53 protein-coding genes are annotated in these 55,667 nt (G+C 69.9%); 28 read left to right on the forward strand and 25 right to left on the reverse strand.

Annotated elements, in window-relative coordinates:
• Window positions 1-6 precede the first annotated feature (6 nt).
• From F3S47_RS10100 to F3S47_RS10130, 7 genes are all read left to right on the forward strand, one after another.
• Window positions 7-1,197 (forward strand): amino acid ABC transporter substrate-binding protein, encoded by a 1,191-nt coding sequence (locus F3S47_RS10100; protein ID WP_150445150.1) that lies wholly within the window; start codon window positions 7-9, stop codon window positions 1,195-1,197.
• 56 nt (window positions 1,198-1,253) lie between these two features.
• Window positions 1,254-2,120 (forward strand): branched-chain amino acid ABC transporter permease, encoded by an 867-nt coding sequence (locus F3S47_RS10105; protein ID WP_150445151.1) that lies wholly within the window; start codon window positions 1,254-1,256, stop codon window positions 2,118-2,120.
• Window positions 2,117-3,049, forward strand: coding sequence for a branched-chain amino acid ABC transporter permease (locus tag F3S47_RS10110; RefSeq protein ID WP_150445152.1), 933 nt, complete (start codon window positions 2,117-2,119; stop codon window positions 3,047-3,049). The genes F3S47_RS10105 and F3S47_RS10110 overlap by 4 nt, the downstream gene beginning before the upstream one ends.
• Window positions 3,046-3,783: an ABC transporter ATP-binding protein gene (locus F3S47_RS10115; RefSeq protein ID WP_150445153.1), complete on the forward strand. Its 738-nt coding sequence runs from the start codon at window positions 3,046-3,048 to the stop codon at window positions 3,781-3,783. The genes F3S47_RS10110 and F3S47_RS10115 overlap by 4 nt, the downstream gene beginning before the upstream one ends.
• A complete protein-coding gene (locus tag F3S47_RS10120; RefSeq protein ID WP_150445154.1) occupies window positions 3,776-5,014 on the forward strand; it encodes an ABC transporter ATP-binding protein in 1,239 nt (412 codons plus the stop codon). Before F3S47_RS10115 ends, F3S47_RS10120 begins: the two co-directional genes overlap by 8 nt.
• Window positions 5,015-5,017: 3 nt before the next feature.
• Entirely contained in the window at window positions 5,018-6,493 is a 1,476-nt protein-coding gene (locus F3S47_RS10125) for an aldehyde dehydrogenase family protein (protein WP_150445155.1), read from the forward strand.
• Window positions 6,494-6,680: 187 nt separating this feature from the next.
• Window positions 6,681-8,234: a flotillin family protein gene (locus F3S47_RS10130; RefSeq protein WP_150445156.1), complete on the forward strand. Its 1,554-nt coding sequence runs from the start codon at window positions 6,681-6,683 to the stop codon at window positions 8,232-8,234.
• 93 nt (window positions 8,235-8,327) lie between these two features.
• Here F3S47_RS10130 and F3S47_RS10135 read toward each other — a convergent pair whose 3' ends face one another.
• Window positions 8,328-9,443, reverse strand: coding sequence for a 5-methyltetrahydropteroyltriglutamate--homocysteine S-methyltransferase (locus tag F3S47_RS10135; RefSeq protein WP_150445157.1), 1,116 nt, complete (start codon window positions 9,441-9,443; stop codon window positions 8,328-8,330).
• 145 nt (window positions 9,444-9,588) lie between these two features.
• Here F3S47_RS10135 and F3S47_RS10140 point away from each other — a divergent pair, with 145 nt between their 5' ends.
• Together F3S47_RS10140 and F3S47_RS10145 are read left to right on the forward strand one after the other, a co-directional pair.
• On the forward strand, window positions 9,589-10,686 hold the full coding sequence (locus F3S47_RS10140; RefSeq protein WP_191090149.1) for an SDR family NAD(P)-dependent oxidoreductase: 1,098 nt from the start codon (window positions 9,589-9,591) through the stop codon (window positions 10,684-10,686).
• Window positions 10,686-11,888 carry an NAD-dependent epimerase/dehydratase family protein gene (locus F3S47_RS10145; RefSeq protein ID WP_150445159.1) on the forward strand — a complete coding sequence of 401 codons (1,203 nt, stop codon included), beginning with the start codon at window positions 10,686-10,688 and terminating at the stop codon, window positions 11,886-11,888. Before F3S47_RS10140 ends, F3S47_RS10145 begins: the two co-directional genes overlap by 1 nt.
• Window positions 11,889-12,164: 276 nt before the next feature.
• On the opposite strand, the gene F3S47_RS10150 is transcribed toward F3S47_RS10145, so the two are convergent.
• From F3S47_RS10150 to F3S47_RS10160, 3 genes are read right to left on the reverse strand one after another with little or no spacing between them, the layout of a single operon-like run.
• Window positions 12,165-12,554 (reverse strand): hypothetical protein, encoded by a 390-nt coding sequence (locus tag F3S47_RS10150; protein WP_150445160.1) that lies wholly within the window; start codon window positions 12,552-12,554, stop codon window positions 12,165-12,167.
• A 52-nt stretch (window positions 12,555-12,606) separates the two neighbouring features.
• Window positions 12,607-13,500 (reverse strand): hypothetical protein, encoded by an 894-nt coding sequence (locus F3S47_RS10155; protein ID WP_150445161.1) that lies wholly within the window; start codon window positions 13,498-13,500, stop codon window positions 12,607-12,609.
• Window positions 13,497-15,233, reverse strand: a complete 1,737-nt coding sequence (locus F3S47_RS10160) for a hypothetical protein (protein ID WP_150445162.1) — start codon at window positions 15,231-15,233, stop codon at window positions 13,497-13,499. Before F3S47_RS10160 ends, F3S47_RS10155 begins: the two co-directional genes overlap by 4 nt.
• Before the next feature lie 303 nt (window positions 15,234-15,536).
• Here F3S47_RS10160 and F3S47_RS10165 point away from each other — a divergent pair, with 303 nt between their 5' ends.
• From F3S47_RS10165 to F3S47_RS10185, 5 genes are read left to right on the forward strand one after another with little or no spacing between them, the layout of a single operon-like run.
• A complete protein-coding gene (locus tag F3S47_RS10165; RefSeq protein WP_150445163.1) occupies window positions 15,537-16,121 on the forward strand; it encodes a TetR/AcrR family transcriptional regulator in 585 nt (194 codons plus the stop codon).
• Complete coding sequence (locus F3S47_RS10170) at window positions 16,118-16,870, forward strand: enoyl-CoA hydratase/isomerase family protein (RefSeq protein ID WP_150445164.1); 753 nt, start codon at window positions 16,118-16,120, stop codon at window positions 16,868-16,870. Before F3S47_RS10165 ends, F3S47_RS10170 begins: the two co-directional genes overlap by 4 nt.
• Window positions 16,863-18,341 carry an AMP-binding protein gene (locus F3S47_RS10175; RefSeq protein WP_150445165.1) on the forward strand — a complete coding sequence of 493 codons (1,479 nt, stop codon included), beginning with the start codon at window positions 16,863-16,865 and terminating at the stop codon, window positions 18,339-18,341. Before F3S47_RS10170 ends, F3S47_RS10175 begins: the two co-directional genes overlap by 8 nt.
• Entirely contained in the window at window positions 18,338-18,691 is a 354-nt protein-coding gene (locus F3S47_RS10180) for a MaoC/PaaZ C-terminal domain-containing protein (protein ID WP_150445166.1), read from the forward strand. The genes F3S47_RS10175 and F3S47_RS10180 overlap by 4 nt, the downstream gene beginning before the upstream one ends.
• Window positions 18,691-19,050 carry a hotdog family protein gene (locus F3S47_RS10185; protein WP_150445167.1) on the forward strand — a complete coding sequence of 120 codons (360 nt, stop codon included), beginning with the start codon at window positions 18,691-18,693 and terminating at the stop codon, window positions 19,048-19,050. Before F3S47_RS10180 ends, F3S47_RS10185 begins: the two co-directional genes overlap by 1 nt.
• 221 nt (window positions 19,051-19,271) lie before the next feature.
• Here F3S47_RS10185 and F3S47_RS10190 read toward each other — a convergent pair whose 3' ends face one another.
• The 6 genes from F3S47_RS10190 to F3S47_RS10215 form a co-directional block, all read right to left on the reverse strand.
• The gene (locus tag F3S47_RS10190) at window positions 19,272-20,027 is read right to left on the reverse strand and encodes an alpha/beta fold hydrolase (RefSeq protein WP_150445168.1); all 756 of its coding nucleotides are present in this window, start codon (window positions 20,025-20,027) and stop codon (window positions 19,272-19,274) included.
• 8 nt (window positions 20,028-20,035) lie between these two features.
• The gene (locus tag F3S47_RS10195; RefSeq protein WP_150445169.1) at window positions 20,036-21,088 is read right to left on the reverse strand and encodes a branched-chain amino acid ABC transporter permease; all 1,053 of its coding nucleotides are present in this window, start codon (window positions 21,086-21,088) and stop codon (window positions 20,036-20,038) included.
• A 7-nt stretch (window positions 21,089-21,095) separates the two neighbouring features.
• Window positions 21,096-22,127, reverse strand: a complete 1,032-nt coding sequence (locus F3S47_RS10200) for a branched-chain amino acid ABC transporter permease (RefSeq protein ID WP_150445170.1) — start codon at window positions 22,125-22,127, stop codon at window positions 21,096-21,098.
• A 145-nt stretch (window positions 22,128-22,272) separates the two neighbouring features.
• Window positions 22,273-22,995, reverse strand: coding sequence for an ABC transporter ATP-binding protein (locus F3S47_RS10205; protein WP_150445171.1), 723 nt, complete (start codon window positions 22,993-22,995; stop codon window positions 22,273-22,275).
• On the reverse strand, window positions 22,988-23,749 hold the full coding sequence (locus F3S47_RS10210) for an ABC transporter ATP-binding protein (RefSeq protein ID WP_150445172.1): 762 nt from the start codon (window positions 23,747-23,749) through the stop codon (window positions 22,988-22,990). The genes F3S47_RS10205 and F3S47_RS10210 overlap by 8 nt, the downstream gene beginning before the upstream one ends.
• A gap of 132 nt (window positions 23,750-23,881) precedes the next feature.
• Window positions 23,882-25,063, reverse strand: a complete 1,182-nt coding sequence (locus F3S47_RS10215) for a substrate-binding domain-containing protein (RefSeq protein ID WP_150445173.1) — start codon at window positions 25,061-25,063, stop codon at window positions 23,882-23,884.
• A gap of 120 nt (window positions 25,064-25,183) precedes the next feature.
• Here F3S47_RS10215 and F3S47_RS10220 point away from each other — a divergent pair, with 120 nt between their 5' ends.
• Window positions 25,184-25,720 carry a pseudouridine synthase gene (locus tag F3S47_RS10220; RefSeq protein ID WP_150445628.1) on the forward strand — a complete coding sequence of 179 codons (537 nt, stop codon included), beginning with the start codon at window positions 25,184-25,186 and terminating at the stop codon, window positions 25,718-25,720.
• A gap of 190 nt (window positions 25,721-25,910) precedes the next feature.
• Here F3S47_RS10220 and F3S47_RS10225 read toward each other — a convergent pair whose 3' ends face one another.
• Window positions 25,911-26,429 (reverse strand): peptidoglycan-binding domain-containing protein, encoded by a 519-nt coding sequence (locus F3S47_RS10225; protein WP_223877786.1) that lies wholly within the window; start codon window positions 26,427-26,429, stop codon window positions 25,911-25,913.
• 121 nt (window positions 26,430-26,550) lie between these two features.
• Here F3S47_RS10225 and kynU point away from each other — a divergent pair, with 121 nt between their 5' ends.
• Window positions 26,551-27,744 carry a kynureninase gene (gene kynU / locus F3S47_RS10230; RefSeq protein ID WP_150445175.1) on the forward strand — a complete coding sequence of 398 codons (1,194 nt, stop codon included), beginning with the start codon at window positions 26,551-26,553 and terminating at the stop codon, window positions 27,742-27,744.
• Between the two features lie 175 nt (window positions 27,745-27,919).
• Window positions 27,920-30,823, forward strand: a complete 2,904-nt coding sequence (locus tag F3S47_RS10235) for a Hint domain-containing protein (protein ID WP_150445176.1) — start codon at window positions 27,920-27,922, stop codon at window positions 30,821-30,823.
• Between the two features lie 81 nt (window positions 30,824-30,904).
• Here F3S47_RS10235 and F3S47_RS10240 read toward each other — a convergent pair whose 3' ends face one another.
• A complete protein-coding gene (locus F3S47_RS10240; protein ID WP_150445177.1) occupies window positions 30,905-31,303 on the reverse strand; it encodes a VOC family protein in 399 nt (132 codons plus the stop codon).
• A complete protein-coding gene (locus tag F3S47_RS10245; RefSeq protein WP_150445178.1) occupies window positions 31,300-31,986 on the reverse strand; it encodes a D-lyxose/D-mannose family sugar isomerase in 687 nt (228 codons plus the stop codon). Before F3S47_RS10245 ends, F3S47_RS10240 begins: the two co-directional genes overlap by 4 nt.
• A 45-nt stretch (window positions 31,987-32,031) precedes the next feature.
• Between F3S47_RS10245 and F3S47_RS10250 the strand changes: the two genes are divergently transcribed.
• Window positions 32,032-32,565, forward strand: coding sequence for a hypothetical protein (locus F3S47_RS10250; RefSeq protein ID WP_150445179.1), 534 nt, complete (start codon window positions 32,032-32,034; stop codon window positions 32,563-32,565).
• A 16-nt stretch (window positions 32,566-32,581) separates the two neighbouring features.
• Here F3S47_RS10250 and F3S47_RS10255 read toward each other — a convergent pair whose 3' ends face one another.
• The 4 genes from F3S47_RS10255 to F3S47_RS10270 form a co-directional block, all read right to left on the reverse strand.
• On the reverse strand, window positions 32,582-33,364 hold the full coding sequence (locus F3S47_RS10255; RefSeq protein WP_150445180.1) for a gamma-glutamyl-gamma-aminobutyrate hydrolase family protein: 783 nt from the start codon (window positions 33,362-33,364) through the stop codon (window positions 32,582-32,584).
• A 133-nt stretch (window positions 33,365-33,497) separates the two neighbouring features.
• Window positions 33,498-33,926: a GlcG/HbpS family heme-binding protein gene (locus F3S47_RS10260; RefSeq protein ID WP_150445181.1), complete on the reverse strand. Its 429-nt coding sequence runs from the start codon at window positions 33,924-33,926 to the stop codon at window positions 33,498-33,500.
• Between the two features lie 12 nt (window positions 33,927-33,938).
• A complete protein-coding gene (locus tag F3S47_RS10265) occupies window positions 33,939-36,164 on the reverse strand; it encodes a malate synthase G (protein ID WP_150445182.1) in 2,226 nt (741 codons plus the stop codon).
• 84 nt (window positions 36,165-36,248) lie between these two features.
• Entirely contained in the window at window positions 36,249-36,446 is a 198-nt protein-coding gene (locus tag F3S47_RS10270) for a hypothetical protein (protein WP_150445183.1), read from the reverse strand.
• A gap of 98 nt (window positions 36,447-36,544) precedes the next feature.
• On the opposite strand from F3S47_RS10270, the gene pepN reads away from it, so the two are divergent.
• The 3 genes from pepN to F3S47_RS10285 all read left to right on the forward strand — a co-directional run bounded on the left by pepN (window position 36,545) and on the right by F3S47_RS10285 (window position 40,788).
• Window positions 36,545-39,112 (forward strand): aminopeptidase N, encoded by a 2,568-nt coding sequence (pepN, locus tag F3S47_RS10275; protein ID WP_150445184.1) that lies wholly within the window; start codon window positions 36,545-36,547, stop codon window positions 39,110-39,112.
• Between the two features lie 59 nt (window positions 39,113-39,171).
• Entirely contained in the window at window positions 39,172-39,732 is a 561-nt protein-coding gene (locus F3S47_RS10280) for a type 1 glutamine amidotransferase domain-containing protein (protein WP_150445185.1), read from the forward strand.
• A 195-nt stretch (window positions 39,733-39,927) separates the two neighbouring features.
• A complete protein-coding gene (locus F3S47_RS10285) occupies window positions 39,928-40,788 on the forward strand; it encodes a lysophospholipid acyltransferase family protein (RefSeq protein ID WP_150445186.1) in 861 nt (286 codons plus the stop codon).
• Between the two features lie 176 nt (window positions 40,789-40,964).
• On the opposite strand, the gene F3S47_RS10290 is transcribed toward F3S47_RS10285, so the two are convergent.
• A complete protein-coding gene (locus F3S47_RS10290; RefSeq protein ID WP_223877787.1) occupies window positions 40,965-41,705 on the reverse strand; it encodes a transglycosylase SLT domain-containing protein in 741 nt (246 codons plus the stop codon).
• Window positions 41,706-41,868: 163 nt separating this feature from the next.
• A complete protein-coding gene (locus F3S47_RS10295; RefSeq protein ID WP_150445188.1) occupies window positions 41,869-42,465 on the reverse strand; it encodes a transglycosylase SLT domain-containing protein in 597 nt (198 codons plus the stop codon).
• A 178-nt stretch (window positions 42,466-42,643) separates the two neighbouring features.
• Between F3S47_RS10295 and gatB the strand changes: the two genes are divergently transcribed.
• The gene (gene gatB / locus F3S47_RS10300; protein ID WP_150445189.1) at window positions 42,644-44,158 is read left to right on the forward strand and encodes an Asp-tRNA(Asn)/Glu-tRNA(Gln) amidotransferase subunit GatB; all 1,515 of its coding nucleotides are present in this window, start codon (window positions 42,644-42,646) and stop codon (window positions 44,156-44,158) included.
• Between the two features lie 110 nt (window positions 44,159-44,268).
• On the opposite strand, the gene F3S47_RS10305 is transcribed toward gatB, so the two are convergent.
• Complete coding sequence (locus F3S47_RS10305; RefSeq protein ID WP_150445190.1) at window positions 44,269-44,523, reverse strand: BolA family protein; 255 nt, start codon at window positions 44,521-44,523, stop codon at window positions 44,269-44,271.
• 75 nt (window positions 44,524-44,598) lie between these two features.
• Between F3S47_RS10305 and F3S47_RS10310 the strand changes: the two genes are divergently transcribed.
• Window positions 44,599-45,231, forward strand: a complete 633-nt coding sequence (locus tag F3S47_RS10310) for a J domain-containing protein (protein ID WP_150445191.1) — start codon at window positions 44,599-44,601, stop codon at window positions 45,229-45,231.
• Window positions 45,232-45,258: 27 nt separating this feature from the next.
• On the opposite strand, the gene F3S47_RS10315 is transcribed toward F3S47_RS10310, so the two are convergent.
• The 4 genes from F3S47_RS10315 to F3S47_RS10330 form a co-directional block, all read right to left on the reverse strand.
• Entirely contained in the window at window positions 45,259-45,972 is a 714-nt protein-coding gene (locus tag F3S47_RS10315; protein ID WP_150445192.1) for a hypothetical protein, read from the reverse strand.
• 108 nt (window positions 45,973-46,080) lie between these two features.
• Entirely contained in the window at window positions 46,081-46,548 is a 468-nt protein-coding gene (gene msrB, locus F3S47_RS10320; protein WP_150445193.1) for a peptide-methionine (R)-S-oxide reductase MsrB, read from the reverse strand.
• A gap of 74 nt (window positions 46,549-46,622) precedes the next feature.
• Window positions 46,623-47,318, reverse strand: coding sequence for an anti-sigma factor (locus F3S47_RS10325; protein WP_150445194.1), 696 nt, complete (start codon window positions 47,316-47,318; stop codon window positions 46,623-46,625).
• Complete coding sequence (locus F3S47_RS10330) at window positions 47,315-47,857, reverse strand: sigma-70 family RNA polymerase sigma factor (protein ID WP_191090150.1); 543 nt, start codon at window positions 47,855-47,857, stop codon at window positions 47,315-47,317. Before F3S47_RS10330 ends, F3S47_RS10325 begins: the two co-directional genes overlap by 4 nt.
• 191 nt (window positions 47,858-48,048) lie before the next feature.
• On the opposite strand from F3S47_RS10330, the gene F3S47_RS10335 reads away from it, so the two are divergent.
• From F3S47_RS10335 to F3S47_RS10345, 3 genes are all read left to right on the forward strand, one after another.
• Window positions 48,049-49,269, forward strand: coding sequence for a GSCFA domain-containing protein (locus F3S47_RS10335; RefSeq protein WP_223877788.1), 1,221 nt, complete (start codon window positions 48,049-48,051; stop codon window positions 49,267-49,269).
• A gap of 96 nt (window positions 49,270-49,365) precedes the next feature.
• On the forward strand, window positions 49,366-50,352 hold the full coding sequence (cobS, locus tag F3S47_RS10340; protein WP_150445195.1) for a cobaltochelatase subunit CobS: 987 nt from the start codon (window positions 49,366-49,368) through the stop codon (window positions 50,350-50,352).
• Between the two features lie 345 nt (window positions 50,353-50,697).
• Window positions 50,698-51,081: a hypothetical protein gene (locus F3S47_RS10345; RefSeq protein ID WP_150445196.1), complete on the forward strand. Its 384-nt coding sequence runs from the start codon at window positions 50,698-50,700 to the stop codon at window positions 51,079-51,081.
• On the opposite strand, the gene F3S47_RS10350 is transcribed toward F3S47_RS10345, so the two are convergent.
• Window positions 51,078-51,680, reverse strand: coding sequence for an NADPH-dependent FMN reductase (locus F3S47_RS10350; protein WP_150445197.1), 603 nt, complete (start codon window positions 51,678-51,680; stop codon window positions 51,078-51,080). The genes F3S47_RS10345 and F3S47_RS10350 overlap by 4 nt on opposite strands.
• Before the next feature lie 182 nt (window positions 51,681-51,862).
• Here F3S47_RS10350 and cobT point away from each other — a divergent pair, with 182 nt between their 5' ends.
• Together cobT and F3S47_RS10360 are read left to right on the forward strand one after the other, a co-directional pair.
• Entirely contained in the window at window positions 51,863-53,746 is a 1,884-nt protein-coding gene (gene cobT, locus F3S47_RS10355; RefSeq protein WP_150445198.1) for a cobaltochelatase subunit CobT, read from the forward strand.
• Between the two features lie 63 nt (window positions 53,747-53,809).
• Window positions 53,810-55,609, forward strand: coding sequence for an aminopeptidase P family protein (locus F3S47_RS10360; RefSeq protein WP_150445199.1), 1,800 nt, complete (start codon window positions 53,810-53,812; stop codon window positions 55,607-55,609).
• The last annotated feature ends 58 nt before the right edge of the window (window positions 55,610-55,667 follow it).

The raw sequence follows: 55,667 nt of genomic DNA on the forward strand, positions 1-55,667 counted from the left end.
GACGACATGACCAGACTACTCACCGGAACCGCGCTCGCCGCGCTCTTCGCCGCGGGCGGCGCGCTCGCGCAGGAGACGCTGACCATCGGCGCCGTGGGCCCGAAGACCGGCCCGCTCGCCGGCGGCGCGGCCGTCACCTACTGGCCCAACGTCCAGCTCTGGGCCAACGACGTGAACGAGGCCGGCGGCCTGCAGGTCGGCGACACGTCCTACATGGTCGAGATCGTGGAGTACGACGACCAGACCAACCCGGCGCAGACCATCGCCGCCGTGCAGCGCCTGGCGACCCAGGACGAGGCGGACTTCATCCTGCCCCCCTACTCCACCGGTCTCAACCTCGCCGCCGCGCCGATCTACGACCGCTACGGCTACCCGCAGGTGACCTCCACCGCCAACACCGGCAACGTCGAGGACCTCTCCGCCCAGTTCCCGAACCTCTACATCACCCTCGGCGCCGCTTCCGGCATGGTCGGCGGGCTGATCGACGTGATGACCGAGCTGCGCGAGGCGGGCGAGATCGGCAACACCGTCGCCATGGTCAACGTGGCCGACGCCTTCGGCATCGAGCTGGCCGAGGAGGCGCGCCCGCTCTTCGAGGAGGCCGGCTTCGAGATCGTCTACGACAGCTCCTACCCGCTGGGCACCCAGGACCTCTCGCCGGTGATGCAGGGCGCGGCGGACGCCAATCCCGACAGCTTCGTCGCCTTCTCCTACCCGCCGGACACCTTCGCGCTGACCGAGCAGGCGATCATCGAGAACCTCGACGTGGGCGTCTTCTACACCGCCGTCGCCACCGCCTTCCCCTCCTACCAGGAGCGCTTCGGCGAATCGGCCAACGGAGTCATGGGCATCGGGGGCGTGAACGCCGACGACCCCGAGTTCCAGGACTACGCCGCGCGGCATGAAGAGGTCACCGGCCAGGCGCCCGACAGCTGGGCCTCGGCGATGGTCTACTCGACCTTCCAGATCTACCAGCAGGCCATCGAGGGCGCCGGCACCATCGACCGCGAGGCGGTGGCCGAGTACATCGCCAACAACTCCTTCGACACGGTGATCGGCCCCATCGAGTGGGACGAGAACAACAACAACCCGGCCTACTGGACCGTCGGTCAGTGGCAGGACGGTGTCTTCCGCGGCATCGCCTCCACCGGGCGCGAGGGCGAGGTCGATCCCATCGTGAAGAGCGGCTGGGAGTAATCCCGGCGAGCGGGCGGGCCGCGGCACGCGGCCCGCCCCTGACGGACAGGGGCGACATGGACATCATCTTCACCGGACTGCTGCTCGGCGGCACCTACGCGCTCATCGCGACGGGGCTGAACCTGCAATACGGCATGGCCCGCATCATGAACCTCGCCAACGGCGAGACCCTCGTCGCGGGCGGTTTCGGCGCCTTCTGGTTCTGGACCTCCAGCCAGGTGAGCCCGCTGCTGACAATCTTCGTCGTGGCGCCCCTGGCCTTCGCCCTGAACTGGCTGATCTACGTCGTCGTCCTGCGGCCCCTGGTGAAACGCGCCAAGTCGCGCGGCCAGCTCGAGGTCGACGCGATCCTGACGACCTTCGGCCTGTCCTTCGTCGGCGTGGGCGTGATGCTCGCGCTCTTCGGGGGCGACTACTTCTCCTACTCCTACCTCGCGCAGCCGGTGCAGTTCATCGGCGAGACCTACGGTCTCAACCGCGTGGTCGCCTTCGCCGCTGCCGTCCTGCTCTGCGGCGCGCTCTGGATCTGGCTCTACCGCAGCCGCGCGGGCATGTCGGTGCGCGCCATCGCCGTCTCGCCCGACAGCGCGCGGCTGGTGGGCATCGATGTGCCCAGCCTCTCGGCCCGGGCCTTCGCCCTCGGCGGCGCGGTGACCGCGGTGGGCGGCGCGCTGGTCTCGAGCTTCCTGACGCTCGACGCCTCCACGGGCGTGATCTTCACGCTCAAGGCGCTGATCATCGTCATCATGGGCGGTGTGGGCGACATCCGCGGCACGATCCTGGCCGCCGTCCTGCTGGGCATCCTCGAGACCTTCGTGGCCACCCTGATCGACCCCGGCCTGACGCTGGCCGCCGCCTACCTGCTCTTCATCCTGATCCTGCTGCTGCGCCCGCAGGGCCTGCTGGGGAGGGCCCGGACATGACCGCCAGGGACCGCCGCGGCGTCACCATCGGCGTCCTCCTCTTCGCGCTGGCGGCCCTGCTGCCGCTGGCCTCGGATTCCTACTTCCTGAGCATCGGCGTCACCATCGCCATGTACACCGCGCTCGCCACGAGCTGGGCGCTCTTCTCGGGACCCACGCACTACATCTCTCTCGCCACGGCGGCGTTCTTCGGGATCGGGACCTACACCACGGGGATCGGCATCGAGTACATGCCCTACTGGCTGACCCTGCCCATCGCCGCAGTGATCGGCGCGGTCCTCGCCGCCCTCGTGGGCGTCGCCACCCTGCGGCTCTCGGGCGTCTACTTCGTGATCTTCACGCTGGGCCTCGCCGAGCTCGTCCGGCAGATCATCACCTGGGGCCAGAACGTGAGCGGGGCCAAGGGGCTCTACGTCCTCACCTCGATCACCGAGGAGCACATCTACTGGCAGCTCACCGGCCTCTCGGCGCTGGTCTTCCTCGCGGGCTTCCTGATCTGGCGCTCGCGGCTGGGCTTCGCCGTCCGCATCCTCGGCGACGACGAGGAGGTCGCGCGGCACTCCGGCATCCACACCGCTCGGGTGAAGGTGCTGCTCTTCATGATCCCCGGCGCGGTGGCCGCCGTGACCGGCGCGATCCTCGCCCCGCGCTACGTCTACATCGAGCCCGCCATCGCCTTCACGCCCATGCTCTCGTTCCAGGTGGTGATCATGGCGCTTCTGGGCGGCACCGGCCGGCTCTGGGGCCCGGTGGTCGGCGTCATCCCCTTCACCTTCCTCTGGGAGGCGATCTCCGGCACCTTCCCGAACCAGACGACGCTGCTTCTGGGCCTGTCGTTCCTCGTCATCGTCTACCTGCTGCCGCGCGGCTTCGTCGGGCTGATCGAGGAGGCCCGCGGCCGGGTCTCGCGCCGGGGGGCCTTCGCATGACGCCGGTGCTCTCCCTCCGCGGCGCGACCAAGCGCTTCGGCGGCCTCGTGGCCGTCAACGAGCTCGACTTCGACGTGGCCGAGCACGAGGTGCTGGGGCTGATCGGCCCCAACGGCTCGGGCAAGTCCACGACGCTCAACCTGATCTCCGGCGCGCTGCCGCCCACCGCCGGGACGATCTCGCTGCGCGGCTCGGTGATCTCCGGCCTGCCCGCGCAGGACATCGCCCGGCGCGGCGTGGCCCGGACCTTCCAGCTGGTGCGGCTCCTGCCCTCGATGACTGTGCTGGAAAACGTCATGGCGGGCGCCGTCTTCGGCCACCGCCGCCGCTGGGGCCACGATGCCGAGGCGCAGGCGATGCGCGTGCTCGACCTCGTGGGCCTCTCCCGCCGGGCGCAGGCGCCGGTGGGGTCGCTCACCTACATCGACACCAAGCGGGTCGAACTGGCCCGGACGCTCGCCGGAGAGCCCAAGGTGCTGCTGCTCGACGAGTGGCTCGCCGGGCTCAACCCGACCGAGCTGGAGGAGGGCATCGCCCTCATCCGCCGCCTGCGGGATGAGGGCCGCACGATCATCCTGGTGGAGCACGTCATGGACGCGATCCGCTCGCTCTGCGACCGCTGCGTGGTCATGTCCTCGGGCTCGAAGATCGCCGAGGGCGAGACCGAGGAGGTGCTGAACGACCCCGGCGTGATCGAGGCCTACCTCGGCGTGGAGGAGCCGGCCCATGCTTGACGTCCGCAACCTGTCCGTCAGCTACGGCCAGCACCGGGCGCTGCACGAGGCCGCGCTGCGCGTCGACCGGGGCGAGATCGTCGTCATCCTCGGCGCCAACGGCGCGGGCAAGACGACGCTGCTCAAGGCGATCTGCGGCGTCTGCGAGGGCCGCGTGACCGGCGAGGCCCTGCTCGAGGGCGAGGACCTCGTGGGCCAGCCGCCGCACCGGATCGTCGAGGCCGGGATCGCGCTGGTCCCCGAGGGCCGCGGCATCTTTCCCGATATGACGGTGGAGGAGAACCTCACCCTCGGCGCCTACGCCGACCGCGCCCGCGACGAGCAGCGCGCGAGCCTCGACAGGGTGATGACGCTCTTCCCCAAGCTCGGCGAGCGGCGGCGGCAAGTCGCCCGCACCATGTCGGGCGGCGAGCAGCAGATGGTCGCGATCGGCCGGGCCATGATGTCGAACCCCTCGATCCTCGCCCTCGACGAACCCTCGCTGGGGCTCTCGCCGCTGCTGTCCAAGGACCTCTTCAAGACGCTCCGCACCGTGCGCGAGGCCGGTCTCGGCCTGCTGCTGGTGGAACAGAACGCCCGCGCGAGCCTCGCCATCGCCGACCGGGGCTACCTGCTGGATACCGGCGAGATCACCCACGAGGCCCCGGCGCAGGAGCTCCTGACCGACCCCGCCGTGCAGCGCGCCTACCTCGGCGGCGCGGCCGCCAAGCCCGCGCCGAAGCCCGCCCCGGCCAGCCCACACCCCGCAGAGCGCCCCGTACCGACCATGCCCGCCAACCGCCCCTCGCCCTCCGACATCGCCGCGCAGGCGGTGAAATCCGTCGCCTCTCGCCCCGCGCGCCCCGCCGCGCCGGAGCCCGCGCCCGCCCCGAAGCCGGCCGCAGCGAACGGCGCGGCACAGCGTCCCCAACCCGCGCCCCCGCGCCCGGCGCCTGCACCAGCCGGCGACCGCAAGAGCGCCAGCGACGTCCTCGGCGTGGAGATCGGCGACATCGTCGGCCGCGCCGCACAGACCTCCAGCCGCCGCGCCGCGCCGGCCAACGGCTCGGGTCGCCTGCCCACGGTGCCCGACCGCCCGCCCATGCCGCAGCGCCCCCGGGCGCCGGAGATCCCCATGCCCGACCTCGGCTCTTCCGCCGACCGGCTGAAATCCGTCCTCGACGAGATCGAGGGCGCCGCACGCCGGGCCGAAAGCTGGCGGCCCGCCCCATCCAACCCACCCCGGAGGTGACAGATGCTCGACCAGGCCAAGACGTCCCCCTCGATCCGCGGCATGTACATCGGCGGGAGCTGGACTCCCGCGGCGCGGACCTTCGACGACCTCAACCCGTCCGACAATTCGGTCTACGCCCGTATCCCCGACGGCTCGCCCGATGACGTGAGGAAGGCCATCGCCGCCGCCAAGCAGGCCTTCCCCGAGTGGTCGGCCCAGCCTTTCCATCACCGGGCCCACGCGCTCCACCGCATCGCCGACGTCTGGGAGCGGCGGAAGGACGACTTCGTCGCCGCCGCCGTGCAGGAGGGCGGCGGCTGGTTCGGCAAGGGCATGTTCGAGGCGGGCTACGTGGGCGAAGTGTTCCGCTCCGCCGCCGCGCTCTGCTACCAGAACATCGGCGAGGTCCTGCCCTCCGAGCACGGCAAGTTCATGATGGCGACCCGCTTCCCGTTGGGCGTCGTCTCAGTGATCTCGCCCTGGAACATGCCGGGGATCCTCACCTCCCGCGGCTTCGCCGCCGCGCTGGCGGCGGGGAACACCGTGGTCCTGAAGCCCTCCGAGGACACGCCCTACGCAGGCGGGCTCTACTTCGCCGAGATCCTCGAGGAGGCCGGCATCCCGCCCGGCGTCTTCAACGTCGTCACCTGCTCGCGCGAGAGCGTGGGCGCGGTGGGCGACGAGATGATCGAGAACCCCGACGTGAAGGCGGTGAGCTTCACCGGCTCCACCGCCGTGGGCCGCCACATCGCCGCCAAGTGCGGCGCGCACCTGAAGAAGGCCTGCGTGGAGCTCGGCGGCAAGGACAGCATGATCGTGCTGGAGGACGCCGACCTCGAGGCCGCCGCCCGCGCCGCGAACTTCGGCAGCTTCATGCACCAGGGGCAGGTCTGCATGTCGACCGAGAAGCTGCTGGTCCACGAGAACGTCTGGGAGGACTTCATGTCCCGCTTCCTCGCCCGCGCCAAGAAGCTCCGGACCGGACATACCGACGACAAGGACAACGTCATCGGCCCGCTGGTGAACACCCGCCAGGCGGTGCGGGTGAAGGCGCTGATCGACGATGCGGTATCGAAGGGCGCGCGGCTGGAACTGGGCGGCAACGCCTGGGACAACTTCGTCGAGCCCACGGTGCTGACCGGCGTCGACAGCTCGATGGACATCTGGCACGACGAGACCTTCGGCCCCGTGGTGATCGCCGCGCCCTTCCGGACGGACGACGAGGCGATCGCGCTCAACAACGACACCGAGTACGGCCTGACCGGCGCGGTCTGGAGCCGCGACGAGGCCCGCGCCCTGGGCATCGCCCAGCGGCTCGAGACCGGCATCGCCCACGTCAACTGCCAGAACATCAACGACGAACCGCATGTCCCCTTCGGCGGGGTCAAGGCCTCGGGCGTGGGCCGTTACGGCGGCCGCTGGTCGCTCGACGCCTTCACCGAGCTGCGCTGGATCACCCTCGACCGCGGCGGGCGTCACTTCCCGCCGGTGTTCTGATGCGGGGCGAGGTCCGGCAGATGCCGTCCGGCAGCGGTCCGGTCGACGCGCACGCCCGGCCCCTGGCCGGGCGACGGCCGCACCGCCCCCACGGGGCGGCCGTTCCGGCCACCCCGCGGTGCGGCCGACGCCCTCATCTCGCCGCTCCTATCCATTCCAACCACCCCCTCGACCGGAGGACAGACACATGAGCGCCCTGGGCTGGATCATTCTCATCCTGGTCGTCGCCGCCGCGGCGATCGCACTCGCCGCGTGGTTCTACGAACGCGCGACCAACGAGGTGGCGCTCGTGCGCACCGGGGTCGGCGGCCGCAAGGTCGTGGCCGACGGAGGCGTCCTCGCCCTGCCCTTCTTCCACGAGATCTCCCGCGTGAACATGCAGACCATCCGGATGCACGTCTCGCGCTCGGGCGACAGCTCGCTCATCACCCGGGACCGGCTGCGGATCGACGTGGGCGCCGAGTTCTACGCCTCCGTCATCCCCGAGCCCGACGCCATCACCCGCGCCTCGCAGACGCTGGGACGCCGGACCTTCCAGCCCGACCAGCTCAAGGACCTGATCGACGGGATGATGATCGACGCCCTGCGCTCGGTCGCCGCCCAGATGACCATGGACGAGCTGCACGAGAACCGCTCGGAGTTCGTCCGCGAGGTCCGCGAGGCCCTGACCGACACGCTCTCGCGCTACGGCTTGCAGCTCGACAGCGTTTCGCTCACGGCCCTCGACCAGACGCCGTTCCACGCGCTCGACGAGAACAACGCCTTCAACGCTGTCGGCATGCGCAAGCTCGCCGAGGTCATCGCCAAGTCGAAGAAGGAACGCGCCGAGATCGAGGGCGAAAGCCAGGTCGCCGTCCGCCGGGCCGAGGTCGAGAGCAACCGCCGCAAGCTCGACATCGAACTCGAGCAGCGCCGCGCCGAGATCGCCCAGACCCAGGAGATCGAGCTGCTGCTCGCCTCGCAGCTCACCGAGGTCGCCCGCCGCAAGGCGGAGGCCGAACAGGAGGCGGCCCAGGCCCGCATCCGCATGGAACAGCAGATCCAGTCGGCCAACATCGAGCGCGAGCTCGCGATCAAGGAGGCCGAGATCGCCCAGCTCCGCGCGCTGGAGATCGCCGAGCAGGAGAAGACCATCCAGACCTCCGCCAAGAGCCAGGAGGAAACGAAGGCGAAGGCCGAGGCGACCTCCGCCCGCGCCGCCCTGGTGCAGGCCGAGGAAGAGCTCCAGACGCTCCGTCAGATGGCCGAGGCCGACCGCCGCAAGCGCCTCGCGCTGCTCGCCGCCGAACAGGACGCCGAGGCCGAGGCCACCCGCGCCGGGCGCAAGGCCAAGTCCGACCAGGAGGTCGCCAAGATCCAGAGCACGATCAAGCGCGAGGCCGCGGAGACCCGCAAGCTCGAGCGCCTCGCCGAGGCCGAGGCCGAGGGCGCGCGCATCGCCGCCGAGAACACCCGCTCCGAGGCGCTGGTCTCCATGGAGCTGGAAAAGGCCCGCCTCGCCGCCCTGCCCGCCATCGTGGGCGAGATGGTCAAGCCCGCCGAGAAGATCAGCGGCATCTCGATCAACCACATCTCCGGCCTCGACCGCGGCGGCTCGTCCGGCGAGCGCCCGAGCTCCCCGGTCGATCAGACGGTCAACGCGATCCTAGACATGGCCGTGAGCCTGCCGGCCATGAAACGGCTAGGCGACAGCGTCGGCGTGAACCTCGAGGACGTGGTCTCCAACGGCAAGAAGGACTAGGCGCCCCTGCCGCGATAATTACGTCATTTCAAAAAGATAAGGGGGCGTCCAAATTTGGACGCCCCCTTTTTCGTATCCCGGAGGGAGCCGTCCTCAGACCGTGCCCCAGATCTCCTCGGCGGTCTTCACCACCAGCTCCAGCTTGCGCTTCTGATCGTCCTCGGTGACCTCGTTGCCCTCCTCGGTCGAGGAGAACCCGCACTGCGGCGCGATCCCGAGCTGGTCGAGATCGACGTACTGCGAGGCCTCGTCGAAGAGCCGCTTGAGCTGGTCCATCGACTCCAGCTCCGGCGTCTTCGTGGTGATGAAGCCCGGCATGACCCGCTGCTTGCCCTTCGGCAGCAGACGCAGCGGCTCCAGCCCGCCGGCGCGGTCGGTGTCGTACTCCATGAAGAAGACGTCGATGCCGGTGGAGAAGATCGCCTCCGCCGCCGGATCGTAGCCGCCCGAAGCCACGAAGGTGGAGCGGAAGTTGCCCCGGCACATGTGCATGCCGATGGTCATGTCCTCCGGCCGGTCCGCGATCGCCTCGCGCATCATCCGGGCGTATTCGCCGATCAGCCAGTCCGGATCGGTGCCCTTCTCCTTCCACTCCTCGCGGATCTTCGGGTCGCAGAGGTAGGCGTAGAAGATGTCGTCCATCTGCAGGTACCGGCAGCCCGCGTCGTAGAAGGCATGGACGGCCTTGCGGTAGGTCTTGATCAGGTCGTCGAAGTAGGTGCCGATGTCCTCGCGGTAGGCCTCGACATGCGTGTTCGCGGGGTCGAGCCGGTAGTGGCAGCAGCTCGGGCCCGGGATCGAGATCTTCGGCGTGACCTTGGTGGTCTCGGCCAGGAACTTGTAGTGGCCGAGCATCGGGTGATCCTCGGGAAAGTCGATCGGCTCGCTGACCACCAGGGCCTTGGGCTTCGTGGTCACGCCGGTGAACTGGAGACCGGAGCCCTCCTGCTCCACGATGTCCATGCCCTTGAGCATGCCCATGAAGTCGTAATGCCACCAGGACCGGCGCTGCTCGCCATCGGTGACGACCGGAAGGCCCACGCCCTCCTGCATGGCGACGAGATCACGGATCGCGGCGTCCTCGGCGGCGGCGAGTTCCTCGGCCCCGATCGACTTTTCCTCGTAGAACTTGCGGCGGGCTTCCTTCACGCCCTGCGGGCGCAGCAGGCTGCCGACGTGATCGGCGCGGAACGGGGGGGATTGAGTCATGGAAGTCCTCCTGTTTGCGCCCTCTCTTCCGCCGAAACGCGCGCGGGTTCAAGGCGGCGGCCCACCCTGACGCGCCATCCACCACTTAGGAAATTCTTCACCCGATGCGCCTACCCATTGGCAAAGCAAGCGAAGGGATATGCGCATGAACATGGTCTCACCGCCCCCGACGGGCCTCGCCGGCAGCAGCGTCGTGGTGACCGGCGGCGTGGGTTCGGTCGGCCGGCACATCGTCCGCCACCTCCTCGCCGGTGGCGCCCGCCGGGTCCGGATCCTCGACAACGACGAGGGCGCCCTCTTCGAGATGGAGCAGGAGCTGCGCGACGATCCGCGGGCGGAGGTCTATCTTTGCGACGTCACCGATGCGCGCGAAATGCGGCGCACCTTCGCGGGGATGGACTACGGCTTTCACCTCGCCGCGCTGAAACACGTCCCCTCCTGCGAGCGGAGCCCCTTCGCCGCCCTGCGCACCAATATCGACGGGGCGGAGATGGTCGGCCGCACGGCGATGGAGGCGGGCCTGAAGAAGGTCGTCTTCACCTCGTCCGACAAGGCGGTGAACCCGACCAACGTCATGGGCACGTCGAAGCTGCTGGGCGAGCGGCTCTTCACCGCAATGGACGCCCTGCCCGGCCCCGGCGCCCGAACCGTCTTCGCCAGCACCCGCTTCGGCAACGTGCTGGGCTCCAGCGGGTCTGTGCTGCCGCTCTTCTGCGACCAGATCGCCCGCGGCGGTCCGGTGACCCTGACCGACGCCCGGATGACGCGCTTCGTCATGACCATGGACGAGGCCGCGGGCCTCGTGATCGAGAGCCTGGGTCACGCCCTGGGCGGCGAGATCTTCGTGACCAAGATGCCGGTCCTGCGCATCGCCGACCTCGCCCGCGTGATGATCCGCATGCTCGCACCCCTCCACGGCTACAAGCCGACGGAGATCGAGCTGCGCGAGACCGGCCCCCGCCCGGGCGAGAAGCTCTACGAGGAACTCAGCACCGAGGAGGAGGCCGAGCGGCTCTGCGAGGCCGGCGACTTCCTCATCGTGGTGCCGCCGGGCCGCGCCACCGCGCCAGAGGCGGTGGACTGGCCGGGCCTCGACGCCGTGCCGACCCGCCGGGTCTACCACTCCAGCCGGGAGACGCCTCTTTCCGAGGCCGGGATCGAGGAGATGCTCCTGCGCCCCGGCGTCCTCCCCGAAGACCTGCGCGCGGGCCTCGCCGCGCCCTCCAGACTGGCGGTGGCGTGATGCGGGTCCTGATCCTCGGCGGCGACGGCTACATCGGCTGGCCCACCGCGATGCACCTCTCCGCGGCTGGCCACGAGGTCACGGTCGCCGACAATTACCTCCGCCGCCGCCTCATGCTGCAGACCGACAACGAGGCGCTCTTTCCCGTCCCCACGCTCGACGAGCGCGCGCGCCTCTGGGAGGCGCACTCCGGTCACCGCGTCGAGGTGCGCATCGGCGACCTGCAGGACTGGTCCGTCATGGCCGCGCTCTTCGAGGAGGTCCGGCCCGACACCGTGATCCACTACGCCGAACAGCCCTCGGCCCCCTACTCGATGATCGACCGCGCCTCGGCGGACCTCACGCTGAAGAACAACCTCGGCGTCACCTTCAACGTGATCCATGCCATGCGAGAGTTCGCCCCCGACGCGCACCTCGTAAAGCTCGGGACCATGGGCGAATACGGCACGCCGAACATCGATATCGAGGAAGGCTGGATCGAGATCGAGCACAAGGGCCGCAGCGACCGCTTCCTCTTCCCCCGCGCCGCGGGCTCTCTCTACCACACGACCAAGGTGCTCGATACGGATCTGCTGTGGTTCTACGTCCGCGCCTGGGGCCTGCGGGTCACCGACCTGATGCAGGGTCCGGTCTACGGGCTGGAGACCGAGGAGAACGCGGGCGAGCCGAGGCTCTACTCCTTCCTCAATTACGACGAGGTCTTCGGCACGGTCCTCAACCGTTTCATGGTGCAGGCCGTGGCGGGCTACCCGCTCACCGTCTACGGCAAGGGCGGCCAGACCCGCGGCTACCTGCACATGCGCGACGCCCTGCAATGCGTCCGCCTCGCCGTCGAGACCCCGGCGGCCGGGGGAGAGCTGCGCGTCTTCAACCAGTTCGTGGAGACCTTCTCGGTCAACGATCTCGCCGAGCGGGTCCGGGCCTCGGGCGCCCGCCTGGGGCTCGACGTCGGAGTCCGCACCCTCCCCAATCCGCGCAAGGAGATGGAGGAGCACTACTACAATCCGGCCCACACCGGGCTGCTGGAGCTCGGCCTGCATCCCACGCCCCTGACCGGCGAGGAAATGGACCGGATGATGAAGGTGGTCCGGACCTACCGCGACCGCATCGAGCCCGACCGCATCTTCCGAGGCGTCTCCTGGACGGGAAGCGCACCCTCCGCCGGCGCCGAGGACCGGCAGCAGGGCCGCCCCGCCGCCTGACCGGCGAACGGCGAAGCTGACGCCGCCCTCGGAGGGCCGCGCGGGCGCGAATGCCCCGACGGAGGCCGGTGCATTCCCTTCCAGCACTGCACTCCGGTCCGGGTTGCATCGGGCCGGAGGACTGCCACGTCTTGCCGGCGATGCGCCCTCCCCACCTCAATTCCCTCAAGAGGGAGTTGCCGATTCAGAGCGGGGGCCCGCACTCTCGCTCGAAACTGCCCAATGACGCTGAGGCCGTCCGGATCCTGCCAGCGGCCTCTGCCAGCCAAGAGCCGCTCAGCGGCGACGGCGCGGACTCAGGAGGCCGAACGTCAGCAGGTGAACCACCCGCGAGACCGCCTCTCCCGCCCGCCAGCGGCGTGAGGTCAGCAGCTCTTCCACCTGACGTTCCAAGTCCCGGACCCTCGCCCTTTCACGCTTGAGCGCCTTCTCCGCCTCGCCGGACGCGCGGTCGGCCCTGAGCCGGTGCTCGTTGCGCTCGGCGGTGAGGGCCGGAAGCCGGGCGTCGAGGTCGCTCAGCAGCATCCGCAGCCGCGCGATCTCCGCGACGTCGCGGTCGCGCGCCGCGGCCAGCGCGGCGAAATCCTCCCGGGCCGGGTCGGGTCCGGCAAGAGGGTTCCCGGTCTCCTGGATGAGATGCAGGTCGCGCGGTTCGAGGATGGTCATCGGCTGGCTCTCCGCTCCGTCGTGTCTGTCGGCTTCCGCGGCCCGGGTCCGGTCATCCGCCCTGCGCCAGAATCTCGAGGTGATCGCGCTCGAAGCGGAACGAGGGCGTTCCTTGTGTCCAGGACAGCGGCACGCGGCCCGAGACGAGCGACTCTTGCAAATCGGGATCGAGCCTGGCGCGGAAGGCGCGGGCCGGTATCCCGTCGGGCAGGCGATCGAGCGCCTCGGCTGCAATCCGTCGAAAGGGCTCGAAGGACCAATCCACCTCCCGCGCGACGCGGGTGTGATGCGTAATGTTGCCGGTGCTGAACCGCTCCCAGAGCCCCGGCGTCTTGATATTCTCGAGCCAGCCCTCGGGCCGGTCGATCACCCAGATCGGGAGGCCGGCGCGGCGCGCCATGAGGCTGAACTGCAGGTCGACCATGACCTCGTCCGGGAAATCCGCCGCCCGGCACGGAAGTCTTCGCTGGTCGAAGGCGAAGGTCCCGCTCCCGGCGAGGCAGGCGAGCTGGACGCGCGGGCAGCCCCGGATGCTGACGAAGACCTCGGCCCGGTTGTAGTACCAGTCGACCGCCGGCAGGAAGGTGGAGCCGTGGGTCGTCACGCAGCACCCCCCGTCGAACAGGTCGAGGATCGCCCGGTACCGGGCCACGTAGTCGGATGGGAAGATGAAATCGTCGTCGAGGACGAAGACCTGGCACTCCTCGAAAAGATCGAGCGGGTAGACCTTGGCGTTGGCGGAGAGGTCCCCCGCGTGGTCGCGCCCGTCGAGCACGGTGACATTGGGCAGGTGCCCGAGATCGGGAAACCCGTCGAGGGTCTCGTTGACGTAGATCACCAGCCGGTCGAGCTGAGGCGCGATCGAGGCGGCGACCTCCGCCACGAAGGAGAAGCGGCCGGGGAAGGTCGCCATCACGCCGACGGTGCCCCCGCGCTGCAGGATCATGGCGCAGCTTCCGCGAGCGGCGGGACCGGGGGGCGCAGCATCGCACAGGCGTCGCCGCCCGGTCGCAGCGTGGCCGCGAGCGCAGGCTCGTCCTCTGGCCCGCAAGGGCCGCGGCCCGCCCAGGCGAGAATTTGCGGCGCTCCCGCCTCGTCGGGCTGGGCGAAGGGCACCGGCGCGGCGTCCTGTCCGGCCGCGGCGCAGGCGATGCGGGCAAGGGCGGTCGGCTCTGGCGGAAGGCGGCCGGGAAAGGCGCACCACGGGCCGCTCACATCGCGGATCATCATGGGAAGGGCCGCCCCGAGACCAGCCCCTGCAACGCGATGAAGTCTCTCCCCTGTCTCCAGCCGGACGGGCGGCGCGGGCCCGGACCAGAGCAACCGAAGCTCGCCCTCTTTTGCCTCGCGGAACCGCGCGAGGCTTTCCTCCAGGTCCACGAGCGTCCGGGGGGCGGCGAGGAGCGTCGGCGGCGCCGGCGCCTGCACCCGCGCCACGGCCTCCGCGAGTTGGCCGAGCCGGGCCGCTCGGGCCGCCGGGTCCCGGTAGAGGCCCTGCAGCCGCTGAAGGTCGGCCCAGGACCAGACGGCGTCGAGCCCGACCCCCGGGAGGGGCTCCGGGGCGGTTCCGGCGATCACCGGGACGGAGCCCGCGGCGATGGCCCGGAGGCAGAGCGTCCGGACCTCTCCCGGCCCGAGCCGGCTCTCGCCGGGGACCAGGGTCAGGACTGAGGCGGCGAGCAGCTCCGTCAGGTCGGCCTCACCCGGCCCCAGCGCGATATGGGGCGCGCGCGGCGCGAGGCGGCGCGCGAGGTCTTCGAGGGGCAGGTCCGGGTCCCGTCCGATGATCATCGTCGAATATGAGTGCGGCTGGCCGAGGATCGCGGGAAGCAGGGGCTCCGAGAGTATGTCCTCCGCGAAGGCGACGAGCATGGTATCGCGTGCCCAGGGCTGGGTGGCGGACGCGGCCGCGCGGGCCAGGTCGACAGGCCTCGGCGCGGCAGGGGCACCGTCGTCCCAGACCTCGTCCGCCACCTGCGCGAGGGCCGACCAGGGACCGTCGTCCTCCAGCGGGGCCGTCGCCCAGAGGACCAGGTGCAGGCCGAGCCCGCGCAGGGTCGTCACCAGATCGCAGGCGGCAGGGCCGAGACCGCGCCCAAGGCTCATGAAGGTCCCGCGCCAGTCTCCGGGGGCACTGGCCGGGGCGGTCTCGATCACGACGCGATCCACGGCGAGTCGGCGGAGGCCGGGGGCATAGCTGTCCTCCCGCAGCCAGACGACCGGCCACTCCGCAGCGAGCCGGGCGTATCCTGTCCAGCTACCGATGAAGGCCGTGAGGCCGGCCTGTGACGGCACCTCGGGCGGGTCCGCTGCCGGGTCGAGCGCTGCCGTTCGTGCGGCCTGCAAGTGTCGCGCCCAGTGGTCGGGAGCCCGCCCGAAGAGCCCGGCCAGGTGATCGACCCGCTCGTTGAGCTGGTCCCGCAGCGGGCCGACGGCCTCCAGACCCGTGCCGAACTCCTCCTCCAGGATCCTCTCCCGCAAGATCCAGATCCGCGCGAGGGCGGTCCTCAACCGGCGCAGCTCGGCGATCCAGTTGATGCGCAGGCGTGTGAGGCGGACAACCTCCGGCGGGCCCCCAGGGGCGTCCAGATCGAGCGACAGGGCCCCGGACGGCGCATGGAGGAAGAGCGGGGGCGGGCCAGCCTGCCATGACCGCCCCTCCCGCGCGGCAAGGGGCAAGGCCAGCGCCGTAACGGTCTCCCGCCCGACCTCGCCGCGATCGGCATCGAGGAAACGCAGGCTTACCGGCAGGGCCTCCGGTCCTTCCTCCGTGGACGGAAGGATCAGGCCGAGCTGGTAGACAGCCCCCGGGGCGACATCGAAAGACGACGGGCAGGACGGAATGGCAGACCCTCCGCAAGCAAGCGGGCCGGACGGGGACCCGCGCTCGCCTCTCTGGCAGACCGGGGTTAAGGTGCGATTAACAGCGCGGGACCACGCTGATCCCTTGCCTCATGAAACCTGAATCAGTATTCATGTTTCATGGGAACGGCTCCGAAAACCAACCGTGGCACCGCGCGGCGCAAGACGCTTCTCCGATCCGCCGAGAAGGTGATCGGCGAGAAGGGCTTCGCCTCCGCCTCGATCGCCGAGATCACCCGCGACGCGGAGACTGCGCTGGGGACCTTCTACATCTACTTCGCTTCGAAGGAGCAGGTCTTCCGCGAGCTGGTGGTCGAGATGGGCACGCTCACCCGCCGGGTGATGACCGATGCCGTCACGGGGGCCCCCGACCGGCTGGAAGCCGAGCGTCGCGGGCTGCTGGCCTTCCTGCGCTTCGTGGCCGAGCGGCCATCGCTCTACCGGATCGTCGAGCAGGCGCGCTTCGTCGACCCGGAGGCCTACCGCGACTACTTCTCGCGCTTCGCCCAGGCCTATCGCGACCAGCTGCTGCGCGCCGAACAGTCCGGCGAGATCCGTCCCGGCGACGCCGAGGTGCGGGCCTGGGCGCTGATGGGCATCGCCAAGAACCTGGGCGACCGCTTCGTGCTCTGGGAGGAGCGCGACGATCTGGACGCCATCGCCGATGCGGCCTTCGACATGATCCGCGACGGGCTCTCGCCATGACCGTGCGGCTGGAGAAGGCGGGCGGCGCCTTGCGGCTGCGGCTGGAAAGCCCTCGCGCCAACGCCCTGACGCCGGAGCTGCTGGACGATCTGAGCCGGGCGCTGGACGAGGTGGAGGCCGCGCCCCCGGAGGCCCTGCTGCTGACCGGGGAGCGCAACTTCTGCTCCGGCGGAGACGTCGCGCGCTTTCTCGCGGCGGCGGAGGCCGGGGAGGCACGGGACTACGCGCTGCGGGTGGTGCCCGTCCTGCAGGAGGTGGTGCTCCGGCTGCTCGCCCTGCCCGCCCCGGTCGTGACGGCGGCACGGGGGGCCGTGACCGGCGGCGGTGCCGGTCTGCTCTTTGCCGCCGATACCGCGGTGCTGGCGCCGGCGAGCTTCGTGCAGCCCTACTACGCGCGCATGGGCTTCGCGCCCGACGGCGGCTGGACGGCGCTCCTGCCCGAGCGGATCGGGCGCGGCGCGACGCTCTCCTGGATCGCATCCGACAGCCGGCACGGGGCGGAGGACCTGCGCGCGATGGGCCTCTGCGCCCTCGTAGACCCGGAGCCGGAGACCGCGGCCCTCGCCCTGCTGGAGGATCGCTCGACCGAGACGCTCGCCGCCGCGAAACGGCTGATCTGGAACGCGCCCGCCCTTGCCCGCATCGAGGCCGGGCTCGCCGCCGAGACCGAGGCCTTCCTCGACCGGATCGACCGGCCCGACACGCTCGCGCGGATGCGCGCGTTCCTCGGGGAGCCCGAGCATGTTTGACGCCGTCCCCGACATGGCCGCCAAGCGCGCGGAGCTCTCCGGACACGCGCTCGCCTTCCGCGACGCCGCCACGGGCCGCGACTGGAGCTTCCGCGAGGTGGACGCCGCCGCGAACGGCATGGCCGCCGCCCTGCGCGAGCGGGGGCTCGTCGAGGGCGACCGCCTCGCCTCGATCTGCCTCAACGGCACCGCCTTCTTCGTCCTGCTGCTGGCCTGCCAGAAGGCGGGCCTGATCCTCTGCCCGCTCAACTGGCGCCAGCCGCCCGCCGAGCTGACCGAGACGCTGGAGCCCGTCTCGCCCAGGCTCATCCTGCATGACGCCGGTTTCGCCGAGCCCGCCGCTGAGGTCGCAAGGCAGCTCGGCATCCCCGCCCTTTCGCTCGATGACGACGACCTGCGGCGGGAGGGCACGGCGGGCTCCGTCGGCATGATCCCGGCGGACCGGCCCTGGTACCTGCTCTTCACCTCCGGCACGACGGGGCGACCCAAGGCCGTGATCCAGACCGCCCGCATGGCCTGGGCCAACGCGGTGAACATCGGCCAGGCGATCCACCTGACCCCCGCCGACCGCTCGGTGAACTTCCTGCCTGTCTTCCACACGGCGGGGATCAACCTCTACACCCTGCCCGTCTTCCTCACCGGCGGCAGCTCGACCGTGTTGCCGAAATTCGAGGCGGCGGAGGTGCTGGAGCTGCTGCGCACCGGCGCCATCACCCAGTTCTTCGGGGTGCCCGCGATCTACCAGGCCTTCAGCCTCTCGGACGAGGTGGAGCGGATCGACTGGACCGCGGTCCGCTGCGGCTGCGGCGGAGCGCCCCTGCCCGAGCCGCTGATCCGCTTCTTCGCCGAGCGCGGGGCGCGGGTGCTGAACGGCTTCGGCATGACGGAAACCGGACCCACGGTCTTTCTCATGGACGAGGGGCACGCCGAGGCCAAGATCGGCTCCGTCGGGCGGCCGCAGATGCTGACCGAATGCCGCCTCGATGGGGTCCCCGACGGCGAGCCCGGCGAGGGCGAGATCCTGCTGCGCGGCCCGAACATCACGCCCGGCTATTACGGCAACCCCGAGGCCACCGAGCAGGCCTTCGCCCCCGGCGGCTGGCTTAAGAGCGGCGACGTGGGACAGCGCGACGCGGACGGCTTCGTGCGGATCGTCGACCGTATCAAGGACATGTACATCTCGGGCGGAGAGAACGTCTACCCGGCCGAGGTCGAGCGTGTGCTGGTGGAACATCCCGCCGTGCTGGAGGCCGCCGTCATCGGCATCCCCGACGAGAAATGGGGCGAGACCGGCGCGGCCTTCCTCATCCCACGCCCCGGCGAGACCATTGAGCCCGAACCGCTGCGACAGTGGTGCCGCGCGCGGCTCGCGGCCTACAAGATCCCGGCCCGCGTCGAGGTGGTCGAGGACTTTCCCCGCACCGCCGCCGGCAAGGTGCGCAAACCCGACCTGAGAGCGAGGATCGCATGACCGAGCTGCGAGAGACCTGGACGCCGACGCAGGAGGACTTCGACGCCTTCGCCCGCGTCTCCGGCGACGACAACCCGATCCACGTGGACCCGGAGTTCTCCGCCCGCACCGCCTTCGGCGCGACGGTGAGCCACGGGATGCTGATCTACACCCGGCTCTGGGGCATGGTGCGCGCCGCCCGGCCGGGGGCCCGCGCGGTCTCGCAATCGATGATGTTCCCGAACCCGGCCTTTGCCGGGATCGACGTGCAGCTGGTGGTCGAAGGCGAGTTGCCCGGCAAGGTGACCATGCGGGCCTGGCGTATTTCGGACGACGCCGAGGTCTTTCTCGGCGAAGCGGAGGTGGCGTGATGGAGATCGGCGAGCGTGCGGAGCTGGAACGGAGTTTCACGCAAGGAGACCTCGAGGCCTACGCAGCGCTCGGTGGCGGCCCGTCCGACGGCGCGGTGCCCGAGCCGCTGATCGGCGCACTTTTCTCCTATCTGCTGGGGGTCAAGCTGCCCGGGCCGGGGACGAACTACCTCAAGCAGGAGATCGCCTTTCACCGGCCCGCGCCCCTCGACACCCCGCTGACCGCTTCCGTCGAGGTCACGCGGATCCGGGAGGAGAAGGCGATCGTCGACCTCTGGTCGAAGGCCTGCCTGCCCGACGGGACGGTGGTGGCCGAGGGCCGGTCCCTGGTGAAATTCGCCGATACCGGGCACGCCTGAGCGCAACTTTCGGATCGGTTCTGGCTCCTGGCCGTGACGCTGGTTTGAGCTCTTGCCGGGCGGAACAAAGGCTGCAGACCGCCGCCCATCGCCGGGCCGCGCCCCGGCACGGCGATGCGACGAGGCTTGGTGCATCGTTCAGATGTCTTCCGAATGTGGCTGGAACTAACCGCTTCTGAACCGAGGGCGGGTCGCCGCACCGCGGCCCGTCGATGGGCGGCTCAGCGTCCGGATAGCTCGGCGTCGAACGACCGGATCATCTCGGCAAAGGCCTCCGGCTCCTCCAGGTGGGGCGAGTGGCCCGACTGCTCGAACGTGACACGCGCCGCGCCGCCCTCGGCCAGCCATTCCGCGGTCCCGGCCGGATAGACGCGGCTGCGTGCGCCGTGGGCGACGCGCCAGGGGATGCGCACGTCCCGCGCGGCCTCGCGCAGGTCCATGGCCATCATGTCGTCCCAGTAGGCCGCCATGCGCCCGGGGTCGTTCGACAGGACCTGCGCCAGGGCCTCGGCCCGGCTGAACCCGGGCGCCCCGGCCTTGTCGGCGAACATCGTCGTGGCGATCTTCTCGGCGGCGGCGGGCCAGTCGGAATGGATTTCCTCGGTGTTGCGGCGCAGGCGCTCGGGAGTCTGGCCCAGCAGGCCGAGCTCCCAGCCCTCGCAGTTCACCGGCCGGGGGCTCATGTCGACGGTCACGAGCCCGGCCGCCCCCGTCCCGCCCCTTCGGCCGAGCCAGGCCCAGGCCACTGCCGCACCCATCGACCAGCCGACGACCAGCGCCTCGGGCCCGGCCCGCGCGACCTCGGCATCCAGCATGTCGACCGCCGCCTCCAGCGAGGCGGGTCCGCACCGGTCCGCCCCGTGCCCCGGAAGGTCCGGCGCGCGCGCGCCTTCGCCCAGCCGGGCGCAGAGGTCGCCGAAGAGCGCCCCGCGCATCGTCCAGCCATGCAGCAGGATGACGGGCCGGTCCAGGGGCACGGCCCCCGTCACCGCCCCGCCCGGAGCCGCCCGACGATGCCCGCCGGGAAGAAGTAGACGCTGAGGATGAAAAGCACGCCCAGCCAGAGCAGCCACCGGTCCGGGTCGAGCAGGCGCGAGAGCATCGGCACCGCCAACGTCGCCTCCGCCGCCGAGCCCATGAGGTCCTGCAGGTAGGTCTGCGCCAGCACCATGAGCGTCGCCCCGATGGCCGCGCCCCAGATCGTGCCCATGCCGCCGATCACGACCATCAGCAGGATGTCGAGCATGATCTCGAAGCTGAGCGTCGTCTCCGGCCCCACGTAGCGCAGCCAGAGCGCGAAGAGGCTCCCCGCCACGGCCGCCATCGCCGCCGAGATGCAGGTCGCGATGGTGCGGTAGCGCACCACGCGGTAGCCGATCGCCTCGGCGCGGAAGTCGTTCTCGCGGATCGCCTGCAGCACCCGCCCGAAGGGCGAGTTCACGATCCGCAGGAGCAGCAGGAAGAAGGCCAGCGAAGTGAAGAAGATCACGTAGTAGTTGAGGATCTTGCCGGTGATACTTACGCCCATGAACTCGCCCATCCGGTTCGCCGGGCCGAGCGCGCGCGGGATCTGGAAGGTGAAGCCGTCCTCGCCGCCGGTGATCTGCGACAGCTGGCTCACCAGCACCGCCACCGCCGAGGCCACCGCGAGCGTGATCATGGCGAAGAAGATCGCCCGCACCCTCAGCGAGAACAGCGCGATGACGAAGGCGAAGGCCGCCGCCAGCGCAGCCCCCGCCAGGGACCCCACGATCAGCGATCCGAAGCCGCGCCCCATGTGCTGCGAGGCGAGGCCCACGCCATAGGCGCCCATGCCGAAGAACATGGTATGCGCGAAGCTCACCACCCCGGTGTAGCCCAGCAGCAGATCGTAACTCGCTGCGAGCAGGATGAAGACCGAGATCCGTGCCGCCGTCTCGAGCGAGCGCACGCCCGGGAAGAGGAAGGGCGCCAGCAGCAGCCCGAGGAAGATCGCCAGCAGCACCACCGTCAGGATGGCGGAGCGCGGCCGGTCGCCGGAGATCAGACGCATCAGCATGGGAGCCTCACTTCGCCTTGACCACGGGCATCATGCCCTGCGGCCGCCACATCAGGATCGCGGTCATCAGGCCGATGTTGGAAATCAGCGCCACCTTGGGTTCGAGGAAGGCGATGTAGTTCTGCAGCAGCCCCACCAGCAGTGCGCCGATGAAAGCCCCCTCGACCGAGCCGAGCCCGCCGATGATGACCACGATGAAGACGAGGATCATCATCTCCTCGCCCATGCCGGCGGTGATGACCTCCTGGTAGAGGCCCCACATCACGCCGCCGAGGCCGGCGAGCGCCGAGCCCGCGATGAAGACGCCGATGAAGACCAGCCGCAGGCGGTAGCCCAGCGCCTCGACCATCTCGCCGTTCTCCACGCCCGCGCGGACGATCAGCCCGATCTTGGTGCGGCGGAAGATCATCCGCATGGCGACGAAGAGCACGAGCCCCACGGCGACGGCGAGCAGCCGGTATTTCTCGAGTGCCGCACCCCAGAAGGTGATCGCGCCCTTGAGCATCTCGGGGCGGGCGAAGAAGATCTCGTCCGGTCCCCAGATGACGTGGATCAGCTGCTCGATGACGATGAGCCCGCCGACGGTCACGAGGATCTGCTTGAGGTGCGCGCCGTAGACCGGCTTGACGATGACCCGCTCGAAGGCCCAGCCCAGAAGCCCGGTCACCGCCATGGCGGCCAGCACCGCCAGCAGCACGACCCCGAGGTTGAGCAGCAGCGAGGGCGCCTGCGTCCATTCGGCAAGGCCCAGCACCACGCTCACGCCGACGAAGGCGCCGACCGAGATGAAGGCCCCGTGGCCGAAGTTGATGACGTCCATCAGCCCGAAGACGAGGGTCAGCCCCGAAGCCATGACGAAGATCATCATGCCCATGGCGAGCCCCGAGACGGTGAGCGTCAGCCAGCTCGACGGGTTGCCGATGGCGAGGAAGCCCAGGACCAGAAGAATCGGCACCAGCAGCACCGGCATCGCCCTGGCGATGCGGTCCGCCAGCGGCAGGTCGCCCATGGTCGGGCGGTGCGCGGGGGCGTCGGTCATTCGGATACCTCTCGCGTTTGATGCTCCGCCACGACGGAGGGCAGCGCCCGCGCCGCGGGGTGGGCGCCGTGCGCCCGCCCCGGGGGGGCGGTGCGGGCGCTGCCCGGGACGCAAGCGTCCCGGGCCAACATGACTTCGGGGGTCATCACTGCGCCTCCATGCTCAGGCCCATGAGCCGTTCCTGCAGCCCGGCATCCGTTGCCAGCTCCTGCATCTCCCCGGCCCAGACGATCCGGCCGTCGTCCATCACGGCGGCGTAGTCGCCCAGTGCCTTGGCCACGGCGAAGTTCTGCTCCACAAGCAGGATCGACGCCCCCTGCCGCTTCAGGTCGCGTAGCGCACCTGCCATGGTCGAGACGATGGCGGGGGCGAGCCCCTTGGTGGGCTCGTCGATGAGGTAGAGCCGGCGCTCCTCGGCCATGGCCCGGGCGATGGTCAGCATCTGCTTCTGCCCGCCCGAGAGCGTGCCCGCCGGCGAGCGCCAGAAGGTGCGCAGCGGCGGGAAGGCCTCGAAGATCCGGTCGCGCCGCGCGGGATCGAGTGGGCCCGTGGCGGCGGCCAGCGTCATGTTCTCCTCGACCGTGAGGTCGGAGAAGATGCCCATGTCCTCGGGCACGTAGCCGATCCCCATGCGCGCCCGGTCGGGGGTTTTCGCCCCGGTGATCTCCGCGCCGTCGAAGAGGATGCGCCCCGCGCGCGCCTGCCAGTGGCCGATCACCGTGCGCAGGGTCGTGGTCTTGCCCACGCCGTTGCGCCCCAGCAGCATCGTCACAGCGCCGCGCGGCACCTCGAGGTCCACCCCGTGCAGGATGTGGTACTGGGCGATATCGGTGTGGATGCCCTCGAGCCGCAGGATCGGGTCAGACATCGGTCAGCTCCTTGCCCATGTAGGCCTCCTGCACGACGTCCGAGGCGATGACCTCCGCCGGATCGCCGTCGGCGACCAGCTCTCCGTTGTGCAGCACGATGATCCGGTCGGCGAGCGTGCGGATGACGTCCATCTTGTGCTCGACCAGCAGGATCGTGCGGTCTGTGTCGGCCTTGAGCTCGGCGATCAGGTCCAGCACGACCGGCGCCTCGTCGGCGCTCATGCCCGCCGTGGGCTCGTCGAACATGTAGACCTTGGGATCGAGCGCGATGAGCATGGCGACCTCCAGCTTGCGCTGATTGCCGTGGCTGAGCTCGCTGACCTTCTGGTCGCGCACCCCGTCGAGGCGGACCCGCTCCAGCACCGACATGGCCTCGGTGGTCAGGGCCGAATGGCTCGACGCCATGGAGAAGAGCGCGCCCGAGACCGGCCGGTGCGCCTGGATCGCGAGCCGCACGTTCTCCAGCACCGAGAGGCCGGGAAAGAGGTTCGTCAGCTGGAAGGCCCGCCCCAGCCCGCGGCGGCACCGCTCGGAGGGCGAGAGCCGGCCGATCTCCTCGCCCATCAGCTGGACGGTGCCGGAGCTCGCGGGGATCTGGCCCGAGATCAGGTTGAAATAGGTGGTCTTGCCCGCGCCGTTCGGCCCCACGATGGCGGTGAGTTCGCCGGCCTTGAAGGCGCAGGTGACGGCGTCGACCGCGACGTGCCCGCCGAAGCGCACCGTCAGGTCCCTGGTCTGAAGAAGGTCGGTCATCGGCTGGCCCGCGGACTCTCTGTCCAAGGTTGAAAACGTTTGAATTCAGTGACTTGACTGTGCGTCCAAATTTGGACGCCGCCCCGCAGGAGCGGGTCGGGCGGGGCCCGCTCGGAGCCCCGCCCTGATGGATCAGTTGCGGATCGGGATATCCATGTCGTCGATGCCCAGCTCACGGACGAGCACCGGCACGCCGTAGTCCACGCCCTCCTGCACCTCGGTGCGGAAGTGGTACATCGACTGCAGCGCCTGGTGATCCTCGGGGCGGAACCGCATGGTGCCCTTCGGGGTCTCCCACTCCATGCCTTCCATCGCCTCGATCAGCGCCTCGGCGTCGTCGGCACCGCCGGCAGCCCGGATCGCCTCGACCACCGCGATGCCCGCGGCCATGCCGCCCGCCGTGAAGAAGTCCGGCGGCCCGTCATGACGCTCGAAGTGCTGTTCGACGAGCCAGTCGTTCACCTCGTTGTCCGGGATCTCGTAGTAGTAGTAGGTCGCGCCCTCGAGGCCCGGCAGCTCCTTGTAGGCCGTCAGGGCCGCGAGGATGTTGCCGCCCGTGGCGATCTCGACGCCGTAGCGCGAGGGGTCCATGGCGTTGATCTTGCCCATCGGGTTGCCGCCGCCGGCCCAGATGATGAAGAGCTTCTTGTCGCCTTCCTCGCCTTCCATGGCGTTGAAGATCCGCTCCGCCGCGGCGGTGAAGTCGGTGGTATCGGTCGGCACGTATTCCTCGTGCACGATCTCGGCGCCCGTGTCGGCCAGCGCTTCGCGGAAGGCGGCGACGCCGTCGCGGCCGAAGGCGTAGTCCTGCGCGAGCGTGGCGATCTTCACGTCCTCGCCGCCCAGCGCCACGGCGTTGGCGATGGCGTCCTGGCTGGAGTTCCGGCCCGTGCGGAAGATGTAGCGGTTCCAGGCCTCGCCGGTGATCGAGTCGGCGACCGCGGGCTCGACGATGAGCGGACGCTCGTATTCCTGCGCCACCGGCAGCATCGCCAGCGCGACGCCCGAGCTCACCGGCCCCACGGCGATCTGCGCGCCGTCGTCGCCATAGGCCTCGGCCAGCACGGCCCGCGCGGTGGCGGGATCGGCCTGGGTGTCCTTCTCGATGACGGTAATCGGCTCTCCGTCGATCTCCATCGTGCCGTCGGTGGCGTACTCGAGGCCCAGCATCAGGCCGATGTGGCTCTGCTCGGCATAGGCTTCGAGCGCGCCGGTCTGGCCGTAGACGTGGGCAATGGTGATATCGGCTTGGGCCGCGCCGCCCCCGATCGCCAGTGCGATCGCGGCGCCGGCCGCGCGTGTCATGGTCGACATGCCAGGTTCCTCCCTCTTGGCAATCGGGTTTTATGAAACATGAATCAGTATTCATGTCAACGTTGCCGCGGCGTGCCTTCCACGGCTTGAACCGGGCGGCCGGGCGTGTCTCTTGGGGACATGCTGATCCTCTTCAACAAGCCCATGGGCGTGCTCTGCCAGTTCACCGACGCCAGGAGCCCGACGGAGCGTCCCACCCTGTCGGGGTTCGGCCTGCCGCCCGGCGTCTACCCGGCCGGGAGACTCGACCGGGACAGCGAGGGGCTCCTTCTCCTGACCGACGAGGGCAAGCTGCAGGCCCGCATCGCCGACCCGAAGCACCGGATGGCCAAGACCTACCTCGTGCAGGTGGAGGGCGATCCCTCGGACGAGGCGCTCGAACCGCTGCGGCGGGGGATCGAACTCAAGGACGGCCCGACCAGGCCCGCCGAGGCGCGCCGGATCGACCCGCCCGACCTCTGGCCCCGGGACCCTCCCGTCCGGGTGCGCAAGACCGTGCCGGACCGCTGGTTGGAGATCGCCCTACGCGAGGGCCGCAACCGGCAGGTGCGGCGGATGACGGCGGCGGCGGGGTTTCCCACGCTCCGGCTCGTGCGGTGGCGGATCGGGAGGTGGTCGGTCCAGGGGCTCGCACCGGGGGAATGGCGCGAGGGGTGAGACAGAAGGAGGGATGGCCGGGCTCAAGCCCGGCCTACGGCCAAGTGTTCACCGGGTCATCGGGCATCCGCAGGCCAGGCTTAAGCGGTTGTTTGCCGGGCTCAAGCCCGGCCTACGCCAAGGTGTTCACCGGATCGCCCGGCGCCTGTAGGCCGGGCTTAAGCCCGGCAACCCCGTCCCCCAATATCCCTCACAACCGCTCCAACTCCTCCGGCCGCAACGCCACGAGGCCCAGCTCCACGGCGCTCGCCCGGGCCAGAACCGAGCTCTGCGGCCCGCCGCCGTCGGACTGGAACCGCTCCACCGCCGCGGCGAGCCGGGCGTCGTAGGCCCCGGGCGGCGGGCCGTCGTAGAGCCCGCGCGCCGAGAGCGCCCGGCCGAGCGAGGCCACCAGCTCCGGCGTCAGGTCCTCGGGGCAGATGGCCTCGAACTCCGCCGCCCGGCGCTCGCGCAGGATCCGCTGGCGGGTCACGGTCCGGAAGGTGGCGGGAGTGATCTCCTCCCCATCGGGGCCTAGGACGGCGGGCGTCTCGCGCACCTGCTCGGTCACGGTCTCGATCACCGCGGGCGTCGTGGTCCGGCCGTAGCAGAGCCCCGCCTCGTCGCGCCGGATCTCGCGCAGGTCGGCGTCGGGCGCGACCTCTCCGGGCAGCTCCGGCGCGGGCGCGCAGGCGGCGAGGCCGAGGCAAAGGGCAAGGGGTCGGATCAAGAGCGCTCCTCCGGCGGGCGCGGCCAGACTAGCCGGGCGCGACCGCGCCGCAAGGGCGGGCCGATTGACGCCGCCGCCCTGGGGCTTATGGGTCGCGCGACCGCCGCACAAAGGACACGCCATGAGTGATTTCGCCGCCACCCGCGCCCTCTTCGACCTGCCCGAGGGTGTCATCTACCTGGATGGCAATTCGCTCGGCCCCCTGCCCCGCGCCGCGGCCGCGCGGGTCGCGGAGATGATGACGGAAGAGTGGGGGAAGATGCTCATCACTGCCTGGAACAAGGCGGGCTGGATGGCCGCGCCCCGCCGGGTGGGCGACCGCATCGGACGGCTGATCGGCGCGCCGGAGGGCACGGTGGTCATGGGCGACACGCTCTCGGTGAAGGTCTACCAGGCCCTCGCCTCGGCGTTGGAGATGCGGCCCGATCGGCGGGTGATCCTCAGCGACAGCGGCAACTTTCCCTCGGATCTCTACATGGCCGAGGGCCTGGTCCGGACGCTGGGCGGGGCCCACGAGCTGCGGCTGGTCGCGCCGGAGGAGGTCGAGGACGCCATCGACGAGGAGGTCGCGGTCCTGATGCTGACCGAGGTCGACTACCGCACGGGCCGCCGCCACGACATGCCCGCGCTCACCGCCAAGGCCCACGCCAAGGGCGCTCTGGCGATCTGGGACCTCGCGCATTCCGCGGGGGCGGTGGACGTGGACGTCACCTCCGGCGCGGCGGATTTCGCCGTGGGCTGCACCTACAAGTTCCTCAACGGCGGACCCGGCGCCCCGGCCTTCATCTACGTCGCGCCGCAACACGCAGAGACCGCCCGCCCCGCGCTCTCGGGCTGGCTGGGCCATGCCGCGCCCTTCGACTTCGAGACCGGCTACCGCCCCGGTGCGGGAATCGAGCGGATGCGGGTGGGTACGCCGCCGATGATCCAGCTCGCCGCGCTGGAGACGGCACTCGACGCCTTCGAGGGCGTGACGATGGAGGACCTGCGCGCCCGCTCCATCGAGCTCTCCGAGCGCTTCATCGCCGGGGTCGAGGCCGCCTGCCCCGCCCTGACCCTCGCCTCGCCCCGCGACCCGGCGCGGCGTGGCAGCCAGGTCTCCTTCCGCTTCGAGGAGGGTTACGCCGCCATGCAGGCGCTGATCGACCGCGGCGTGATCGGCGACTTCCGCGCGCCCGACATCATGCGCTTCGGCATCACCCCGCTCTACCTCGGCGAGGCAGAGATCGACCGCGCCGTCGCCGTCATGGGCGAGGTCATGGAGGCCCGGCTCTGGGACCGCGCGGAGTACCGCGCCCGCGCCGCCGTGACCTGACGCCCATGCCGCATTGCGGCGGGACTGCGGCGGGGACGCGCCGCCGCGGTCCCAGCATCGCCGCAGGATTTGCCCTCTTCAAACCCGGTTCTGCCCCGTTCCTGTTCCAGATTGACGCGCAGGGGACGGGCGCCGGGCATCTGGCGCTGGTCGAAAAAAGACGAAGAGGGGCAGCATGGCACGCGGATACCGGGTCGATCTGCAGAACGCGGTGCTCGAGTCGGGCGATACGATCCAGAGCGGGGTCGTCACCTTCGACAGCGCCGGGGCGATCGGCTCCGGCACCTGGACCTGGTCGGGCTACGAGGGCGGCACCGAGCTTTACAACCAGACAGAGACCGGCACCTACCACGAGGGCGTGGACGGGCATGTCTACTTCGTGCCCTCGAGCACCTACCCCGACTGGCTCTACGCCGGCGCGACCGACACCGTGCCCGAGCCCGACGGCATGGCCTATTCCACCACGATCTCGGGCGACTGGGGACAGGACGCCGACCTCTCCGGTGACGGCGGCGACAACGTGATCACCGGCGGCCCCGCGCCCGGCGACGGCGGGCAGGAGACGATCTACGGCGGCGCGGGCGACGACAGCATCTACGCGGACGGCGGCTGGGACACCGTCGAGGGCGGCGGCGGCAACGACCGGATCGACGGCGGGGCCGGCAACGACGTGATCTATGGCGACGATTCCCTGACGCCGCAGGGCGGGCCCGAATCCCTCTCCTGGAGCGACTTCGGCTCCAACGGCCAGAGCATCGCGGGCGGTGCCGTTCAGGACACCGGCGGGATGACCGTCAGTGTCAGCTTCCGCAACGACGGCCAGGGCACCGAGGCCGGAGTCTCCACCACCAACCCGCAATACGTCGGCACCGGCGAGCCCTTCGCCACCGACAGCGCGCTGGTGCTCGGTGGGTCCGGGCGGGGTGACACCTCGACCACGACCATCGACTTCCAGGCCGGGCCCGGGTCGCAGATGGGCAATGCCGTCTCCGACGTCTCCTTCCGCATCAACGACATCGACAGCGGCGCCCACCAGGACCAGGTGACGGTCCGGGCCTTCGGACCGGACGGAGAACCGTTGGAGGTGGTGCTCACGCCCAACGGCGCCGACACCGTGGAGGGCGCGACCGTCACCGCGGGCCCCGAGACCGGCACCGCCGCGGACGAAACCGGCTCGATCCTCGTGGAGATCGCGGGACCCGTCTCGCGCATCGAGATCGACTACGACAACCTTGCCGACGGCGGGCAGCGGATCTGGCTGACCGATGTCCACTTCGAGACCATGGCCGCCGAGCCCGGCGACGACACCATCGCGGCGGGAGAGGGCGACGACAGCGTCTTCGCCGGAGCGGGCGACGATACCGTTACCGGCGGGCTCGGCAACGACGTCATCCACGCAGAGGACGGGGCCGACAGCGTCTCGGGAGACGACGGCCACGACACGATCTTCGGCGGCGCGGGGGCCGACCGGCTCGACGGCGGCACCGGCGACGACAGCCTGCAGGGCGGCTCGGGCGGCGACAGCCTCGCCGGCGGCGATGGCAACGACCGGATCGAGGGCGACGGCGGCGACGCGGCCGGTAACCTGATCCGCAACGGCAGCTTCGAGAACCTCACCGGCGCGACCAAGACCAGCTACGGCTACGTCGCCACCGGCAGCATCCCCGGTTGGGCCTCGACCGATCCCGACGTGGAGTTCGACCTCCACTCCGACGGCAAGGGCGGCACCTACGCCACCGACGGCGACTACACTCTCGACATGGGCGCCTCGCCCTCGAACCTGCACATCTTCCAGGACGTCGAGGGAGTCGTGGAGGGCGAGACCTACACGCTCTCCTTCGACGCGGGCGACCTCTCCGGCCACGACAACAATGCCATCGAGGTCTACTGGGGCGGCGAGCGGGTCGACACCGTGGATCCCGCGGCCGGCGGGATGCAGCACTACAGCTACCGGGTGACCGGCGGCTCCGGCGACGGCTCGGACCGGCTGGAGTTCCGCGAGATCGGCGTGGTCGACAACCACGGCGTCCAGATCGACAGCGTGCAGCTCGTCGGCGACACGACCGGGGAGCGGGGCGGTGCCGACGTGATCGACGGCGGCGCGGGCGACGACGTGATCGAGGCGGGCGGCGGCAACGACAGTGTCTCGGGCGGCTCGGGCGCCGACACCATCCACGGCGGCGAAGGCGACGACACGCTCTCGGGCGGCACCGGGGCCGACAGCCTCTCGGGCGGCGCGGGGAACGACATCCTTCACGTCGCGCAGGGCGATACGGCCGATGGCGGCACCGGCGACGACCTCTTCCTCCTGACCGACCTCTTCGAGAGCGGCGGCGCACCCCTCGTCCTGAAGGGCGGCGAAGGCGGCGAGACCCGGGGCGACACCCTCCAGCTCGGCAAGCTGGCCGACCTCTCGACCCTGCGCTACACCAACACGAACGACCAGAACGGCGGGCATTCGGGTTCGGTGACGCTGGACGACGGCTCCGTCCTGACCTTTTCCGAGATGGAGACGGTGATCTGCTTCACGCCGGGGACGTTGATCCTGACGGTGAAGGGCCCGCGTCCGGTCGAGGACCTGCGGCCGGGCGACAAGGTCGTCACCCGCGACCACGGTCCGCAGCCGATCCGCTGGCACGAGGCGCGGTCCGTCCCCGCCACGGGCCGCCTCGCGCCGATCCGGCTCGAGGCCGGGGCACTGACCGGCCAGGAGCGCGATCTCCTGGTTTCGCCGCAGCACCGGTTCCTGTTCCGCGGGGGCGAGGCCGAGCTGCTCTTCGGTGAGCGCGAGGTGCTGGTCTCGGCGACGCACCTGACCGGTCGGCCGAAGGTGCGGCAGGAGCCCGGCGGCTGGGTGACCTACGTCCACCTCATGTTCGACCGGCACGAGATCATCTACGCCGAGGGCGCGCTCACGGAGAGCTTCCACCCCGGCGCGAGCGGTCTCGGTTCGGTCGGCGGCGCGGCACGGGAAGAGCTCTTCGCCGTTTTCCCCGAGCTGCGCAGCCATCCCGAGAGCTACGGCGCCACCGCCCGGCGCTGCCTGAAGAAGCACGAGGCCCGGCTGATCGCCGCCTGACGGTCGGGCCAGGAAAAGGGCTTTCGAAAGCCCTTCCCCGCGCGTTGCAGGGCGAAGTAAGGCGCGTCCACGCGCCTTCCCCTACCTCCGCTGGATGAGATCCCAGAGATTGCCGGCCACGTCGCGGAAGACCGCCACCCGGCCGTAGGCCGTGTCCCGCGGCTCCTCCATGAAGACCACCCCGCCCGCGCTCATCCGGGCGTGGTCACGGTCGAAGTCGTCGGTCTCGAGGAAGAAGCCCACGCGGCCGCCCGTCTGGTCGCCGATGCGCGCCCGTTCGGCCGCGCTCGCCGCCTTCGCCAGCACCAGCCCTGCCCCGCCGCCCGGCGGCCGGACCACGACCCAGCGCTTGGCCAGCGAAGGGTCGCGCGAGCTTACCGCGGGCTCGTCCGCCTCCAGCGTGAAGCCAAGCGGACCGGTGAAGAAGTCGATGGCCTCGTCGTAGTCGGCCACCACGAGGGAGACGAGCCCGATGGTCACGCGAGCCGCGCCGCGTAATCGCTCACCAGCAGGTGGGTCGGCTCGGCGTCCTCCTCGATCTCCGAGAAGCGGCCGATGGGATCGCGGAACACGTTGTCGGTCTCGTCGTCGTTCACCGTCGAGACCTCCCCGATGAGCACGTCCCCGCCCTCGCCCCAGAAGGCGTGCCAATCGCCTGGCATCAGGGTCACACTCTCGCCGGGGGCGAAGCGCAGCTTCTCGCCGGGGGCATAGTCCCGCAGAATTCCGTCGCAGAGCACTTTTCCGCCGCGGTCGTCGGCGAAATTCCCCGCCTCGTCGGAGCCGTAGAGCTCGACCACCAGCGCGGCGCCGCCGCGGTTGATGATATCCTCGGCCTTCACGACGTGCGTATGCATGGGCGAAAGCTGATCCTGCCGCGAAATCAAGAGCTTCTCGGCATAGCACATGCCCCGGCCGGCGGTCAGGTCGGCCAGCCGTCCGTTGCGCAGGGTGAAGAGGAACAGGCCCATCTCGTCGAACTTTCCGGCCCCGTAGTCGGTGATATCCCAGCCACATCGGGCGTCGATGACGTGCCGCGCCTCGGACGCACGGCTGGCGAAGGTTTCCGGACTCCAGTAGGCGAAGGGCGGTAAAGCAAAGCCGTGCCCGCGGATCATCTCGTCGGCTTCGGCCATGATCTCATTGATCTTCGAACGTTTCATGGGGCACCTTCCTGAATGACCAGACACAACAACGGCCGCTGCACGATGACAAGAGCAAGACCCACGATCACGACAGCCGCGCTCGCAGCGGCCGCCCTCGGGCTCGCGGCCTGCGGGGCGCCCCTGCCCGTCTCCAACGGGAACGGGCCGGTCGAGCCGCCGGCCGAGCTCGTGGTGCTCGACCCGATCGCCCAGGGCTTTTCCACGCCCGACCCGAGCTACACCCCGCCGGGCAACCGCGGCAACATCCAGTGCACGACCGTCACGCAGTCGGCCTCCACCGGGCCGGTCTACGAGGCCACCCAGTACGGCATGGAACGCTGGCGCGACTTCGCCGCCGACAGCCCCGGCGTCTCGTCGCCCGGACCGGACGGACCGCGCGAGGTGGCGGCCTACGTCGTCGATTTCTGCCAGGGAACACCGGTGGCGACGGTTCTGGACGCGGTGAACGTCTTCCTCTCCTCGCGGCCCGGCTCCACCGCCTCGAGCTTCGGCGGCGCCGATCCGGCGATCGACGTGGGCACGCCCGACGGTCCGGATTCGATCCTCGCCGGCGACGCCCAGATCGGCCAGATTTGACGTCTTGAGACTGGGGTCAGCCGGCCGCGGCCATCCGCGCCGGCTGGCCGCCCTGCCCGGCCCAGGCCCGGGCCGCCTCTCCGAAGGCCTGGAACAGCGGGCGCGACACGGGATCCTCTCCCGCGCGCCACTCCGGATGCCACTGCACCGCCATCATGAATCCCGGCGCGCCGTCGATGTAGACGGCCTCCGCCGTGCCGTCGTCGGCCCGTCCGTCGACGATGATGCGCGCGCCCGGCTCCTTGATGCCCTGTCCGTGCAGGGTGTTGGTCATGACCTCGGTCGCGCCGAAGAGCCGGTGGAACGGCCCGCCCTCGGTCAGCGACACCCGGTGGCGCAGGGCGAACTTCTCTTCCAGCGTACCGTCGGGCGGCATCCGGTGGTTCATCCGGCCCGGCAGGTCGCGGATTTCGGGGTAGAGAGACCCGCCCATGGCGACGTTGACCTCCTGGAACCCGCGGCAGATGCCGAGCATGGGCTGACCCCTCTCGGCGCAGGCCCGCACCAGACCGAGCGCCACGGCGTCACGGTCGCGGTCGAAGGCACCGTGCGCCTCGGTCGCGTCCTCGCCGTATTCCGCCGGGTGCACGTTGGGCCGCCCGCCGGTGAGCAGGATGCCGTCGCAGGTGTCGAGGATCTCCTCCACCGTCGCGAAGCGCGGGTCGGTGGGCAGGATGACGGGAACGCAGTCCGCCACCTCGGCCACGGCGCGGCTGTTCATCTCGCCGGCCGCATGCGCGGGGTATTCATCGTTGATGAGGTGAAAGTTGCCGACGATGCCGATCACGGGCCGGGACATGGGCGCTCTCCTTCTGCACCCGCGAAGGTAAGCGGTGCGCGGAGCGAGGAAAACCCCCGTCACCGCAGGCCCGGGACTGCACTGGTGCACGGGAGGGCGCCGCTGCCTCTTCGGCGGGCGCCCTGCCCGTTCCTCAGGCCTCGGCGGTGAGGTTCACCGCCTCGATCCCCGCGACGGCCGCCGCGGCGTCGTTGTCGGAGGTGTCACCGGTGACGCCCACGGCCGCCACCAGCGCGCCGCGCTTGTCCCGCACGAGCACGCCGCCGGGCACCGGGATCAGCTGACCGCCCAGGGCGCCGTTGGCGCAGGCCATGAAGTAGGCCTGGTCCTCGGCCCGCTGCATCTGCGCCGAGCCGGGCATCCCTAGCATGACCGCGCCGTAGGCCTTGCCGTGGGCCACGGCGAAGCGCCCGGGGCTCGCGCCGTCCTCGCGCTCGAAGGCCTTCATGTTGCCGCCGGCGTCCAGCACCACGACGGAGAGCGGCTTGAAGCCCTTCTCCCGCCCGTGGGCCAGCGCCTTGCGGATGATCGTGCGCGCGCGGTTCAGTGAAATGTCGGCCATCGTCGTCCCTCCTTACTGTGCCTTCTTTTCGAGCCGCCGGGCGTGCAGCACCGGCTCGGTGTAGCCCGAGGGCTGGACCCGGCCGCGGAAGACGAGATCGCAGGCGGCCTGGAAGGCCACCCCGTCGAAGTCCGGACCCATGGGCTCGTAGCCCGGCGTCTCGGCGTTCTGGCGGTCGACGACCTCGGCCATCTTGCGCATGGCCTTCATCACCTGGTCCTCGCCGACGACCTCGTGGTGCAGCCAGTTGGCCAGCGCCTGCGAGGAGATCCGGCAGGTCGCGCGATCCTCCATCAGGGCCGTGTCGGTGATGTCGGGCACCTTGGAGCAGCCGACCCCCTGGTCGACCCAGCGCACGACGTAGCCGAGGATGCCCTGCGCGTTGTTCTCGACCTCGCGCTGCACCTCCTCGTCGGAGAAGTTGCGGCCGGTTGCGACCGGGATCGTCAGCAGGTCGCGCAGGCTGCCGCGCAGACCCTGGGCCGCGATCTCGTCCTGCACCTCGGCGACCTTCACCTTGTGGTAGTGCGTGGCGTGCAGGGTCGCGGCGGTCGGCGACGGCACCCAGGCGCAATTGGCGCCGGCCTTGGGGTGGCCGATCTTGGCCTCGAGCATCGCTTCCATCTTGTCGGGCATGGCCCACATACCCTTGCCGATCTGCGCCCGGCCCTTGAGCCCGCAGGCGAGACCGATGTCGACGTTGCGGTCCTCGTAGGCCTTGATCCAGCGGCTGTCCTTCATCTCGCCCTTGGGGATCATCGGACCCGCCTCCATCGAGGTGTGGATCTCGTCGCCGGTGCGGTCGAGGAAGCCGGTGTTTATGAAGGCGACCCGGTTCTTCGCGGCGCGGATGCACTCCTTGAGGTTGGCCGAGGTGCGGCGCTCCTCGTCCATGATGCCGATCTTCACGGTGTTGCGCGGCAGGCCGAGGAAATCCTCGACCCGGTCGAAGGTCTCGACGGCAAATCGCACCTCTTCGGGGCCGTGCATCTTGGGCTTCACCACGTAGACCGAGCCCTCGACCGAGTTTCGCAGGCCGCTGCTCTTCTTCAGGTCGTGCATCGCGATGAGGACCGTGATCGCGGCGTCCATCAGCCCTTCGGGGATCTCCGAGCCGTCCGGCAGCAGGATCGCCGGGTTGGTCATCAGGTGACCCACGTTGCGCACCAGCATCAGCGAGCGGCCCTTCGCGGTCAGCGTGCCGCCGCCGGGTGTCTGATAGGTGCTGTCGGGATGAAGTTTGCGGGTGATCTCCTTGCCACCCTTGGAGAATGTCTCCTGAAGCGTGCCGTCCATCAGGCCCAGCCAGTTGGAATAGGCAAGCACCTTGTCCTCGGCATCGACACAGGCGACCGAGTCCTCGCAGTCCATGATCGTCGAGACCGCGGACTCCAGCCAGATGTCGGACACGCCCGCCGGGTCGTGCTTGCCGATCTCGGTCTTTCGATCCACGAGAACTTCGATGAGCAAGCCGTTGTTGCGGAAGAGCAATTGCTGCTCGGCTACCTCGGAGGAATGCCCCACGAACTGCGAGGGATTGGCCAGCGGCATCCGGTGGTGCACCTGCGGCGACTCGCCGGACGACCCGATGGCGCTCTGGGTCGTCTGGGTCCCGCGCCAGTCCTCGTTGTTGAGGATGAGCGCCTCGACGCCGTTCTCCGTCACCTCGTAGCCGACGGCCATCTTGTGGCTGCCGGACTGCAGCGGCACGGCCTCGTCGAGGAAGCTCTTGGCGCGGTCGATCACGCGCTGGCCCCGCTCCGCGTCGTAGCCTCCGGCCGGCGGCAGGTCGCCCAGCGCGTCGGTGCCGTAGAGCGCATCGTAGAGCGACCCCCAACGGGCGTTGGCGGCGTTCAGGGCGAAGCGGGCGTTGGTAATGGGGACGACGAGTTGCGGCCCGGCGATCGTCGCGATCTCCGGGTCGATGCCGCTCGTGTCGATCTCGAAGTCCGGCCCCTCGTCGACCAGGTAACCGATCTCCCGCAGAAAGCTCTCGTAGGCCTCCGGGTCCTCGGGCTGGCCGGCACGGTCCTGGTGCCAGGCGTCGATGCGTTCCTGGATATCGACCCGCTTCTCGAGCAGCTCGGCGTTGCGCGGGGCGAAGTCACGGACGAGCTTTGAGAAGCCGGACCAGAAGTCCCCGGCCTCGACGCCCGTCCCGGGCAGCGCCCTCTCTTCGATGAACGTGGCGAGTTCCGCCGCCACCTGCAGCCCGTCGCGGTCCACCCGATCGGTCATCTGGCTCTCCATTGCGTGAATGATCGAACCGGTTAGACCATGCCCTTCGGCAAGGGGCAACGCCGCGGCCGGGCTGCGAGCGGGTTACTCGACCTGTTCCACCTCGCCGGTGCGGCCGTCGACCTGGGCTTCCGCCTCGTCGGGATCATTGCCCTGGAAGAAGATCCAGGAGGTGAGAAGAACGAGCAGGATCGCGGCAAAGGCGACGGCGATGGCCATGCCCCAGAGAGAGGGACGGTGGCGGTGTTCCTGTTCCTTGACGTCGGTATCGGGTGCAGACACTGGAAACCTCCAAGTACTGCCGGTCGCTTGTACCGGCCGGTTGTTCAGGTAACGTCACCCGCCATGGGCAGTTCCCCTCGCAGCCCCCAGGAGCGCGCATGAACGAGGCAATCTCGCGGAAAGTTTATCTCAACGATTACAAGCCCTTCGGCTGGGAGGTCGAGCAGGTGAGCCTCACCTTCCGGCTCTCGCCGCGGGGGACGCGCGTATTGTCGCGGATCGCCTTCCGGCCGCGCGAGGGCGGGCGGTTCTTCCTGCACGGAGAAGGGCTTCGGCTGATCTCGGCGGCGATCGACGGGCGCACCGTAACCCCCGAGGTCACCGACGAGGGACTGACCTGCGAGGTGCCAGACCGCCCCTTCCTCTGGGAGGCCGAGGTCGAGATCGCGCCGGAGGACAACACGGCCCTCGAGGGGCTCTACATGTCGAACGGCATGTTCTGCACCCAGTGCGAGGCCGAGGGCTTCCGCAGGATCACCTTCTACCCCGACCGCCCCGACGTCATGGCACCCTTCCGCGTGCGGATCGAGAGCGACCTGCCTGTCCTGCTGTCGAACGGCGACCCCGTCGCTTCCGGCAAGGGCTGGGCCGAGTGGCACGACCCCTGGCCCAAGCCCGCCTACCTCTTCGCGCTGGTCGCCGGGGACCTGCGCGCGGTGCGCGACAGCTTCACCACCCGCTCGGGTCGGGAAATCGACCTCGCCGTCTGGGTGCGCGAGGGCGACGAGGACCGCTGCGGCTGGGCGCTCGAGAGCCTCAAGGCCTCGATGGCCTGGGACGAACGGGAGTACGGCCGCGAGTACGACTTGTCGGTTTTCAACATCGTGGCGGTCGACGACTTCAACGCGGGCGCGATGGAGAACAAGGGCTTGAACATTTTCAACTCTGCCCTCGTCCTCGCCTCTCCCGAGACCGCGACCGACCGCGACTTCGAGCGGATCGAGGCGGTGATCGCGCACGAGTACTTCCACAACTGGACCGGCAACCGCGTCACCTGCCGCGACTGGTTCCAGCTCTGTCTCAAGGAGGGGCTGACGGTCTACCGCGACCAGCAGTTCACCGGCGACATGCGCTCGGCCCCGGTCAAGCGGATCGAGGACGCCGCGATGATCCGCTCGCGGCAGTTCCGCGAGGACAACGGACCCCTGGCCCACCCGGTCCGTCCGGAAGAGTTCATCGAGATCAACAACTTCTACACGATCACCGTCTACGAGAAGGGCGCCGAGGTCGTGGGGATGCTGCACCGCCTCGTGGGCCAGAACGCCTGGCGCGCGGCCTGCGACCTCTATTTCGAGCGGCACGACGGCCAGGCGGTGACGATCGAGGACTGGCTCGCCGCCTTCCGCGACACGACGGGCCGCAACCTCACCCAGTTTATGCGCTGGTACTCCCAGGCGGGCACGCCGCGTCTCTCGGTGGCGGAGGACTGGGACGGCCAGACCCTGACGCTCACCCTGCGCCAGCATACGCCGCCCACGCCCGGACAGCAGGAAAAGGCGCCCCAGCTCATCCCGGTGGCTCTGGGGCTGCTGCATCCTTCGGGCCCCGAAATCCTCCGCACGCAGATCGTGGAGATGACCGAGCCCGAGGAGGTCGTGCGCTATGACGTCGGCGCGCTCTGCAAGGCGGCGGGGCTGAAAACCGAGCGGCCCGTCGTCTCCGCCCTGCGGAACTTCTCCGCGCCCGTCATGCTGGAGCACGACCAGAGCCCGAAGGAGCGCGCCTTCCTGCTGCGCCACGACACCGACCCGGTGAATCGCTGGGAGGCGGGCCGCGCCCTGTCGCGCGCCGCGCTCACGGCGATGGCGACCGGGGGCGACGCCGACCCGCAGGCCTGGCTCGAAGGCCTGGAGGCCGCGCTCACCGACGAGACGCTCGACCCGGCCATGCAGTCGCTCCTGCTGTCGCTACCCTCTGAGGACGACCTCGCCCAGAGCCTCGCCGACGCGGGCGAGGCGCCCGACCCGCTTGCGATCCGCCACGCGGTCGAGGCCATGCAGGACCACATGGCCGAAACGCTGGAGCCCGTGCTGACGAGGGCCTTCGAGGCGACGGCGGGCACAGGACCGTTCCGTCCCGACGCCGCGGGCGCGGGACGGCGGAGCCTGCACAACGCCTGCCTCACCCTGCTCACCCGGCGCGACGAGGGCACGCGGGCCCGGGAGACCTTCGCCCGCGCCGACAACATGACGGCGAGCCTCGGCGCGCTGAACGCGCTGCTCTCGGTCGGGGCCGGCAAGGACGAGCTCGCCGCCTTCGAGGCACGCTGGCAGCACGACCGGCTCGTGATGGACAAGTGGTTCGCGCTGCAGGTCATGCGCGCGAGCCCGGAGCAGGCGACCGAGGTCGCCGAGCGGCTCACGCAGCACCCGCAGTTCGCCTGGAAGACGCCCAACCGCTTCCGCTCGGTCATCGGTACGCTCGCGGGCAACGCGGCGGGCTTTCACCACCCCTCGGGCGCGGCCTACGACTTCTTCGCGGACTGGCTGCTCAAGCTCGACCCGGTGAACCCGCAGACCGCCGCGCGCATGTCCACGGCCTTCGAAACATGGCGGCGCTACGGACCCGAGCGGCAGGCGCGCCTGCGCGCCACGCTGGAGCGGATCGCGGCGAGCCCGGGGCTGAGCCGGGACACCGGCGAAATGGTCGCACGCATGCTGGGCTGAGGAACAAGCGCGGGCGGCTGCCGTTCACCGGGAAACACCCCGCATGAACGGAGGCAGACATGCCCGCCATTACCGACGCCAAGATCCTCATCCTCGCCACCGACGGCTTCGAGCGTTCCGAGCTCGTGGGCCCGCGCGACCAGCTGCGCGAGCACGGCGCCACCGTGCACGTCGCCTCGCCGGACGGCAGCGAGATCACCAGCTGGGACGAGACCGACTGGGGCGACAAGCACCCCTCCGATCTCAAGATCTCCGACGCCAAGGTCACCGACTACGACGCCGTGGTCCTGCCGGGCGGCCAGATCAACCCCGACATCCTGCGCACCAAGCCGGAGGCGGTGAAGGCCGTCCGCGACGCCTTCGACGCGGGCATCGTGGTCGCCGCGATCTGCCACGGGCCCTGGCTGCTGGTCGAGGCCGACGTGGTCCGCGGCCGCACCGTGACCTCCTACCCCTCGATCCGCACCGACCTGAAGAACGCGGGCGGCAACGTGGTCGACGAGGAAGTCGCGACCGACAAGGGCCTGATCACCAGCCGCAACCCCGGCGACATCCCGGCCTTCGTCGCCAAGATCGTCGAGGAGGTCCAGGAAGGCCGGCACGACCGGGCCGCGGCCTGACCGTCAGCCGACATCCGCCGCTCGCCTTCGGGCGGGCGGGGTCGGCGGGAGGCGGCCGGCGCTCTGGCGCCGCGCCGCCTGTCGTCGTATGACACCACCGTGGGGGAACGAATCCGCGCTCGGCGGGTTGGTCGAGACTTCCGCGCGACGGCGACCTATGTCGCGAGGCGTGTTGCAACTTGGTGGGTGCGGCCCATGAAAGACCGTATTGATCCGCTGATCGCCGAACGCGCCCCCTGGCTCTTTCGGAACAGACCCGGCACGCGGATCGTGCGGTCCGCCCTGAACCGGGCCCTGTCCTATGACAAGACGCTCGAGATCGCCGAGGGCATGCGCGACGCGCCCACGGAGGAGATCATGGGCGAGATGGCCCAGCGGCTGGCGCAGGACGTCGAGGCGCACGGGTTGTCGAACATTCCCCGGGCCGGCGCGGCGCTGATCGTGGCGAACCATCCCACCGGCATCGCCGACGGCATCATTCTGCACCATTTCATCTCGCCGATCCGGCCCGACCTCTACGTCATGGCCAACAGCGACATCCTGCGGGTCATGCCGCAGATGAAGGACTACATCGCGCCGGTGGAGTGGCGGAAGGACCGCCGCAGCCACGGCAAGACGCGCGAGACCATGGCCTTCATGCGCCGGGCGGTGAACGAGGACCGCCTCGGCGTGATCTTCCCGGCCGGGCGGCTCGCCAAGCGCCGGGGGCTGCGGCTCTACGAGCGTGAATGGATGGCCTCGGCGGCGATGATCGCCCGGAAGTTCGATCTGCCGATCGTGCCGGTCCACATCCGCGCCCGGAACTCGGTCCTGTTCTACCTCTTCGACCTGATCCACCCGACCCTGCGGGACATCACCCTCTTCCACGAGACGCTGAACAAGGCCCGCCAGCCGTTCCGCATCACCGTGGGAGAGCCGATCTCCGCCGCCGCCCTGCCCGAGACCTCGGAGGACGGCATCGAGATGCTGCGCCGCGCGACCCTCGCCCTTGGCGGCGAGGATGCGCCGACCGTCAGCCTCGTCCGCGCCACCCGGCGCCCGCTCGTCCGCTTCTAGCAGCGAAGTCCTAGCAAGCGGTGAGCCGCCCAGCGGGCGGCTCTCTGGATTCCGGTGACCCCTGTCGACCCGACGCGCGACCTGGGCGCGCGTCGTGCTTTCGGCCGGCGTCGGAGCCTCCGGCGGCGATACGGGAAGACGGTGAAGGTGCGGGGGCCTACGCCCGGTCGAGGCGCCTAGCGGCCCATGGTCGAGAGCGTCTCGGAGAGTTCGGGGCGCGGATCGGCGGGGCGGGCCTGCGGACGCAGGCTCGCCATCACGGCGAGCTGCGGGCGGCAGTACTCCTGCTCCCGCGTCCAAGCGGCCATCTGCGCCCGCTTGGAGGCGGAATGGAACGGGCCCCAGTCGCGCATGCCGCGGCTGACGGTGCCGTAGCGCGGGACCTGGCGCGCCATGATCCGGATCGAACAGGAAAGATTGGCCGCCGGATCCTTGAGCGCATCGCCGGTGCGCGCGGCGCAGCCGTAGTGGCGGGCGGTGGGCGGATAGACCTGCAGCAGCCCGTACCACTGGCCACCGCCGCCGACGGCGGTCGGGCGCCAGCGGCTCTCGTGGTAGGCCAGCGCCGACATCATGCCGACCCAGAAGGCCCGGCGCATGGAGGGCGGGTTGTCGCGGTAGGCCGGGCACCAGCTGTCGATATCCGCCGGTATCCGGTCCTCTAGCCCGCGGCCATGGGCGCGGATCGCGGCCAGGGTCGCGTGGGTCCACTCGGCGCCGCCGGAACGGTGATCCCAGCGGGTCTCGGGGAAGTAGTAGTCGCGCTTGGGCGGACGGACCGGCGGGGCGCCCTCGATCACGCGGGGCGGGTAGCGCACCATCCAGACCGGCCGGGTCATGGGGCTCACGTCGCGGAGCTCGGCGCGCATCGCCTCTTCGGCGAGGCGGGCGGCATCGGACCGCAACAGGGGGCGCACCGGCGGCTCGGACCCCTGGGCCGTGGCAGCGGCGGGACCTAGCGAAAGCAGGAGCGCGATCCCCAGGCAAAGGGAACGCAGGGCAGACATCGCGGGCAAGATGGCGGGGGCCGGCCGGGGACGCAATGGTCTTTTGACATCGCCGGCCGGAGTTCGCCGATGCTCAGTCGACTGACGTGACCGCCGGCGCCGCGCAGTAGTCCTGCCGGCTGACCCAGGCGCGCATGTCGTCGCGCTTGGCGCCCGAGTGGAACGGGCCCCAGTCGCGCATGCCGCGATTGACCGATCCGTAGCGGGCCACCTGGCGCGCCGCGATGCGGATCGCGCAGGAGAGGTTCGCCGCGCCGTCGCGCAGGGCCTCGCCGCTCTGGGCGCGGCAGCCGTAGCCGCGGGCGGTATCCGGGTCGATCTGCACGAGACCGTACCACTGGCCGCCGCCGCCGACTGCGCGTTCGTTCCAGGTGCTCTCGTGCTTGGCCAGCGCGGACATCAGGCCGGTCCAGAAGGCCATTCGCTCGTCGCGGCTGCCTTCCATGTAGCCCGGGCACCAGGTCTCGATGTCGGCGGGGGCCATGTTCACGAGGTCGGCGCCGTGACCGTCGAGCGCGGCGAAGGCCGCGGCGGTCCATTCGGCGCCCTCGGACTGGTGGTCCCAGCGCATGGCGGGAACGTAGGGCGCGGGCTCCGGCTCGGGCGTCTGCACGGTGGCGCAGGCCGAGAGGCCGGAGAAGGCGAGGGCGGCGAGGAGAGCGAAACGCATGGGTCTCTGGTCATCGGTTGCACCGGGCCTCAGCACCCGGCCGGGCTCCTCTAGCCGGAGCGGCGGGCGGCTGGCGAGTCCGGGGCGGCGCGATCGGCAGAGACCCGCGCAGGGCCCCTCCCCTTGCCCGTCCCCCGGGGCTGGCCTATTCAGCGCCGAGACACGCGAGAGGCCGACCATGCTGGACCACCTGACCTTCGAGCCGCCGAAACCGAAAGTCATCGCCGGGGCGACCGGCGACTGGGAGCTCGTGATCGGGCTCGAGGTGCACGCGCAGATCGCGTCGAGGGCCAAGCTCTTCTCCGGGGCCTCGACCCAGTTCGGGGCCGAGCCCAACTCGAACGTGGCCTTCGTGGACGCGGGCATGCCGGGGATGCTGCCTGTCATCAACGAGGGCTGCGTGGCGCTCGCCGTGAAGACGGGGCTGGGACTGAAGGCGCAGATCAACCTGGTCTCGGCCTTCGACCGCAAGAACTACTTCTACCCGGACCTGCCGCAGGGCTACCAGATCAGCCAGCTCTACCACCCGCTCGTCGGCGAGGGGGAGGTGATCGTGGACATGGGCCCGGGCGTGGCCCGCAAGGTCCGGATCGAGCGGATCCACGTCGAGCAGGACGCGGGCAAGTCGATCCACGACATGGACCCGCACATGTCCTTCGTCGACCTCAACCGGACGGGCGTGGCGCTTATGGAGATCGTCTCGCGCCCGGACATCCGGGGGCCGGAAGAGGCCGCGGCCTATGTCGCGAAGCTGCGCCAGATCATGCGCTACCTCGGCACCTGCAACGGCGACATGCAGAACGGCAACCTGCGGGCCGACGTGAACGTCTCGGTCTGCCGGCCGGGGGACTACGAGACGTACCAGGAAACCCAGGATTTCTCGCATCTCGGCACCCGCTGCGAGATCAAGAACATGAACTCCATGCGGTTCATCCAGGCGGCCATTGACTACGAGGCGCGCCGGCAGATCGCCCTGCTCGAGGACGGCAAGCAAGTGGTGCAGGAGACCCGGCTCTTCGACCCCGACAAGGGCGAGACGCGGTCGATGCGCTCCAAGGAAGAGGCGCACGATTACCGCTACTTCCCCGATCCCGACCTGCTGCCGCTGGAGATCGAGCAGGCCTGGGTGGACGACATCGCAGCCGGGCTGCCCGAGCTGCCGGACGAGAAGAAGGCCCGCTTCGTCAAGGACTTCGGCCTGACCGAATACGACGCGGACGTGCTGACCGCCGAGGTCGAGAACGCCGCCTACTTCGAGCAGGTGGCCGAGGGCCGCGACGGCAAGATGGCCGCGAACTGGGTCATCAACGAGCTCTTCGGGCGTCTCAAGAAGGACGACCGGGAGATCTCGGAGAGCCCCATTTCACCGGCGCGGCTGGGGCAGATCGTGGATCTCATCGCCTCGGACGCGATCTCCGGCAAGATCGCCAAGGAGGTCTTCGACAAGGCCTATACCGAGGACCGCGACCCGGCGGAGATCGTCGAGACCGAGGGGCTCAAGCAGGTGACCGATACCGGCGCCATCGAGGCCGCGGTGGACGAGGTGATTGCCGCGAACCCGGCGCAGGTCGAGAAGGCCCAGGCGAACCCGAAGCTCGCGGGGTGGTTCGTGGGCCAGGTGATGAAGGCGACCGGCGGCAAGGCGAACCCCAAGGCGGTCAACGAGATCGTGACGGCGAAGCTGGGGCTCTAGGGCGGGTGTTGGTCCCGGGGGGCCGGGCTGAAGCCCGGCCTACGGCAGGACCAACGGCCGTGCCACAACCCGTAGGCCGGGCTTCAGCCCGGCCTCCCCCGCGCCGATACTCACTTGATGTCGAGCGAGAGCGCGTGGATGCGCCCGACGATGTCCTCGCCGAGGGCCTTGTGCACGGCCCTGTGACGGGCGACGCGGCTCATGTCCTTGAATGCCGGGGCCGCGATCTCCACGTGCCAGTGGCTCTCGCCGGAGCCGTCGTCCCCGGCATGGCCGGCGTGGCGGTGGCTCTCGTTCACCACGTCGAGATGGGTCGGCGAGAAGGCCTCCTCGAGGCGCGTGCGAATCTCCGCTGCAAGCTTCATTTTCTTCAATCTTCCCCTTCCCTCTCACTCTGTGCGGTTTAAACTCCCGCGGCCCAAGACGAAAGGAGGCGCGACATGCCCAAACCAGATCCCTTCGGTTTCGACATTTCTGTCTCGGCCTCCAAGAAGAAGAACCCGCGGGGCCGCCGGGGGATGTCGGGGGCCTTCGAGACCAGCCAACGGGTCTGCGACCACGAGGGCTGCCAGGAGGCCGGCAAGTATCGCGCCCCCAAGAGCCCCGACGTGCTCGACGACTACTGGTGGTTCTGCCGGGACCACGTGCGCGAGTACAATCTCAAGTGGAACTACTTCGAGACCAGCACGGACCAGGACTACATGGACCAGGTCGACCGGGACCGCGTCTGGGACCGCGAGACCAAGCCGTTCAAGCGCACCGTCGAGGAACGGGCCTGGGCGCGGCTGGGGATCGAGGACCCGCACCAGGTGCTGGGCGGCAACGCGACGCAGAATCCCGGGCGGACCTCCGGTGAGGGCAGCCGGCGGCTGCCGCCGACGGAACGGCGCGCGATCGAGATCCTCGATGCCAAGGACAGCTGGACCAAGGCCGAGATCCGCCGCGCCTACAAGGCGCTGATCAAGGTGCTGCATCCCGACATGAACGGCGGCGACCGCAGCCACGAGGAGCAGCTGGCCGAGGTCGTCTGGGCCTGGGACCAGATCAAGGGCTCGCGCTCCTTCAAGGACTGAGGCGCGCGGCCCCTCCCCCTCAGAGGATCAGGAGGCCCGGTTGCCCCTGAGCCGGGCTGCGAGCCCTTCCAGCGCCCGGGCGGCGTGTTCGCCGGCGGGCGTCGGCTTGCGCCGCTGTGGCGCGGCCACGGGCGGAGCGAGCGGCGGAAAGATGTCGGCAGGCGCGACCGGCTTGTTGGCCGCATAGACCGCGGGGCGATAGCCGCGCGGGGCGAAGGAGACCGAGACGATCTTGGGCGCGCCCCGCTTGCGGCCCTTCCGGTTCAGCGGACGGAAGATCGAGTCGCGCTCCCGCCGCCAGAAGCTCAGCAGGTAGTGCGCCCGGAAGAGGCAGCCGAACCAAAGGACCGCCAACAGAGGCGAGCCGGCCAGCGTCACCGCCAGCGAGAAGGGTCCGAACATCGTGCCGTAGAGCGGCAGGGCCAGCGTCCCCGCGATGAGCGATCCGGCAAAAGAGGTGACGAGCGCGCCCCAGGCGGCCTTGGACCAGCCGCTCTTGCCCGGATGGCCCAGCGCCTCGCCGCTGAGGTAGAGTCCGCCCGCGGCGCCGACGGCGCCCGAGATCACGACCCACCAGTGGTAGAGGCTCATCCCGGTGAGCAGGCCCGGCCTGTCGCCCTCCAGTCGCGAGACGACGATCAGGGCGAAGGCCGCGCCGAAGATCGCCACGACGAGGTAGGCGAGCAGTCGGCCCCGCTCACCGGGCGTCACGGAGCGCCAGCGATCCCGGAGGGCCGTCATGAGGCAACCAGTCCTGTATCCATGGTGCCGATGTGGGCGGCAATCTTGGCATCAAAATGGCGTCGGGCCGCCGGCGCGGCCCGAAAACGGTCTATTGCCAAATCGGCATCAAGCCGCCCGGAAGACCAGGCTCACGCCGTTAAGGCAATGCCGCTTGCCCGTGGGCTCGGGGCCGTCGTCGAAGATGTGGCCCAGGTGGCTGCCGCAGCGGTCGCAGTGGCATTCCGTGCGCACCGTCAGCAGCTTGCGGTCGGGCTTGGTCCCGATGGCGTCGGGCAATGCTTCGTAGAAGGAGGGCCAGCCGGTGCCGCTGTCGTACTTGGCCTCCGAGGAATAGAGCGCCTGGTCGCAGCCGCGGCAGTGGTAGAGGCCCGGGGTCTTGAGGTCGGTGAGCTCGGAGGTGCCGGCGCGTTCGGTCCCCTCTTCGCGCATCACGCGGTATTCGAGGTCCGTCAGCATCTCGCGCCACTCCGCCTCGCTGCGGGTGACCTCGAAGGAGCCGGACTGCGCGAAGGCCGGCGCGGCGGCCAGGCCGAGGCCGGCGCTGCCGGCCAGGAGAAAGTCTCTGCGGTTCATCTCATGTCCTTTCCCGCCCGCATCGGGGCGCGTTACGGAAAGAGCCACGGGCCCACAGGGCAAAAAGTTTCGCCTCAGAGCGCGCTGACCGGAGAGGCCGCGAGCACGTCGCCCGTCGGCGCACCGGTGGGCGAGCCGCCCTCGGGCTCGTCCGAGACGGCAAGGACCGAGTTGTCGAGCGTCGCGCCCTCCGGCAGCTCGAACCGGGCGAGCCGCGTCGGCGGCAGGACGCCCAGCGAGACAGGGGCATTCTCGCCCTCGATCAGCCAGAGCTCGAAGTCGCGGCCCGCGGCCGGAGCACCCTCCTCGCGGTTGAGCGCGAGGGTGCCGGTCTCCGGATCGAAGGCCGCGCGGATCAGCAGGCCGCCGTCCTCCGCCGCGAGCTCGGCCTGGTAGGCGGGCGTGAAGGGCCCCTCCGTCCCGGTCAGCCAGTCCATGTTGACCGCGAACCAGGCGAGACCCGCGGCGGCGGCGGCGCCCAGGATCGCCGGCGCGATGCCGAGCTTCTGCCACCAGCGGCGCGCCTGGTCGGGGAAGAGTTCCCGCTCAATCCGGCCGTAGAGCTGCGGGGGCGGATCGACCGAGGCGACCTCGGTCATGGCGAGAGAGCCCATGCGCTCGGCCCAGTCGGCGACCTCGGCGCGGAACGCCGGGTCGCTCTCGAGGCGGGCGTCGCAGGCGGCGCGCTCCTCCGGCCCGAGCAGACCGAGGACGTACTCGGCCGCGAGGCCGGCGTCGCCGTCGTCTCCTTGTCCGGGCTGGTCGCTCATCGCGTCAGGCACTCTTTCAGTTTCAGCAGGCCGCGGCGCAGCCAGGTTCTTATCGTGTTGAGCGGGACGTCGAAGCGCAACGCCAGCTCCTTGTAGGTCTCGCCTTCGAGGTAGACCCGCCGGATGGCGTCGGCCCGGTCCTCCGGCAGTTCGCCCATGCAGGCGACGATGCGCTCGCGGTCACTGGCCGCGAGCGCCAGCTCTTCCGGCCCCGGGCCGGCAGAGGGAATCTCGGCCGCCTCTTCCAGGCCGGCCGGCCCTGTCTTCCGCATCCTCAGGCGGTCGATGGCGCGGTTCCGCGCGATGGTGATGAGCCAGGTCATCGGCGAGAGCCCGTTGACCTGGTAGCGCGAGGCGGCGTGCCAGACGCGGATAAAGACCTCTTGCGTGCATTCCTCCGCTTCGCCCCGGTCCTTCAAGACACGCAGCGCCACGCCAAAGAGTTTCGCGGAGGTCGCGGAATAGAGATCGGCGAAGGCGCGCCGGTCGCCGAGAGCGACGCGCCCGATCATGATCTCGATGTCCTTGAGTTCCGCCACCCGTCCTCCAGCGCGCGGAGGATGGCCCGGCGGGCGGACCAGTGCAACCACCCGCGCGCCCCTGCCTCCGGGCTTTTGCCGAGCAAATACCGTGGATTGGTCGCGATCAAGCGGAATTGCCGCCGATCCGCCTTGCTCCGGCCATGCCGGGTCGATTTGGGTACGGACGGGAGCTTGAGAAGGGTGAGCAGATGGCAGGAGAGTCCGAGGCGCCGCCACGCATGGCGGAGGTCAACACCGACAAGACCAAGGCGGACAACCGGCGCTTCCAGACCACGAGCGGCGACGGGCCGGAGTACCGCACCTGGTATCGCGGCGAGCACATGAACCGCCGCCCTCCCCTGCGCCGCCTGCAGAAACCCGACGACGCGGTCCGGGCCGTCCTCCACGGCTGGGCGCCCGAGGCGCCGCAGATCACGCCGGAGACGCAGATCACCGCCTTCGGCTCCTGCTTCGCCGAGAACATCTCCAACTGGCTCGCCGCCCGGAACTTCCGGGTGCTCAACCGCGAGCCGGACAACGAGAAGGCCTACGTCGTCTCGATGGGCGAAGGGATGGTGAACTCCTTCGTGATCCGTCAGCAGTTCGAATGGGCCTGGGAGAACAAGGTCTTCGAGCAGCCCCTCTGGCACGGCTACAAGGCCGAGGACTTCGGCTATGACGAGGAGGTGCGGCTCGAGACGAAGCGGATCTTCGACGAGACGGACGTCTTCATCCTGACCTTCGGCCTGTCCGAGGTCTGGTACGACGAGCCCACCGGCAACGTCTTCTGGCGGACGATCCCGAAGGACGTCCACGACCCCGAGCGGCACAAGTTCCGCGTCTCCACCGTCGAGGAGAACCGGGCCAACATGCGGGCGATCTACGACCTGATCCGCAAGTACCGGCCGGACGCGAAGATGATCTTCACGCTCTCGCCGATCCCGCTGCTTTCGACCTTCCGCGACGTCTCCTGCCTCACCGCCAACTCGACCTCGAAGGCGGTGCTGCGCGTGGCGCTGGACGAGCTGATGCGCGAGACCGAGGGCGAGGGCCACCTCTTCTACTGGCCCTCCTACGAGATCATCATGGACATCTTCCGCCAGCCGTTCAAAGCCGACAACCGGCACCCGGCCAAGGCCTGCCTCAGCTACATCATGACCCTCTTCGAGCATGTCTGGTGCATCGGCGATGTCTCCGACAAGCCGCCGCTGATCGAGGCCTGGGTCAGTGCCTGCGCGGCGGCGGGGCATCTGCCCGCGAAGCTCGAGGGCATCGTCGGCCACCGCAAGATCGGCCCGCTGGAGCGGATGATCGAGCGGGCGACGCTCGATCCCGACCCGGCCGTCGACAAGGCCAAGCGGCGCCTGCTGGAGGAGCTGCGGGACTTCTGGCTCGAGCTCGGGCTGCGCCCCCGCGCCGCGGCGGACTGACCCGCCCCCGTTTCGCCGCCTTGCCCTTGCGGGCCTTCGGGATATGGTGCATCCCCGCTCCGACCCCGCGACCCGCGACTGGAAAGGCAGCCCCACATGGCCGACGGCACGATGGACCGCAACGCCCGCCCGACCGAGGACATCTCCGTTCGGGATGTCTTCGGCATCGACAGCGACATGCACGTCAAGGGTTTCGCGGATCGGACAGAGCGCGTGCCGGACCTGGATTCGACCTACAAGTTCGATCCGGACACGACCTTGGCGATCCTCGCGGGCTTCGGCTACAACCGCCGCGTCATGATCCAGGGCTATCACGGCACCGGCAAGTCGACCCACATCGAGCAGGTCGCGGCCCGGCTGAACTGGCCCGCCGTGCGCGTAAACCTCGACAGCCACATCAGCCGGATCGACCTGATCGGCAAGGACGCGATCAAGCTGCGCGACGGCAAGCAGGTCACCGAGTTCCAGGAGGGGATCCTTCCCTGGGCCCTGCGCAACCCCTGCGCCATCGTCTTCGACGAGTACGACGCGGGCCGCGCGGACGTCATGTTCGTCATCCAGCGGGTGCTGGAGCATGACGGCAAGCTGACGCTCATGGACCAGAACGAGATCCTGACGCCGCACCCCTCGTTCCGCCTCTTCGCGACGGCGAACACCGTGGGTCTCGGCGACACGACTGGCCTCTACCACGGCACGCAGCAGATCAACCAGGCGCAGATGGACCGCTGGTCGATGGTGGCGACGCTCAACTACCTCAGCCACGACGCCGAGTCGGCGATCGTGCTGGCCAAGGCGCCGCACTACAACACCGCCGAGGGACGCCGCACCGTGAGCCAGATGGTCACCGTGGCCGATCTCACCCGGACCGCCTTCATGAACGGCGACCTCTCGACGGTGATGAGCCCGCGGACGGTCATCGCCTGGGCCGAGAACGCGCGGATCTTCCAGGACGTGGGCTATGCCTTCCGGCTGTCGTTCCTCAACAAGTGCGACGAGCTGGAGCGGCAGACGGTGGCGGAGTTCTACCAGCGCTGCTTCGACCAGGAACTGCCGGAAAGCGCCGCCTCCCTCTCGCTGGGCTGAGCACGCACCTCTGCCCCGGGTCGCCTGTTCCGGCGCCGGGGTGAGGGTCACTCCCCGCAGGAATGCCTGACTTCGTTGATGTCCGCCCGTCGGGGCGGGCCGTGGGGGGATGCCAAGCCCCCCAAGGTCACGTCGCGCTGGACCTGCGCCCCTGGGGCGCCGGCTGCCACGAGAGATCCATATGGCGCGAGGGCGTCACCCCCCGCGGAACGTTCAGGAGAGGGTCTATCGGAGGGGGCTTGAGGCTGGGTTAACCGGACGGTCGCAGGCAACACCGGCGCAAAGTTTTCAGATCGATTATTTGATAGGCGGAATTTACCCCCTACCGTCTAACAAATGGGAGAAATGAAAACTCTTCTCGCCGCGCTCCTCGCGGCTCTCGTCCTCGCCGCTCCTGCCCGCGCGGTCCCGGGCTCGCCGGATGCGCAGCTGAGGTTCTTCGCCGTCTGTACCGGGCGTCTCTCCGCCCGGATGGAGCATGACTGGCTCGTCCAGAGCCCGCGCTCCGACCGGACGGAGGCGCAGCGCGCCGCCATGGCGGAGTTGCTCCGCGCGGCCAGCCCCCCGTCACGGGGGCCGGAGGTCATGGGCTGGCGCATCCAGGCCAAGGCGAGCTTCGCCGCCCTGCTCTCCCGCGCAAGCTTCGGCCGCGACCCGGAGGACGCGGCCTGGGCGGAGGCGCGGGCGCGCGCGCTCCTCGCCACTTGCGAGAGCGTGCTGCTGGGTTAGGCCGCCTTGGCCTCGGCGTAGCGGGCGCTGCGGGTGGCCTCGGCCCACCACACGACGTCGTCGAGCGCGTTCTTGGCGGCGGGCAGCAGGTGCTCCTCGATCGTTTCGATCTCGGCGTTGCCGCCCATGGGATGGACCGCGAAGAAGTCGCTGCCGCCGATGTGAACGGCGCCGCGCACGGGGGCCATCTGCATTTCGACGGCGATGCCGCGCAGGTGCTCCAGCGCGCGGGCGCCGCCCATGGAGCCGTAGGCGATGGCCGACATCGGCTTGCGCACCCATTCGACGTAGGCCTGGTCCAGCGCGTTCTTCAGCGCACCGGTGATCGAGTGGTTGTACTCGGCCACCACGAAGACGAAGCCGTCGAACTCGGCGATCTTCTTCTGCCAGGCGACGGCGCGGGGATCGGAGGACGGCGCCCACATGTTGCTCGCCGCCTCGTTGAAGAGCGGCAGGTCGAAGTCGCGCAGGTCGACGAGCTCGACCTCGAGGTCGGAGCGGGCTTCCATCTGCTTGAGCATCCACTGCGCCGGCTTGTCGGCGAAGCGGGTGTCGCGGGTCGAGGCGATGATGAGGGCGATCTTGGGCACGTCGGTCATGGGAGGTCTCCTTTCGAAGGAATGCGAGGACGCGCTCTAGGTCGCCACTGTGCGCGAGAGACGCAACCGGCGCTTACTGAGGGTCATCTGCGCATTTTCGCACGGACCCGTGACCGGCTACCGGCCGCTCGACCGGCCGGGTTTCGATTGCGGCTGAGGGCGCATGCGCTAGATTGCGCGACATGAGCAAACCCGCCGACAATCCGGCCGATCCCTTCAAGAAGGCCCTCGCGGAAGCGACCAAGGTCATGGCCGACGATCCCGAGCTGGGCGTCAGCTATTCCGTCGATCCGCCGGGCCAGACCGCCGACTCCGTGCGCCTGCCGCAGATCAGCCGCCGGATGACCCGCGACGAGGTCCTGCTGGCCCGTGGCACGGCCGATGCCTATGCCCTGCGCCACCGCTACCACGACGCGGGCGTCTCCGCGCGCTACATGCCCGAGGGGCAGATGGCCCGCGACCTCTACGACGCGATGGAATCCGCCCGGGTCGAGGCGCTCGGCGCGCAGCGGATGCCGGGTACCGCCGGCAACATTGACGCCAAGATCGGCGCCGAGGCCCGTCGCAAGGGCTACGGCCAGATCCGTGACAAGAACGAAGCACCGCTCGCCACCGCCGCGGGCTACCTGATCCGCCACCTCGCCACCGGCCGCGACCTGCCGGAGGGCGCGTCTAACGTCATGGACCTCTGGCGCGGCTTCATCGAGGAGAACTGCGGCGAGACGCTGGAAGGGCTGGACGAGACGCTCTCGGACCAGCGCGCCTTCGCCCGCTTCGCGCGCAAGCTCATCGAGGACATGGGCTACGGCGACCAGCTCGGCGACGATCCCGACGCGCCCGACGAAGAGGACGACGACGAGACCGCCGAGCAGACGGACGAGGAAGAGGAAAGCCCCGAGAACGAGGGCGAGGAGGACAGCGAGGACTCCGACGACATGGAGGCCTCGCCCGAGAGCGCGCAGGAGCAGGAACAGGACCAGAGCCAGGCGCAGGTGGACCTCGACGAGCTGGCCGACGCCGAGTTCGCCGAGGAGACCGAGATGCCCGAGGGCGAGGCGCCGCTGGAGCCGCCCCCGCCCCCGCCGGTCTCGGAGGCTGACCCGAACTACACCGTCTTCTCGACCGCCCACGACGAAGAGATCGGCGCCGAGGATCTCGCCGAGCCGGTGGAGCTGGAGCGCCTGCGCGCCTACCTCGACCAGCAGCTCGAGCCGCTGAAGGGCGCGGTGGGGCGGCTCGCGAACAAGCTGCAGCGGCGGCTTCAGGCCAAGCAGAACCGCTCCTGGGAGTTCGACCGCGAGGAAGGCATCCTCGACGCCGGGCGGCTTGCGCGCGTGGTGGCAAACCCGACGACGCCGCTCTCCTTCAAGGTCGAGAAGGACATGGAATTCCGCGACACCGTCGTGACGCTCCTGCTCGACAACTCGGGCTCGATGCGCGGCCGGCCGATCTCGATCGCCGCGATCTGCGCCGACGTGCTCGCCCGGACGCTGGAGCGCTGCGACGTGAAGGTCGAAATCCTGGGCTTCACCACCCGGGCCTGGAAGGGCGGCAAGGCGCGCGAGGAATGGCTCGCCGCTGGCCGGCCCGCCCAACCGGGGCGGCTCAACGACCTGCGTCACATCATCTACAAGTCCGCAGACGCGCCCTGGCGCAGGGCCCGGCCGAACCTCGGGCTGATGATGAAGGAAGGTCAGCTCAAGGAGAACATCGACGGCGAGGCGCTGGAATGGGCGCACCGGCGGATGGTCGGACGGCCCGAGCAGCGCAAGATCCTGATGGTGATCTCGGACGGCGCGCCGGTGGACGACTCCACGCTCTCGGTCAATCCGCCGAACTACCTCGAGAAGCACCTGCGCGACGTGATCGCCATGGTCGAGCGGCGCAGGCTGGTGGAGCTCATCGCCATCGGCATCGGCCACGACGTGACCCGCTACTACCAGCGCGCGGTGACGATCACCGACGTGGAGCAGCTTGCCGGGGCGATGACCGAGCAGCTCGCCGGGCTCTTCGACAGCGATCCGCGCAAGCGCGCGCGGGTGATGGGACTGCGGAACGTCGCCTGACCGGGCGTCCTCTGCGCGACTGACCGCCCCCGTCGCCATGCGCGGGGGCTCTGGGAGATGCCGATGTTTCAAAGCTTCGAGGTGACGAGCGCGCCCGAGCAGGGCCCGCCGCGCCTGGCCGCCCTGCGCGAGATCATGGAGGCCGAGGGGTTCGACGCCGTCCTCGTGCCCCGTGCCGACGTGCACCAGGGTGAATACGTGGCCCCCGCCGACGAGCGGCTGGCTTGGCTCACCGGCTTCACCGGGTCCGCCGGGTTCTGCGCCGTTCTGAAGGAGGAGGCCGGGCTCTTCGTGGACGGGCGCTACCGGATGCAGGCGCGGGCGCAGTGCGCCGCGGAGATCACGCCGGTCGCCTGGCCCGAGACGCAGCTCTCCGGCTGGCTGACCGAGCGGCTCGGCGCTGGGTCCACGGTGGCCTTCGACCCCTGGCTGCACACCGTCAAGGAGGCGGCGAAGCTGCGCGAGGCGCTCGGCCGGAAGGACATCCGGCTGGTGGCCGTGGACCATCCCGTCGACCGCGTCTGGACCGACCGGCCCGGCCCGCCGGAGGCACCCTTCTTCGCCTATCCCGACAAGATGGCGGGCGAGACCAGCGCCAACAAGCGCAAGGAGATCGCCGCGCGCCTCAAGGACGCGGGGCACAGGGCGGTGATCCTCACCCTGCCCGACAGCATCGCCTGGCTGCTCAACATTCGCGGCTCCGACATTCCGCGCAACCCGGTGCCCCAGGCCTTCGTCATCCTGCACGACAGCGGAAGGGCCGAGCTCTTCTGCGCGCCGCACCAGGCAGCCGAGGTGACCGATCACATGGGGCCCGACGTGGCGGTGATCGAGAAGGCCGGCTTCACCGCCGCGCTCACCGACCTCGATGGGCCGGTTCGGATCGACCCCGAGAGCGCGCCCGAACGGGTGCGTGCCCTGCTGGAGGAGGCGGGCGTCGAGGTCGCCGAGGACGACGACCCCTGCCTGCTGCCCAAGGCGCGCAAGCTTCCGGCCGAGATCGAGAACACCCGCGAGGCGCACCTGCGCGACGGCGCAGCGATGGTGCGGTTCCTCGCCTGGGTCGACGCCGAGGCGCCGGGCGGCGGGCTGACGGAGATCGACGTGGTCCGCGCGCTGGAGGGATTCCGCCGCGACACCAACGCCCTGCGCGACATCTCCTTCGAAACGATCTGCGGCGCGGGCGAGCACGGCGCCATCGTCCACTACCGCGTCAACGAGGAGACCAACCGCGCGGTGCGGCCGGGCGAACTGCTGCTGGTGGATTCAGGCGGTCAGTATCTCGACGGGACCACCGACATCACCCGCACGGTTATCGTGGGCGAGCCCGAGGACGAGCACCGCCGTTGCTACACGCTGGTGCTCAAGGGCATGATCGCGATCTCCCGCGCGCGCTTCCCGAAGGGGCTCACGGGCCGCGACCTCGACGCGCTGGCGCGCTACCCGCTCTGGACCGAGGGGCTGGATTTCGACCATGGCACCGGCCACGGCGTGGGGGTCTATCTCTCGGTCCACGAGGGGCCGCAGCGGATCTCGCGCCGCTCGGACACCGTGCTGGAACCGGGAATGATCCTGTCGAACGAGCCGGGCTACTACCGCGAGGGGGCCTTCGGCATCCGCATCGAGAACCTGCTGGTCACGCGCAAGGCCAGGCAGATCCCCGGGGCGGACGACCGCAAGATGCTGGACTTCGAGACGCTGACCTACGTTCCGCTCGACCGGCGGCTGATCGACACGTCGCTCCTGTCGCCCGAAGAGAGGGACTGGATAGACCGGTATCATGCGGATACGCTCGCGCGCATCGGGCCCCGCCTCGACGGGGCCGCCAAGGACTGGCTGACCGCCGCCTGCGCCCCGCTCTAGGGGCCCGGGAGAGGCGGTCATATTTCTGTCGCGGACCGGACCATAGGGTCGGCGCGAT

The sequence above is a fragment of the Histidinibacterium aquaticum genome, assembly GCF_008710275.1.
Classification (GTDB): domain Bacteria; phylum Pseudomonadota; class Alphaproteobacteria; order Rhodobacterales; family Rhodobacteraceae; genus Oceanicola; species Oceanicola aquaticus.

Bases quoted from the DNA above. Each gene is read 5' to 3' on its own strand.
- F3S47_RS10325 (WP_150445194.1), bottom strand. From the start codon at position 47,318: ATGAGCGACCAGCCCGGACAAGGAGACGACGGCGACGCCGGCCTCGCG.
- F3S47_RS10360 (WP_150445199.1), top strand. From the start codon at position 53,810: ATGTTTCAAAGCTTCGAGGTGACGAGCGCGCCCGAGCAGGGCCCGCCG.
- F3S47_RS10220 (WP_150445628.1), top strand. From the start codon at position 25,184: ATGCTGATCCTCTTCAACAAGCCCATGGGCGTGCTCTGCCAGTTCACC.
- F3S47_RS10205 (WP_150445171.1), bottom strand. From the start codon at position 22,995: ATGTCTGACCCGATCCTGCGGCTCGAGGGCATCCACACCGATATCGCC.
- F3S47_RS10140 (WP_191090149.1), top strand. From the start codon at position 9,589: ATGAACATGGTCTCACCGCCCCCGACGGGCCTCGCCGGCAGCAGCGTC.
- F3S47_RS10245 (WP_150445178.1), bottom strand. From the start codon at position 31,986: ATGAAACGTTCGAAGATCAATGAGATCATGGCCGAAGCCGACGAGATG.
- gatB (WP_150445189.1), top strand. From the start codon at position 42,644: ATGCTGGACCACCTGACCTTCGAGCCGCCGAAACCGAAAGTCATCGCC.
- F3S47_RS10155 (WP_150445161.1), bottom strand. From the start codon at position 13,500: ATGATCCTGCAGCGCGGGGGCACCGTCGGCGTGATGGCGACCTTCCCC.
- F3S47_RS10215 (WP_150445173.1), bottom strand. From the start codon at position 25,063: ATGTCGACCATGACACGCGCGGCCGGCGCCGCGATCGCACTGGCGATC.
- F3S47_RS10105 (WP_150445151.1), top strand. From the start codon at position 1,254: ATGGACATCATCTTCACCGGACTGCTGCTCGGCGGCACCTACGCGCTC.
- F3S47_RS10260 (WP_150445181.1), bottom strand. From the start codon at position 33,926: ATGGCCGACATTTCACTGAACCGCGCGCGCACGATCATCCGCAAGGCG.
- F3S47_RS10150 (WP_150445160.1), bottom strand. From the start codon at position 12,554: ATGACCATCCTCGAACCGCGCGACCTGCATCTCATCCAGGAGACCGGG.
- F3S47_RS10185 (WP_150445167.1), top strand. From the start codon at position 18,691: ATGGAGATCGGCGAGCGTGCGGAGCTGGAACGGAGTTTCACGCAAGGA.
- msrB (WP_150445193.1), bottom strand. From the start codon at position 46,548: ATGAACCGCAGAGACTTTCTCCTGGCCGGCAGCGCCGGCCTCGGCCTG.
- F3S47_RS10115 (WP_150445153.1), top strand. From the start codon at position 3,046: ATGACGCCGGTGCTCTCCCTCCGCGGCGCGACCAAGCGCTTCGGCGGC.
- F3S47_RS10125 (WP_150445155.1), top strand. From the start codon at position 5,018: ATGCTCGACCAGGCCAAGACGTCCCCCTCGATCCGCGGCATGTACATC.
- F3S47_RS10285 (WP_150445186.1), top strand. From the start codon at position 39,928: ATGAAAGACCGTATTGATCCGCTGATCGCCGAACGCGCCCCCTGGCTC.
- F3S47_RS10210 (WP_150445172.1), bottom strand. From the start codon at position 23,749: ATGACCGACCTTCTTCAGACCAGGGACCTGACGGTGCGCTTCGGCGGG.
- F3S47_RS10295 (WP_150445188.1), bottom strand. From the start codon at position 42,465: ATGCGTTTCGCTCTCCTCGCCGCCCTCGCCTTCTCCGGCCTCTCGGCC.
- F3S47_RS10305 (WP_150445190.1), bottom strand. From the start codon at position 44,523: ATGAAGCTTGCAGCGGAGATTCGCACGCGCCTCGAGGAGGCCTTCTCG.
- F3S47_RS10110 (WP_150445152.1), top strand. From the start codon at position 2,117: ATGACCGCCAGGGACCGCCGCGGCGTCACCATCGGCGTCCTCCTCTTC.
- F3S47_RS10145 (WP_150445159.1), top strand. From the start codon at position 10,686: ATGCGGGTCCTGATCCTCGGCGGCGACGGCTACATCGGCTGGCCCACC.
- F3S47_RS10250 (WP_150445179.1), top strand. From the start codon at position 32,032: ATGACAAGAGCAAGACCCACGATCACGACAGCCGCGCTCGCAGCGGCC.
- F3S47_RS10255 (WP_150445180.1), bottom strand. From the start codon at position 33,364: ATGTCCCGGCCCGTGATCGGCATCGTCGGCAACTTTCACCTCATCAAC.
- kynU (WP_150445175.1), top strand. From the start codon at position 26,551: ATGAGTGATTTCGCCGCCACCCGCGCCCTCTTCGACCTGCCCGAGGGT.
- F3S47_RS10175 (WP_150445165.1), top strand. From the start codon at position 16,863: ATGTTTGACGCCGTCCCCGACATGGCCGCCAAGCGCGCGGAGCTCTCC.
- F3S47_RS10165 (WP_150445163.1), top strand. From the start codon at position 15,537: ATGGGAACGGCTCCGAAAACCAACCGTGGCACCGCGCGGCGCAAGACG.
- F3S47_RS10345 (WP_150445196.1), top strand. From the start codon at position 50,698: ATGAAAACTCTTCTCGCCGCGCTCCTCGCGGCTCTCGTCCTCGCCGCT.
- cobS (WP_150445195.1), top strand. From the start codon at position 49,366: ATGGCCGACGGCACGATGGACCGCAACGCCCGCCCGACCGAGGACATC.
- cobT (WP_150445198.1), top strand. From the start codon at position 51,863: ATGAGCAAACCCGCCGACAATCCGGCCGATCCCTTCAAGAAGGCCCTC.
- F3S47_RS10280 (WP_150445185.1), top strand. From the start codon at position 39,172: ATGCCCGCCATTACCGACGCCAAGATCCTCATCCTCGCCACCGACGGC.
- pepN (WP_150445184.1), top strand. From the start codon at position 36,545: ATGAACGAGGCAATCTCGCGGAAAGTTTATCTCAACGATTACAAGCCC.
- F3S47_RS10315 (WP_150445192.1), bottom strand. From the start codon at position 45,972: ATGACGGCCCTCCGGGATCGCTGGCGCTCCGTGACGCCCGGTGAGCGG.
- F3S47_RS10235 (WP_150445176.1), top strand. From the start codon at position 27,920: ATGGCACGCGGATACCGGGTCGATCTGCAGAACGCGGTGCTCGAGTCG.
- F3S47_RS10265 (WP_150445182.1), bottom strand. From the start codon at position 36,164: ATGACCGATCGGGTGGACCGCGACGGGCTGCAGGTGGCGGCGGAACTC.
- F3S47_RS10180 (WP_150445166.1), top strand. From the start codon at position 18,338: ATGACCGAGCTGCGAGAGACCTGGACGCCGACGCAGGAGGACTTCGAC.
- F3S47_RS10195 (WP_150445169.1), bottom strand. From the start codon at position 21,088: ATGCTGATGCGTCTGATCTCCGGCGACCGGCCGCGCTCCGCCATCCTG.
- F3S47_RS10200 (WP_150445170.1), bottom strand. From the start codon at position 22,127: ATGACCGACGCCCCCGCGCACCGCCCGACCATGGGCGACCTGCCGCTG.
- F3S47_RS10130 (WP_150445156.1), top strand. From the start codon at position 6,681: ATGAGCGCCCTGGGCTGGATCATTCTCATCCTGGTCGTCGCCGCCGCG.
- F3S47_RS10335 (WP_223877788.1), top strand. From the start codon at position 48,049: ATGGCAGGAGAGTCCGAGGCGCCGCCACGCATGGCGGAGGTCAACACC.
- F3S47_RS10135 (WP_150445157.1), bottom strand. From the start codon at position 9,443: ATGACTCAATCCCCCCCGTTCCGCGCCGATCACGTCGGCAGCCTGCTG.
- F3S47_RS10350 (WP_150445197.1), bottom strand. From the start codon at position 51,680: ATGACCGACGTGCCCAAGATCGCCCTCATCATCGCCTCGACCCGCGAC.
- F3S47_RS10310 (WP_150445191.1), top strand. From the start codon at position 44,599: ATGCCCAAACCAGATCCCTTCGGTTTCGACATTTCTGTCTCGGCCTCC.
- F3S47_RS10120 (WP_150445154.1), top strand. From the start codon at position 3,776: ATGCTTGACGTCCGCAACCTGTCCGTCAGCTACGGCCAGCACCGGGCG.
- F3S47_RS10170 (WP_150445164.1), top strand. From the start codon at position 16,118: ATGACCGTGCGGCTGGAGAAGGCGGGCGGCGCCTTGCGGCTGCGGCTG.
- F3S47_RS10100 (WP_150445150.1), top strand. From the start codon at position 7: ATGACCAGACTACTCACCGGAACCGCGCTCGCCGCGCTCTTCGCCGCG.